Source organism: Chitinophaga sp. NPDC101104 (assembly GCF_050277495.1).
GTDB lineage: Bacteria > Bacteroidota > Bacteroidia > Chitinophagales > Chitinophagaceae > Chitinophaga.
In genome coordinates this window covers 3,718,147-3,775,817 of the sequence record NZ_JBNNSF010000001.1, presented here as the reverse complement: position 1 = coordinate 3,775,817, position 57,671 = coordinate 3,718,147, and the positions used below count along the sequence as shown (strand labels likewise).

The window sequence follows — 57,671 nt, the reverse complement described above, 5'->3', positions numbered from 1 at the left end:
AAGGCATATGCCTACTTCGCCCTGGCGAAGCGTTACGGCGGCGTTCCACTTATCAAACAGACCCAGCAATACACCGGCGATGTGGAAAGCCTGAAAGTGCCGCGCAGCACGGAAAAAGCGACCTGGGACTATGTGATGGAACTGTGCGACCAGGCCATCGCCAACCTGGAACCGGGCGACGGGAAAAGTCGCCGCGCTACGAAGTACACCGCGGCCGCACTGAAATCGCGCGCTGCCCTGCATGCAGCCTCCGTCGCCAAATTCTGGGGCCGCGCGCCCATGTCGGGTGCCGCCGTGACGGATAAACTGGTGGGGATGACGGCCGGCGATGCAGCGGCGTATTACACCGCCTGTATCCAGGCCAGCGAACTGATCATCCAGTCGGGGCAATTCGCGCTGTACGGGGCGAATCCGGCTTCGCCGGAAGAGGCAGCGGAAAATTACCGCATGCTCTTTGCCAATCCCAACGGTGGCGACAAGGAAACGATCCTCATCAAAGGGTTCACGTTGCCGGGGAACTTCACCGGTCATAACTACGACATCTGGTACCAGCCCGCGCAATCCGCCAACGGCTGGCCGCACCCCGGGCGGATGAACCCTACGCTCGACCTCATCGACCTGTACGAAAGATATGACCGTCCGGGCCAGTCATCCCCGGTCGTTACCACCACCGAAGGCGACGTCACCGATTACGGCGGCTTCAACGCCGGCCTGCACTATCTCCAGTTCGATTCCCCCAACGATATTTTCAAAGGGAAAGACGCGCGCCTCTGGGGCACGGCCATCCTGCCCGGAACGGCATGGAAAGGTACGCCCATCGTCATCCAGGCCGGTTACGTACAGCCCAACGGGCAGGCCGTGATCCGCACCAAGGCGGAGATCACCGTCAACGGGCACACGTATTACACCTATGGCGCGGCCAATACCTCGCAGTATTCCGGTTTCGATTCGTATGGCGGGAATAACACGCGGACGGGCTTTTCCTTCAAGAAGTTCATGAACCATACCGCGCCCGTGGTAGCAGGCTGGAACCAGAGCACCTCCGATTTTATCGAGTTCCGGTACGCCGAAGTGCTGCTCAACTACGCCGAAGCGGTGGTGGAAAGCGGGACGGGCAATGCCGCGGAAGCCGCAAAGGCGCTGAACGACATCCGCCGCCGCGCAGGACATACCACTGCCATCGCGCTCACTTCCGCCAACGTGCAACGGGAAAGGAGAGTGGAGCTGGCGTTCGAGAACAAACGCTTCTGGGACCTCATCCGCCGCCGCGAATACCATACCGAATTCAACAACCGCGTCGTGCATTCGCTGCTGCCTTTGCAGGACCTGCGTGCACTGCCCGCCACCAAGTACATCTTCGTGCGCGTGGTAGTACCGAACTATACGCCCAAAACCTTTTCCGAACGCTCGTATTACCGGTTCATCCCCGGTATCGCGTCTAACGGACTGGTACAAAACCCGCAGTATTGATCCGAAAAAACTACGAATATGAAAAGAACCGCTTTTATATTAGGCTTGCTGCTCGCCGGGCTCACCGCGTGCGAGAAAGACAACTACGATGCGCCCACCGCCGGCCTGTACGGCAGTATTTATGACGCAGGTACCAAGCAACTGCTGGAGCAGGACGTTATCCGCGGATCAGTGGTGGAACTGAAGGAACATGGATGGGACAACGTGCAGCCGCAATGGCTCATCTTCAAGGCAGACGGCAATTATGAAAACTCGTTGCTGTTCGAAGCGGATTATTCCGTGGCGCCCGTGCGGGGCAACTTCATTCCCGTGGAGCCGCAAGACATCCGCATCGCCGGGCGGACGAAAATGGATTTCAACGTGACGCCCTACATCCGCATCGTGAACCCTTCCGTCACCAAAAACGGCAACATCGTGACGGCCACCTTCAAGCTGCAACAGCAGGTGACCAATAACGTCCGCAAGATCGGGCTGTATGCCCACAGCGATTTCAGGGTGGGAGAGACGCTCCGGCTGACCGCCGCCGAGCAGGACATTAACGCCGTGGCGGACCCGAACACCACGTACACCCTCACGATCGACCTGCAAAGCCCGAACGTGCGCGACATCCTCAAGCCCGGCAAAACCTATTACTTCCGCATCGGCGCGCTCATCGATGCCGTGGAATCCAAACCGAACTATGCGAAGGCCGTGCCCTTCGATCTGTAAACCCATGCCTGCGGCGGCATCCGCTTCCGCAGGCATTTATGCTTCCGATCTATGATGAAGACCATTTTCTTATCCGCCTTCGCGCTCGTGGCGCTGAGTTGCGCCAAAAGCGGGCCCAACGGCGGTGGCGAAGGCCCTCCGCCACCGCAACCTCCCGTAAAGGAAATCGTGTACGACGAAACCGGATGTCTGTACACCGCTTACGATAACCTCGTCATGGCCGGCTACCAGGGCTGGTTCGCCGCGCAGGGCGATGGCTCCGACCGTGGTTGGTACCATCTCGGCATGGGCTACTGCGGCGGTTTTAAGCCCGGATGCTCCGCAGTGGATTTTTATCCGGATATGACGGAGTACACCCAAAAATACAAGACCGATTTCAAGTACGCCGACGGGTCAGACGTGTATATGTACAGTCCATACGACGAATCCACCGTAGACCTGCATTTCAAATGGATGAAGGATTACGGGATCGATGGCGTGTTCATGCAGCGCTTCGTCGTGGAAGTGAAGGAATCCAATCCCAAAGGCAAAAGGCATTTCAACAAAGTCCTCGAAAACGCCCTGAAGGCCGCCAAGAAGCATGGCCGCGCCATCTGCGTGATGTACGACCTGAGCGGGTGCGCGCCCGAAGACGTGGCGTATGTCGAGAAAGACTGGAAAGAATTGCAGACCACTTTCAACCTGTTCGACAATAAAACCCATCCTACCTACCTGCGGCACAATAAGAAACCGCTGGTAGTGCTCTGGGGCGTGGGTTTCAATGACAACCGCCGCTATACCACGGCGGATGTGGACCAGCTGGTGGGAAGGCTGAAGGGCCCGGAGAAACGCGTGTCCGTCATGCTCGGTGTGCCGTATTACTGGCGGAGCATGCGCAACGATACGGAAAACAATCCCGCCCTGCATGCGCTGATCAAGAAAACCGACATCGTGATGCCCTGGGCCGTAGGCCGCTACAGCAGCGGGAATTATACGCAGGTGGCGGGCGTGGAGCTGGCGGCCGACATCCAGTGGTGCAAAAACAACAACGTTACCTATGTGCCGCTGGCGTTCCCCGGGTTCAGCTGGGGGAACCTGAAAAACGATCCGGCGCAGTATAATTCCATTCCGCGGCTGAAAGGGGATTTCCTCTGGCAGCAGGTGGCCGGCGCGAAGATCTCAGGCGCCCGTTCGCTGTACGTGGCCATGTTCGACGAGATAGACGAAGGCACGGCGATATACAAATGCGCCCGGGAAGGGGAGTTGCCGCAACATGGCGACCGCCGGTTCATCGGCATCGACGCAGACCTGGCCAGCGATTATTACCTCTGGCTCACGGGCCAGGCGGCGCGCTGGTTCCATGGCGAAGGAAGTTTTGGCGCTATCAAACCGGTACGCAACTGACCGGCACACCGCTTTCCTGGTGTTACACAAATACATGCCCCCGCGGCCAGTTCACTGGCTGGGGGGCTTTTACGTTTCAGGATGCGGAAACGGCGCTTCGGTGGATGGAAACGACGGTCTGAGCAAGGCGCCGGTCCCGGATGCAGCGGCAGCGATACTTTTGCATATTGGTTACCCCTAACATTTTTCAGCTATGATCAAATTAACGATTGCCGTGCTCGCTACGGGCATCCTGGCGTTCGGCGCCAGCAACATCATCTCCCGCCTCGGTGTGACGGACGAAGATGCGCACAAGTCCATCGACCGCAACCTGCTTTCCGGAAAACTCGAGCTCATCGGCACTTACAAAGGCAAACAGATCCCGCCCGAAGAACGCGCGCAGGCCGTCAGGGAAATGGGCGACTACATCAAAGCCTACGTTTCCACACCGGAATACAAAGCGGCGTATGTGGAAGTATGGGAGAAAGACGCGCCGAAAGACGGCAACGCCAAACTGCGGGCCGTTATCCGTAAATCCGAAAACGACGTGAAGGAGCTGCAGAAAATATACGACACCGCCGAACCGGATTACAAGGAAAGCTACGGCGAATCGCTCAAGGCGATGAAAGACATCGTGGCGGCGTTGAAAGACCCGAAGCACAAGATGCACAAGATATACGTTCAATCCATGGTCGGCGAACTGCCCGGTCCCCCGACGGCCGCGTACAAAGCCCAGCTGGCGAAGTACGAGGAAACCTATCCCGGTACAGTGGAAGGTATGCTCAAGCTTCGGCTGAAAGCCTTTCTGGCACTCACTTCCGATATCGATTTCAACGCGAAGCTGGTGAAGAAGGGCAGTAAAATGGTTTTTGAAGATCCCGCACTGGAGAAAAGGAGCCGCGATTGGAAGCTATGCTTCCGCGCCGGGCCGGAAACGGTAAAAGCCGCCCGTTCCTACGCGGAACAATGGCTGAAGGAGCTCCCTTGACGGGGAGGTGAAGAACGGATGTGTGGAAAGGGGCGCCGCTGCGAAGGGCGCTCCTTTCTTTTTTGGCGGGATATAACGGCTGTAAGTATTAAGTTTGTCTGAAAGGAAAGCGAAATCACGTTTATGAAGTATTTACTCGTATTGATCGCCGTTGCCGGATTGTCGGCCGCGAAGGCCCAGCAGCCCATCCGGACGGGGGCCGACCAGGTGGAGGCGTACCTGCCGCTGCTGAAAGGGAAAAAAGTAGGCATGATGATCAACCCTACGTCCATCATCGGCGACCAGCCCATTGTAGACAGTTTGCTGAAGCGCGGTGTGAAGATCAAAACGATCTTCGGCCCGGAGCATGGTTTCCGGAACAACGCCAGCAACGGCGCGGTGGTGAAAGACGAGATAGACCCGCAGACAGGCATTCCCGTTATATCGCTCTACGGCAACCGCAGGAAGCCGTCACCCGCGCAGATGGCGGCCATCGATGTGATGGTGTTCGATCTGCAGGACGTGGGCTGCCGGTTCTATACGCTCATCAATACCCTCCGCGAGATCATGGAAGCCTGCGCCGATGCGAAGAAGACACTGATCATTCTCGACAGGCCCAATCCCAACGGGTTTGTAGACGGGCCGGTGCTGGATATGACGCTGGAGTCGGGGATCGGGCGGTATCCCATTCCCATGACGCACGGTATGACGATGGGCGAGTTTGCACAGATGATCAACGGGCAGGGATGGATGCGCAACAAAAAGAAATGCGCCTTGAAAATCATCCAACTGAAAAATTACCGGCACGATATGGATTACGTGCTGCCCGTGGCGCCGTCGCCCAATCTGAACACGCAGCAATCGATCATACTGTACCCATCATTATGCATGTTCGAAGGTACGATCCTCAGCCAGGGCCGCGGCACGGATATGCCGTTTACCGTGCTGGGTGCGCCGGCGCTGAAAGGGAAATACGATTTCAGTTTCAAGCCCGTGAGCATGCCAGGCAAAAGCGAGACGCCCCTCCACCAGAACGAAACCTGTTACGGCCTCGATCTGCGTACGTTCGACATATCGCCCTGGCGCAAAAAGGGGCAGCTCAACATCGGCTGGATGATCGAGCTGTATAAAGCATATCCCGATAAATCGAAGTTCTTCGACCGGAGCTATAGCCGGCAGATCAACAGTATCGACGGGCTGGTAGGCACGCGCGAATTCCGCAAACAGATAGAAGCCGGAATGTCGGAAGCGGAGATCCGCAGGAGCTGGGAGCCCGGGTTAAGCCGATACAAACAGATGCGAAAGAAATACCTGTTATACCCCTGACCCTGCCATAACCGCCAACTTTTCCTGAAGGCCCGGAAACGGGCCTTTTTACATTTTCAGAAATGAAACTTGGTGAAAAAATTTATAGAAGTTTGCGATACTTTAATAAAAGTGAAGAAAATATAATACGGATCTGTTAAAAAAAAGTTAGAAAAAGAAAGTTTTAAGAATATATTTGTAAGGAACGCAAAGAAACCAAGTGCTGATCATCAGGAAAACACTATTTACTACAGCGCATCGGCGTGCCAGGATTGAGAAACCGTAAATCGAGCATATAGCACCCGTTGTGTTTGACCATATTTTTAAGTTCCATTCAAATAGTTTTTGTGCACTTGCACCTGGGTTATCGACTATCTATTTACAGCGAATAAAATCAAATCGAAGCATGGACATTCGTCACAGTGAAAAGGATTTTTACAGGAAGCATTACACATTGTTTTTTACGGGCCCATCCGGCAGGCAAATGAATTTTCGTACCATTTCTATTTAAGCAATAAACCTGACCAAAGTATGATGCATTTATTGGACAGTGAGCCATGCATGCCGTAGCCCGTTGCTACGGTTAGCCAGTTAATATTCCCCGATCGGGGAAATCCGGATCCATTTCAACATCGAAAAACGACGTGCAGCACGCCGATCGGGACCGCCATGCCTGCAACCGATTGCGCCTTCATGCGCGCGGACCAAAGCCGTTCATCATTGCTTTTTCATAAACCAAATCGATATGCTATTCCATCAATCGAAATCCCTGCAGCACAACAGTGGCTGTAACCGGACGGTCCGGCGGATCGCGGGGCTCGTCCCGGCGGCGCTTTCCGTCTGCCTCCTGATGGGCTACGCCTCCATGGGCATCGCCCGCGCGCCTTACGAAGCGGCTGCTTTTGACCGAAAGATCACCGGCCGCGTTACGGACGGTACCGGCGGCGGATTGCCCGGCGTAACCATCGCCATCAAAGGCGCCACCACCGGCACTGTCACCAACGCCAACGGTGAGTATTCCCTCAACGTGCCCGACAACGGGGCCGTCCTCATCTTCCGGTTCGTGGGCTACAACACCCAGGAGATCGCCGTCGGCAAACAGGACCGGCTGGATGTGGTGATGACATCCGCCGCCAAGGGGCTCAACGAGCTCGTGGTAGTGGGTTACGGCACACAGAAGAAAGTAAACCTCACCGGTCCGGTTACGGCCGTGCGCGCGGAGGAGCTGGTGAACATGGCGCCCGCCAATCTTTCCAATACCCTCGCCGGCCGCGCGCCCGGGGTCAATGTGACCAATACTTCCGGCCTGTCCGGTTCTACCGCAGGCATCCGCATCCGCGGCGCCTTTGCAGAACCGCTCTATGTGATAGACGGGGTGGTGCGCGACAAAGAAGCGTTCGACGCGCTCGAGGCCGCTGAAGTAGACCAGATGAGCTTCCTCAAAGACGCGGCTACCGCTGCCGTGTATGGTTCCCGCGCCGGCAACGGCGTTGTGCTGGTTACCACCAAGAAAGGCTCGCTCGGCAAACCCGCGTTCAGCTTCCAGACGAACTATACCACCGCGCGGCCAACCCGCGAGCTGCTGTCTGACAAGACTACCGCGGCAGACGAGCTCACCTATCAAAACCGCGTGGCCGAATTCCTCGGTACCCCGAAACCCAACGGCCAGGAAGAGTTCGACTACTTCAAAGACAAACATTATAACGTTCACGATTTCATCTGGCGCGATCCATCCAGCCACCGCCACTCGCTCAGCGTAGCCGGCGGCAGCGAAAAGATCACCTACTATTCGCTGTTAAGCTACCGTGGAGAAAAAGGTTCCTACAAAAGCCTCGACAACAGCAAGGTCAATCTCCGCAGCAACGTTACCGCCAAAGTATCGGATGCGATCAAGATCAACCTCAACATCGCCGCCAACCAGCAGAACCTCGACCGCTTCTACTGGCCATTCACCGGCGACGACGACTTCGATGTATCCGATCTTTACCGGGTAACGTTCAACTGGCCCAAAACCTTCCCGTTCTATACGCTGGCCGATGGTACGCCCGTCAACTACGTAACGGATTACCCGGTGCAGACGCCCATGGGCAGCTGGCAGGCCTGGAGCGTGATCGACCAGGTGATCGGCAACCGCTACATCAAAACGCGCAACCGCCAGCTGAACTCCATCCTCGGAATCGACATCGATCTGGGGAAATACGTGAAAGGCCTGACCACGAAAGTGACCGGCAGCTACCTGGCGGAAGATTACATGCGCAAGCGCTTCCTCACTTACCAGAAGAACTACGTGTTCAATCCGAAAGACCCCGACGGCAACCGTTTCATTCCGGCCCCGCCAGACCCGAACAAGACCAACATCTTCACCTTCAGTTCCAATCAGCCCTTTATGGATTACAATATCTCCACCTGGTGGAGCTATCAGCTGAACTGGTTCCTGAACTACAACCGCACTTTCGGCAAGCATGGCATCGACGCGCTAATGGTATTCGAACAGTCGGAAACCGGTGGCAGCATCGCCTATTCCCGCGCGGAGAACCCCATCACGCCGTATGATCAGTTTATCGCATATCCGACCGACCGGCAGTTCCGCAACTCCAGCGGTAAAGACTCCGTGGGCGCCCGCCAGTCGTGGATCGGCCGCGTGAACTATAACTTCGACAGCCGCTACATCGCCGAATTCTCTTTCCGGTACGACGGTAACACGCTGTTCCCCAGCAATAGCCGCTGGGGCTTCTTCCCGTCTGTGTCTGCCGCATGGCGCCTGTCGGAAGAGACCTGGTTCAAAAACGCCACGCGTGCGTTCGACGACCTGAAGATCCGCGCTTCCTACGGTACCACGGGTAACGACCTGGATGCAGCCGGCAACAGGATATCGCCCTTCTCGTTCCGCCAGCGGATCGTGAACGGCAGCAGCTATATGTTTGGCGATCGCCTCTACCAGGGTGTCGCTCCCGGCGCTACGCCCAATCCGAACCTGACCTGGGCAAAATCCGCTTCCTATAATGCGGGCATCGACTTTACCATCCTCCGCGGCCGCTTCAACGGTACGGTAGACGTGTTCGTCCGAAAGGAAACCGATATCCTCGGTTACCGCCAGGTGCGCGTACCAGACAACTATGGCCAGTCGCTGGCGCCCGAAAACTACGCGGCGCGTTCCTGGAGAGGGGGTGAGCTGACGCTGGAATGGCGCGACAAAGCCGCTTCCGGAAAGATCAATTACTCCATCAACGCCAACGTAGGTTATGTGAAAGACCGCTGGGATATTTATGACGAAGACGCGGCGCTGGGCCCCAACGGCCTGCGCCATTTCGAATCGCGCATCGGCCGGCCGGAAACGAGGATCGTTGGCCTGAGGTCGCTCGGCCTCATCCGCACGCAGGAGCAGCTAGACGGCCTGCTGGCCAAAGGTTTTAAGCAATACGGCCGTAATCCTTACCTCGGCGCTATCCTGTTCGAAGATATCCGCGGCGAAAACTATGCGCCCGGTCCTGATGGCAAGATCGACAACAACGATATGCAGCTGCTCTCCGAAAACGCGACACCCCGCGTAAACTTCGGTTTGGGCCTCAACCTGTCTTACAAAAACTGGGCATTGCAGACGTTCTTCCAGGGTGTTACCGCTTACGACCGTGTGATCAGTAACCAGGAAGGTGCAGGGATGCGCCAGCACGGTGGCAGCGTTCGCCCGTATTATCCGATCTGGGCAGACGATGTATGGACGCCCGAGAACCCCGATGCGAAGTATCCCCGCCCTGTCGGCAGCAACTGGCAGGAGTCCGGAAGCGTGGCCACCAACTTCTGGATGCGCAGCGGCGCCTATCTCCGCATGAAGATGCTGAACCTGGGATACAGCCTGCCCAAGAGCTGGGTGCGCACCATCGGCCTCACGAGCGCGCAACTGTACTTCAACGGAACCAACCTTTTCGCTATTTCGCCCATGAACGAGTTTCATGATCCGGAACAAAAGAACTACGATTCTTATCCTCTCATGAAAACCTTCACCGTAGGAGCTGACATCAGATTCTAGTAAAAACGCATGATCATGAAAAAGACATTATTAGCCATATTACTGCTGGGCGGGATGTTCGCCTCCTGCAAAAAAGTGCTGGAGATAGACGATCTGGAGGGTTATAGCCCCGAACAGGTCTGGAACGACGAGAACCTGGCCAATGCCTTCATCACCAATATCTATCCCATGTTCGGGAACTGGAGCCCCGGCCTCGAACAGAAGAGCGAACAGATGGCAGGCATTTTCTTCTATCCCGACCGCGTGACCATCACGAACGGCGAATTCAAAAGCTGGAACTACAGCCGCATCCGGCTGATCAACGAAGCGGCTGCCAAAGTGCTGACCGGCGGCCTGAAGCAGGACGTGAAGGACAGGATCCTCGGCCAGGCGCTCTTCATGCGCGCCTACGCGTATTTCGACATGGTGATGTACCATGGCGGCGTACCGTATATCACCAAACCGCAGGACCGCGAAACCGACGACCTCAATACGCCGCGCAACTCCACCAAAGAATGCTTCGATCTCATCATCAAAGACCTGGACGACGCCATCGCCAAACTGCCGCCCAGAATCGCCACTTCTTCGGCCGATTATGGCCGTATCGACGGCGCCTTTGCCCTCGCGTTCAAAGCGAAAGTGCTGCTGTATAAAGCCTCTCCGCAGTTCAACCCCTCCAATCCCTGGAACAACGCGTATTGGGCAGAAGCGTATACCGCCAACAAAAAGGCGTACGACGATCTGAAAGCGCTGGGCTTCAAACTGGTGGAAGATTATAGCAACATCGCGCTGCAGGAGAAAAATACCGAGACCGTCTTCGCCGTGGTGAACCAATACCCGAACAAGACCACGGAATGGGACAACGGCGTCCGCCCCGGCTCCGAAAGCCGCGGCCCCGCATTTGCCGTGCCCACCTGGGAGTTCGTGAAAACGTTCCCCATGAAGGATGGCAAGAAATACAACGATAATTCCGGTGCTTACTATAAATCGGACGCCGATTTTCTGCAGAATTACTGGAAAGACCGCGATCCCCGGTTCAACAAGTCCGTAGTATGGAACGGCAAGCCCTACGCCGTTTCCGGCAAAGCCGACAAGCGCCAGTACACGGCATTGGGCGTGGCGCATGAGCTCGACGACTTTGGCATCAACCCCAAAGCGCAGATCAACTCCACGAACCTCGACCGTTACACCGGCTTCTTCGTGTTGAAGAACAGCCTGCTGCGCCTCAAACAGGCGGAAGTGCAGCAATACGACGTGGATTTTGTGCTGATGCGGTTCGCGGAAGTGATGCTCAACTACGCGGAGACCGCCAACGAAACCGGCCGCCTGGCCGATGCGCTCGACATCCTGAAGCAGATCCGCCAGCGCGCCGGCATCGAACCGGGAACGAATGGCAATTACGGCATTACCGCCACCACGCGCGATCAAATGCGGGAAGCCATCCTGGACGAGCGCAACATCGAGCTTTGCTTCGAAGGCCAGCGCTTCTGGGACCTCCGCAGGCTGCGCATGCTCAACCGGCTGAACAACCTCACCAAATGGGGCGTGGAAGCCATCGCCATCAATCCCGACGGATCGGAAATGCCCATCAGCGAAGCGCGCGCGAAAGCCACCGCCAACCAGCTGACGGAAGCCAACTTCAAATACAGCCTCCTCCAGGTGCCCCGCACCGGTGTGAAAGTGACTTCCGTGCCGGACACGTACTATTTCTTTCCCATTCATAAAGATGTGCTCGACCGTAACGCCAAGTTGCAGCAAAACAACAATTGGGGCGGAACGTTCAATCCTACGATGGAATAACCCGGTATATGCATACCCGGAAAAGGCCGCACTTTCCATGGTGCGGCCTTTTTTTATAGTGCCGCCCGTTCCCGGAGATTCCGTAATTTCATCCACTTAAAAATCAGTCTTATGAAAATCGGGATCATGATGGCCGCAATGGCCGCCAGTGCAATAATGGCCTGCAACAGCAACAACGCCCAACAGGAAACCGCCGCCACTACCGGCGATTCGGTACAACCCGCAACGCCGGCGCCTGCGGAAGCCGCAGCGCCCGCAGCCGTGACCGGCGTGGTGCAGGAAGTGATGACGGGGAAAGATGGCTACACCGCCGTGATCAAATCTGCACAGGACTCGGTGTACCATGTAACCATTTCGCATGCAAATCTGAAAGATCATGCACAGTACAGGTCCGCCAGGCCCGGCGATACGCTGACCGTTTCCGGGGACCGCTGGGAGATGGACGGCAAAGCGCAGATTACGGTACGGGAATTGAAGTGATTTCCCGAAATACCGGGAACCATGCGGAAAGACCATATCATCATCAAAGGTGCGCGCGAGCATAACCTGAAGAACATCTCGTTGCGTATCCCCAAAAACAGGATCACCGTTTTTACCGGCGTTTCCGGCTCCGGGAAATCATCGCTCGTATTCGATACCATCGCCGCGGAGTCGCAACGCCAGCTGAATGAGACCTTCCCTTCGTTCATCCGCCACCGTTTGCCGCACTACGGCCAGCCGGAAGCGGATGAACTGCAAAACCTCTCGCCGGCCGTCATCGTTGACCAGAAGCCTATCGGCGGCAACGCCCGCTCCACCGTGGGCACCGCCACCGATATCTTTACGCTGCTGCGGCTGCTGTTTTCCCGGATCGGGGAACCTTTCATCGGCTATTCCGATATTTTCTCCTTCAACCATCCCAACGGCATGTGCCCGGAATGTGACGGGCTGGGACAGGTGTCTGTCCTCGATACGGACCTGTTTTTCGACACCACCAAATCCCTCAACGGCGGCGCCATCCTGTTCCCCACGTTTGCCAAAGGCGGCTGGCGGTTCTCCCGCTACGCTTGTTCCAACCTCTTCGATCCCGACAAAAAACTCGAAGATTACACCGAAGAAGAATGGCATAACCTGCTCTACGCCGACAATCTCAAGCTCACCGATCCGCTGCCTTGCTGGCCGCAGTCGCAGAAATATTATGAAGGGATCGTTCCGCGGTTCAAAAGGACCTACCTCGCCAAAGATTCGAAAGCGATGACGGGTAAATACAAAGCCGATTTCGAGAAAATACTCACCCGCGGCAAATGCCCGTCGTGCAAAGGTTCGCGCCTCAACGAAAAAGTGCGCTCCTGCCGGATCGGGAAGTACAACATCGCGGATTGCGCAGCCATGGAAATCCCCGTGCTGGCGGATTTCATCGCCACCATTACCGATCACCGCGCCGTAACGATGGTAAAGGCCATCCGGGAACGCTTGCAGCATATGACCGACATCGGCCTGCATTACCTGACGCTCGACCGCGAAACCGGGAGCCTTTCCGGCGGGGAATCGCAGCGCATTAAAATGGTGCGGCACCTCGGCAGCAGCCTGTCAGACATGACCTATATCCTCGACGAGCCCAGCATCGGCCTCCACCCGCGCGATGTTCACCAGTTGAACCAATTGCTGTTCCAGCTCCGCGACAAAGGGAACACGGTACTGGTCGTGGAGCACGACCCTGATGTAATTGCCGTGGCCGATCATGTGGTAGACATGGGGCCGCGCGCGGGAACGGAAGGAGGGAGGATCGTTTTCGAAGGAACGCTGGAAGAACTGCAGGAAGCCGATACGCTGACGGGCCGCTACTGGAGCCGGAAACGGACGATCAACGGTTCGCCGCGGCCCGCAAGCGGCTCCATTTCCATCAAAAACGCCCGGCTGCATAACCTCCGGAACGTAAACGTGGACATCCCCACGGGCGTAATGACCGTTGTGACGGGCGTGGCCGGGTCGGGGAAAAGCAGCCTGGTGAACGGGGTATTGCCTAAACAGGTGCCCACGGCCGTTCGTATCAGCCAGTCGGCCATCACCGGCAGCAAACGCTCGCACATGGCCACTTATACGGGTATTTTCGACGAGATACGGGAGCTGTTCGCCAGGCACAACCGAGTGAAGGCTTCCCTGTTCAGCAGCAATTCCGAAGGCGGATGCCCCGTGTGCAAAGGGGTGGGGGAAATCACGCTAGACCTGGCCTTCATGGACCCTATCACCACCATCTGCGAAGAATGCGGCGGAAAACGCTATAAAGCCGAAACGTTACAATACCTCTATAACGGGAAGAATATATACGAAACTATCCGGCAAACCGTCAGCGAAGCGGTCCCGTTCTTCGCGTCATCGCCCGCTATTACCGGCATGCTGGAACGGTTGGCGGACGTAGGTTTGGGTTATCTTACACTGGGGCAACCGCTCAGCACGCTGTCTGGCGGCGAACGCCAGCGCATCAAACTCGCCATGCGGCTGGAAGATGCGGCCAACCAGGTGTTCGTGATGGACGAGCCTACTACGGGCCTGCATATGAGCGATGTGGAACGGTTGCTGGGGATTTTCCGGCGGATCGTGGACAGGGGCAATACGCTGATCGTGGTGGAACACAATCTCGATATCGTGAGCCAGGCAGACCATATCATCGACATGGGCCCGGGCGCCGGGCGGGACGGCGGTACCGTTGTGTTCCAGGGCACGCCGGCACAACTGCTGGCGCATCCCGGATCACAAACGGGGCGCTTTCTCCGCGCTTATCTCGGTTAGTTTTTCTTTACGAGGATATAGAAGTTCGGATCGATCGTGAATCTGGCCCCGTCTTTCAACGGCATCGTCTTCCATTCGCCGGTAGGCTCCAGCAGGATGGGTTTGCCCGTACCGGCGGTCACGCGCAGCGGCATGTCGAAACCTTTCACATCCGCCACCCAGCGGTATTTCAGTTGTCCGTCGGCGATGGCGTATTCGAAAACCGGCGGCTGGGTATGCCGTAAATACTGATCGAAAACCTTATCGAAGTTGATGCCGGTCGTTTTGTTGATATAATCCTCCACCTGTTCCGTGGTCACCGTCTGGTGCCAGAAGGTCTTGTTAAGCCCGCGCAATACCTGCCGGAATTTTTCGTCGTTGCCCACGATCTGCCGGATGGTATGCAGCATGTTCGCGCCTTTGTAATACATATCCCCCGAACCTTCGGTATTTACACCATAAGGCCCGATGATGGGAATATCGTTGGCGATATTCTTGCGGATACCCTGCAGGTAAGCGTTCCCGGCTTCCTTGCCATAGCGGCATTCGGTGAAAAGCGTTTCGGAATAGTTGGTGAAGGATTCATGCACCCACATGTCGGCGATATCTTTCGTGGTGATGTTGTTGCCGAACCATTCGTGACCGGTTTCGTGGATGATGATGAAATCCCATTTCAGTCCCCAGCCCGACCCGGAAAGGTCTTTGCCGCGATAACCCATTTTATACTGGTTCCCGTACGCCACGGCGCTCTGGTGCTCCATGCCCAGGTGTGGCGTTTCCACGAGCTTGTAGCTGTCTGCATAGAAAGGGTAGGGGCCGAACCAGTGCTCGAAGCACTGCATCATGGGCTTCACGACGCCGAAATGTTTTTTAGCGGCAGCCAGGTGATAATCCAGCACCCAGAAATCGAGGGGCAGCGTGCCGGCCTCGCCTTTGAAAGTATCCGAAAAATGCGCGTAGTGGCCGATGTTAAGGGCTACGTCGTAGTTATTGATCGGGTTGGCGACGAACCAGGTGAACGTGCGGGTACCTTCAGGCCCGTCTTTCACGGAGCGCAGGCGGCCGTTAGACACGTTGGTGAGTGGCGCAGGCACGGTAACGGCTATACGCATGCTGTCGGGCTCTTCGGACTGATGGTCTTTATTGGGCCAGAACACGCTGGCGCCAAGGCCCTGGCACGCGCTGGCGATCCAGGGGCGGCCAAGGGAGTCGGTTTTCCAGACGATACCCCCGTCCCAGGGCGCATTCTTCGCCTCGCGGGGCTTGCCGCCGAAAGTGAGCGCGATGGTCTTTACCTGGCCTTTGGGCTGGTTGGCCGGCATGTCGATGAAAAAAGCATTGCCTTCCCGCACGAACGTCAGTTCCTTCCCGTCCTGCACCGCTTTTTTCAGCTCCATGGGCTGCTGAAGGTCGATCTGCATGCGGTTGGCCGCGCCCGTTACCCGGTAATGGACCACGTTGGTGCCTTCGATGGATTTGGTGTCGGGGAAAACGCGGACCTGCAGGTCGTAAAACGTGACGTCCCACCAGGCGCGCTCCGGCCCGAGGGTGCCGCGCAGCGTGTCTTGCCGCGTAAAACGTTGGTTGTGCTGGCTGAAAGCGTTGGAGACGGTGAACAACGTCAGCAGGAAGGGCAGCAGCCTCATCATACAGGTAAAGTTTAAACGGCAATATAATCCAGTTGGGGGAGACGGTCCGGCATTTTTTTGACAGGCGGCAACACGGCCTTGTCATTCCCCCGAAATCTGATTACCTTGATGCCTTCGACTATGAGATATTCCGTTCTCTTCCTGCTGATCATCCTCTGCGCCTGCGGCCAACGCCGCTCCGGTGGGAAAATGGTGTTCCGCTACAACCAGGAAGGCGGCATCCCCACGCTGGACCCCGCCTTCGCCAAGAACCAGGCCATCATGTGGGCCGTGCGCCAGGTGTTCAACACGCTCGTGGAAACGGATAGTGCGCTCCACATCCGGCCGTCGCTCGCCAAAAGCTGGGAGGTATCGGCCGACCGCAAAGAATACGTTTTTCACCTCCGCACCGACGTCCATTTCCACGACCATCCGCTTTTTCCCGGCGGGGTAGGACGGAGAATGACGGCGCAGGACGTGGTGTACAGTTTCCGCAGGATCATGGACCCCGCCACGGCTTCGTCCGGCGCCTGGGTGTTCAACGGGAAAGTGGACCCGGAAACGGGTTTCGCCGCCCTGGACGACAGTACCTTCCGCCTGCGGCTGCTCCAGCCGTTCCAGCCCATCATGGGCATTCTGAGCATGCAATATTGCAGCGTGGTGCCACAGGAGATCGTGGCGCATTACGGGAAGGATTTCCGGAAAAATCCCGTGGGCACCGGGCCGTTCCGGTTCTTTTTCTGGGACGAAGGCCAGGCGCTGGTGCTGCATAAAAACCCCCGTTACCACGAAACCGACGAAAACGGGCGGCAACTGCCGTACCTCGACGCGGTGCAGATATCGTTCGTAGACAGCAAAGGCACGGAATTCCTCCTGTTCCGCCAGGGCCAGCTGGATTTCATCAACGAAATTGACGCCACGTTCAAAGACGAAGTGATCACCCGGCAGGGCGATCTGAAAAAGGAATGGGAAGGGAAGATCGTCATGATGAAAACGCCCTACCTGAGCACGGAATATTTCGGCATCGTCATGGATCCCGGAAAGCCGGGCGTGAAAAGCAGTCCTCTCCGCGATCTCCGTGTCCGGCAGGCGGTGAATTACGGGATCGACCGGGTGAAAATGCTGACTTATTTGCGAAACAGCAAAGGCATTCCGGCCACTTCGGGTTTTGTGCCCGCGGGCTTGCCATCTTTCGATACGGCGGCGGTGAAGGGATATCATTACGATCCTTCGCGGTCGCGGAAACTGCTGGCGGAGGCGGGGTACCCGAACGGGAAGGGGATGCCGGTGATCACGCTGGTGTCGATACCGCTGTATGCCGACCTGGCAGATTATGCTGCACGGCAGTTGCAGGAGCTGGGGGTGAAAGTGCAGGTGGAAGTGATGCAGCGGGGGCCGTTGATAGACCTGGTGGCCAAATCGGCCGTACCGTTTTTCCGCGCCAGCTGGATCGCGGATTATCCCGATGCGGAAAGCTTTCTGGCGATGTTCTACAGTAAGAACCCCGCGCCGCCGAACTATACGCGGTACAATAATCCTGCGTACGACAAGCTGTACGAACGTGCGCTCCAGGAAAATGACGATTCCGTGAGGTATGAATTGTACCAGGAGATGGACCGGATGATTGTGGCGGATGCGCCGGTGGTGCCGGTTTTTTATGATATGGTGATGCGGTTCCGGCAGCCTAATGTGCTGGGCCTCAGCAGCGACGGGCTCAATACCCTGGAATTGCGGCGGGTGCGGATCGGGGAGAAATAGGGGGGCACATATCAAGTAATAAAATATTCATTAAGAAGGGGTTAATTTTTGGCGGAGGTCTTGATTATTAGGTTAGGCCGGATTAATGGGTTACCTTTGCGGTTCAACTTTCAACACTAAAATTGAGGCGTTCATGACTGCGATACTGATCTTTTTCTTCTCACACTGGTTTTTATCACTCTTCTTCCATACATTTTTCCTTCACCGTTATGCATCTCACCAGATGTACGACACCAGCAAAGGTTGGGAGCGCGTGTTTTACTTCAGCACCTGGTTTTTCCAGGGATCGTCTTACCTGATCCCCCGTGCTTACGGTGTGATGCACCGCATGCACCATGAGTATAGCGATACCGAGCACGATCCGCACAGCCCGCACTTCTTTAAGGACGTTTGGCACATGATGATCCATACCCGCGAGATCTATGCTGGTTTTGTATCGGGGAACAAACTGCCTGCAGAGCAGTTTACCAAAGATCCGCTGCCGATCTGGAATGGGATGGACAAATTCGGTGACCACCGCGCTACCCGTTTAACCTGGATTGCCATTTATATCGCGTTTTACGTGATTTTCGCCGGCGCGGCCTGGTGGTGGTATTTCCTGCTGCCGATCCACTTCCTGATGGGCCCTATCCAGGGTGCTATCGTGAACTGGTGCGGTCACAAATACGGTTACAGCAATTTCGATAACGGCGATCATTCCCGTAACTCTGAGCCCTGGGGTATTTTCCTGCTGGGCGAGTTGTTCCAGAACAACCACCACAAGCATAAGGACAGTGCCAATTTCGCGAAGAAATGGTTCGAGTTCGATCCTACTTACCCGGTGATGCGCGTGATGGACTTCCTGGGCATGATCAAATTGCGCCAGACGGCTACAGCGAAGATCGCGGTGCCGAAGAAAGAGCGCAGTGCGGCTTAATGAATTGATTTTCAAAATATTAAGAAAGGCGATGGAAAATGTCCATCGCCTTTTTTTATACCCTGGAGTGCCGCTGAAAATATTTTTTTTAGGCTTGTCAGTAATTTTCCCAATTTGCCTGTCCTTATCTCGAAAAGCGGTCTCCACGCCGCGCATCAACCAGGTCGGTAAACTGATATTCGTAGCCAAACTAAAAACCAGGAACAGGGGGTTCAGGCTTATGCCGGAAAGCAACAAACACATACGGGAGTTGCAAGCGCAAATTGCACGTTGTGACAGCGAACAAGCTTTTGCATCGCTGTTTAGGCTTTTTTATGACCGGCTAATTCGATTTTGCCAGCAATATGTGCATTCGCGGGAAGCTGCGGAAGAAGTGGTGTCTGACGTGTTCGTCAGGATATGGGAGCGGCGTGCGCAGTTGTTGGAAGTGGCGAACCTCGAGGTTTACCTGTTCGTGTCTGTCCGGAATGCGGCGTACAATTACCTGGAGAAGTATTCCGTGATGCGCGTGATGCCCATGGGCAATGGCGAATGGGAATTGTCCAACGGCAACGATCCCGGCCGCGACCTGGAATGGAAGGAGATGGTGGCGCGGCTGGACCGGGAAGTCAATCAATTGCCCGATCAATGCCGTAAAGTGTTCCGGCTCATCAAGGAAGAAGGGTTCCGGTATAAGGAGGTGGCGCAGATACTCAACATTTCGCCCCGTACGGTGGAAACGCAGCTCGTGCGGGCCATTCGCCGCCTGCAGGTCGCCGTGGGCCAGTGGCTGCCGGAGAAGTTCCGGAAAGGAGGGACGTGACGGGGATTTTGATAGGCAGGAACGTGAATCGGGTAGATCACAAAAGATGATTTCAAAAGTTTGCCAGGTAGCAATTGAAGATTATGGTGAATGGGATTTGTGGTTGGTTAGATGGAAAATGCGGATAAAAGTAGAGTGTGAATGTCAGCTAATGGTTTCAGAGAAAAAGTGAAGGTTAAGAGTGAATGACCTGTTGAATGTTTAGGCTAAAAGTGATGATTAGGGTTGAAACAGACTTGTTGATGGTTTGATGGGAATTGCTGTTGAAGGTAGAATGCCTAAATGTATGTCAGGTAATGGTTTCAGAGAAAAAGTGAAGATTAAGAGTGAATGACCTGTTGAATGTTTTAGGCAAAAAGTGATGATTGGGGTTGAAACCGACTTGTTGATGGTTTGATGGGAATTGCTGTTGAAGGTAGAATATCAAAAATTCATGATGGGTAATGGTTTCAGACAAAAATTGAAGATTAAGAGTGAATGAGACCACTTGAATGTTTTTAGGCAAAAGTGATGATTCGGGTTGAAACGGACTTGTTGTTGGTTTGATGGGAAATGCTGTTGAAAGTTGAATGTCAGGTTGTATGCCAGGTAATGGTTTTGGGTAAAAATGATGTTTGCAAGCGAAAGTGACTGTTGTTGGTTTGATGGGGAATGTTATTGCCGGAAAAACAATCAAACGCTTGTCAGACGAGGTTTTAGAACTGGTTTGATTACCTGGATCGCGATAGGTTGATGTGAGGAATGGTTTGGCAGTGGGAAATTTTCTGTGCGAACATTTGTTTGACGAACTGGACTTAAGTTGGAATGATAGTATTTGATCGCTTGCGTTAGAATATTCGGTTTATGTCAAGGTGTTTTGAAAGTATTCAAATACAAAGTTGAAAAATTTCATCATTGGTGGTAGGATAGGGGAAGGGAGGGGAGTGAAGATTTTACTTTACGTCCATCGGATGAATCGATAAGGAAGTAATATTTATGAATTTGACCATCAGGCAGCGGGCAACGTTGCAGCGGTTCACGGAAGTCCGGACCCGTTTTGGCATTTGGTTGTCCTCCGCCTGAAAGGTTCCATGTATGAATGATGACGAACGAAGAAAGAATCACACGGTTATTGGCGGCCCGGCTGGCGGGCGAAGCTTCGGATGCAGACCTGCGCGAACTGGAACACCTCCTCGCCCAGGATCCCTCGCAGCAATCGGGCGCGCAACTCATCCAGCGCTATTGCTCGGATACACCCATTCATGCCTCGGCAGACACCGAGCAAGCCCTTACACGCCTGCTCGATAGAATCCGTTCCAGCGAGTCGCATGCATCTTCGAGTTCCAACGCCCCTCAAAATACATTCGACGGTACCCGCCCAGCCGATCCCTCATCCAACACCCCACAAAACACATTCGACGGTAATCTCTTAGCCGATCCCTCATCCAACACCCCTCAAAACACATTCGACGGCAACCGCGCAACCGATCCCTCATCCAACACATTCGAAGGCACCCGCCCAGCCGAACCCTCATCCAACACTCCACAAAACACATTCGACGGTAATCTTTTAGCCGAACCCTCATCCAACAAACTGGACGGCAACCGCTTAGCCGATCCCTCATCCAACACCCCCCAAATCCACCCCGGCAACCTCCATCCAAACGATCTATCATCCAACCTCAACAACTTTGACTTTGAAAATGCGACCGGCAATAGCCCATCCGCGGACCAAAACATCCCGGAAAATGCATCCCGCCGCATGCTCACATCCAATACCGGATCCCCGGAAATCTCCGTCGCATCCCGGAAAAACAACGCCTGGAAATGGTGGTCTGCCGCCGCTTCCGCCGCACTGCTCATCGGTTGCGCCTGGGTACTTTGGGGCCCTTCGAAAACAACCCTTCCCAACACCGCCGCTTTCCAACCGGAAACAGACACCCTGCAATGGCTCCACCGGCAAAACGGGAAAGCCATCCGCGCCGTGCTCGAACTCGCAGACGGCAGCAAAATCTGGCTCAACGCAGATTCCAAATTATCATACCCCGAACAGTTCGGGCCCCGCAGCCGCGAAGTGTTCCTCACCGGCGAAGCCTTCTTCCAGGTAGCCAGCTCACCGCAAAAACCGTTCATCGTCCACCTCAGCAAAGGAACCATCCGCGTTCTCGGGACCTCTTTCAACGTCCGCGCCTACGAGAATGAGCCCGTGCAAACATCCGTCAGCACCGGGAAAGTCGCCTTCATCCCGAAATACGACGACGCCCGCGCACCAGACACCTTCTACATCACACCCGATGAAAAAGTGACCTGGGACCACGACGGCCAACGGCCGGAAAAATCCGCCACCAGCGGCGATGAAGACCGCGCCTGGACAGACGGCGGCCTCGTTTTCCGCGACGCTTCCCTCGAAGACATTTGCCGCGAACTCGAAAGGACCTTCGGGAAAAAAGTACAGTTCAATTCCGACGCGCCCCGCTATTACCGCATGACCGGCGCTTTCCGGAACAACAGTCTGCCCGAGATCCTCTTCTACCTTTCCAGATCCAAAAATTTCCGATATACCATCACAGACAGCACCCTGCTGATCAGTGAATAAAGTATCCGTTCCTATTATCAACACATGTTAACGTTATGAAAGTAAGACCGCTCTGCAAGCCGGGTCGCTTCCGTTCGTTGCTCCGCGCCATCGTCTTCAGCACAGCTTTCCTGTGTATGCTCGACCTGCATGCGCAGGACGCATGGGCCGCCAGCACCGTCCGGCAATCGAAGGACCCGTCCCGCGACAATCCCCGCAAACAACCGGAAAACCGCCTCAGCATCCAGGTGCGCGACGAAAAGCTCTCGTCTGTCCTGGACCGCATCGAGCAGCAAACGCCTTATGTTTTCGTGTATTCCAACGACGAAATCGCCATCTCGCGGAAAATCACCCTGCATGTCAAAGACCGCCAGCTGAGCGAGATACTGGATATGCTCCTTTCTCCGCTGGACATCCGGTACGAACTGATCAACAACAAGATCATCCTCAAACAGGGAAACGTAACAGCCGCCGTATTCGCGCAGCAGGAAAACGTCACCATTAAAGGCCGGGTGGTGGGCGAAAACGGCGAAGGTCTTCCCGGAGTTAGTATCCGCCTCAAAGGCAAACCTGCTGTAGGCACCGCGTCTGGCGAAACCGGCGATTTCTCGCTGCAAATCCCCGCCGAAGATGCGAACGGTATCCTCGTCTGTTCCTTTGTGGGCTACCTTTCCACGGAGGTGCCCATTGGCGGCCGCACTCAACTGACCGTGCTGCTCAAATCCGATTCGAAGGCACTCAACGAAGTGGTGATCACGGCATACGGCTCGCAAAAGAAAACACAGGTGACGGCCGCCATCAGCACCATTTCCACGAAGGACATCGAAAGCCGGCCCGTCACCAATATGTTCCAGGCGCTGCAGGGCGTGGCGCCCAACCTCACGCTGCAGCAAGCCACCGCGGAGCCGGGCGCTTCCATGGTGCTCAATATCCGCGGCGTAGGCTCGCTGACGGGCAATGCACCGCTCATCATTATCGATGGGGTACAGGCCAGCGACGGTTTGCAGAACCTCAACCCGTACGATGTGGAAAGTATTTCGGTGCTGAAGGACGCGGCTTCTTCGGCCATCTACGGATCGCAGGCGGCGAACGGCGTGATCTATATTACGACGAAGCGCGGCACCAAAGACCAGCGGCCTTCCGTCCAGTACAACGGCATGTACGGCTGGCAAACGCCCACGGCGCTTCCGCGGCAGGTGGAAGGCTGGGAATACATGACCCTCAAAAACGAGGCGCTCGTGAATTCCGGCAAAACGCCACAGTACGCGCCGGAACAGATCAGTTACTGGAAAACGCGCGGCTCCGAGCCCGCCTTTCTCCGCGAAATGATCCGCAAAACCACGCCGCAGCAAAACCATAGCCTCAGCCTCACCGGCGGCGGCAAATCCACCAGCTACCTGCTTTCCGTCGGCTATGTGAACCAGGGCAACATGCTCGGCAACAAATACGTACCGGCCGATCTCGACCTCGGTTACCGGAGATACAACGCCCGCGCCAACGTGAGCGTGGAAGTCAGCAAATACGTGCAGGTCAATGTGAACATGGCTTACACGAAATCCTGGTTCAACCGCCAGCAGGCCGATATCGGCATCCTCATGCGCGACGCCATGCGCACGCCCAGGATTTACCCGATAAAGGATTCGCTGGATAATTTCGTGGTGCCCGCGCTTAATTCGAACAACGTCATCGCACAGCTCGTGTATGGCGGGTACAACCGCACGGAAAGGGATAACCTCCTCGGTGGTGTGGATGTGACCATCACGCCCGTCGACCATTTGAAATTCAATTTCAACGCATCCGGCAATTACACGATCAACAACCATTATTACCGGCAGAACAAATATTCGTACGCACCCTATTATACCACGGCCAATCCGCCGGTGTATAATCAGCAGTCGAACGCTTCGTACAGGGACCTTACCACGAACGTATACGCTACCGCGGAATATGAGAACACCTTTGCCAAAGACCATTACGTGAAAGCGCAGGTGGGCGGCAGGAGCGATGCGGTGAACGAATACTACGGGCTCCGCGCCACCCGCTACGGCACCACTAACCTCGATCAGGACTGGAGCATCGGCGGCGGGTACATCCCCAAACCCGACGGCACCCTCGATTACGCCACGATCGGCACGTACAACGACCTGGTAAACCCGAACCTCTTCGCGCTCAATTCGCTGTTCGGACGGTTCAACTATGTGTTCAAAGACCGCTACCTGGCGGAGTTCACCTGGCGGTACGACGGTTCCTCCAAACTCGCGCCCGGCCACCGCTGGCAATTGTTCCCCGCGTTTTCGCTGGGATGGCGGGTGACCGACGAGCCTTTCCTCCACGATTTCCGCGACAAATACGGGAACCTCAAGCTGCGGTATTCCTGGGGCAAGGTGGGCAACTCCAATATCGGCGGGTTCAATTACCTGGCGCGCGTATCCATCAACCCGAACAAATACCCCTTTAACAATACCGCCAATGCCGGCGCCGACTTTTCGCCCTACAACGAGCTGCTCGAATGGGAAACCTCCGCCATGGCGAACTACGGCGTAGACGCGGAATTCCTCGACAACCGGCTCGCCGTTTCGTTCGACTATTTCGACAAACGGACCACCGGCATTTATCTCTTCCAGGAAGTGCCGGGAACGGCCGGCATCGGCTCCAGCCTCCAGAACGCAGGCGAAGTGCGCAACCAGGGATGGGAAGTGACCGTGTCCTGGCGCGCCAAAACGGGGGCGTTCCATCACAACCTCAGCGCAAACGTGTCTGATAACCTGAACAAAGTGGTGAAGTTCGGACAGGAATCCATCCGCGGTTCCGACTTTGCCTACATCATCCGCGAAGGTTTTCCCATCGCTTCGTATTTCGGGTATAAATCCAACGGGCTGTATCAAAACCTGGACGACCTGAAAAACGCGCCCAAAGTACCATTCGCATTCAACCAACAGGTGATGCCGGGCGATATCCGGTATATAGACCGCAATGAAGACGGCGTGATCGATGCAGACGACCGTTTCGTGTTCGGCAATCCTTTTCCCAGGTACACTTTCGGGTTCAATTATAACCTGACCTGGAAGCACTTCGATTTCACCATGTTCTGGCAGGGCGTGGGCAAGCGCTCGCAATTCCTGCGGGGCGATATCGTGGAGGCATTCCATAATAATGAAGACCATGCCATGGTGCAGCACCTCGACCGATGGACGCCCAACAATCCCGGCGCTTCCTATCCGCGGCTCACCATCGGCACCGCCAACGCCAACAATTTCGCGTATTCCGATTACTGGATGTTCGACACCAGGTACCTGCGGCTCAAGAACCTGCAATTCGGCTATTCGCTCCCCAAATCGTTCACGGAGCGGCTGCGGATTCAGGGCGCAAGGCTCTACCTGACGGGCCAAAACCTGCTCACGCTCATGCCTGAACGGTTCCGCGAGATCGGGGTAGACCCCGAATTCACGCAGTTCGACGACAAGATGGGCTTTGCCAATTACAACGCCATCGCAGGGCGCAACTATCCGAACGCGGCGACGTACGCTTTCGGGCTCGACATCAAATTCTGATAAACAATCCGTTATGAAACAATTGATCCTCACCATAGCATGTCTTTCCGTACTCGCCGCCGGCTGCCGCAAACTGGAGCAGCCCAATACCCGCGAGTTCACGGAAGAAGCCTATTGGCGCGACGCGCAGGATGCGCTCGACGCGCTCACCAGCTGCTACGAAAACATGTACGGCGACGGTTTCTACTTCGGCAACGAAGCCCTCAGTGATAATGCCTACGTGGCCGGCGGAGGGTTCAGCGGCGTATCGCTCATTGCCGGGGGAAGTTACGATGCCGCCCACGCCCGCGTGCGCGCGGAATGGAGCTATCACTACGCCGCCATCCGCAAATGCAATGTGGTGGTATTGAACATCGGCAAGGTAAAGCAGATGGATGAAACCCTCCGCCGCCGGATCGTGGCGGAAGCGAGGTTCATCCGCGCCTGGGCCTATTTTAATATGACCGACTGGTTCGGCAGCGTACCTTTTTACCTCGATCTCATTTCCGTAGAAACCGCCCGCACCATCGGCCGCACCAACCGCGACGAAATCGTCCGTTTCGTGCTGGAAGAATTGAACGCCATCCGGAACGATCTGCCCGTCAACACCAGCTATGCCGAAAAAGACCGTGGCCGCATCACCCGTGGCGCCGCCATCGCCCTCGCCGCCCGGGTGCGCCTCTGGAAAGGGGAATGGGCAACCGCCGCGCAGGAATACGCTTTGCTCATGAACGGTACGCAAAACGGAACGTACGGTTTGTTAGGGAGTTATGAAAACCTGTTCAAGCCGGCCAATGAATTCAATAATGAAGTGATCCTCGATCTGCAATATGGCGGCGGGCGCACCTACAGCACCCAGCGCAGCTTTCTGCCGCAAACCGTGGCGCTCCTACGGAGCGTGCTCGTACCGACGCAAGACCTGGTCGACGATTATATCATGACCAACGGGAAAGGCATCCGGGAAGCCGGTTCGGGATATAACGAAAACGATCCCAACGTCAACCGCGACCCGCGGTTCAACGCTACGATCATCCATCACGGCGGCACCATCGTCGATTTCGACGGGCGGACGCAAACGATCCTCACGCAGCCCGGATCCGTGCCGGCTACCAATAGTGTCGACGACCAGGGCGCTTCTCCCACGGGATATTATTTCCGCAAACATTACGATCCCACCGCCGCCAACTATGCTTCGGGCCTCAACCTCCCGCTGATCCGGTACGCCGAAGTACTGCTCGGGTTCGCCGAAGCAAAAAATGAACAGGGCCAGCTCGACGCCGACACCTGGAACAAAACCATCCGCGCGCTTCGCGTTCGCGCAGGATTCACCGATGCCGGCGCCACGGAATTTCCCGCAGGGGCCAACCAGGCCTCGCTCCGGGACATCATCCGCCGGGAAAGACGGGCGGAACTGGCCTTCGAAGGCGTCCGGGCTTTCGACATCCGCCGCTGGAAAATCGCAGAAACCGTGCTGGCCAGGCCCGTCCGCGGGATCAAAGTGACGTCGGGTGCGTTCAATAAAGACCCGAACGGCTACATCATCGTGGAGAACCGCCGGTTCGACAATCCGAAACATTACCTCTGGCCCGTGCCCACCGCCGAGCGCGACCAGAACAAGAACCTCGGACAAAATCCCCAATGGTAATTCAATTCAAACATCCACTCAACCGATTCGTCATGATCAGATATATTTCCATAATGACCTTCCTCGCCGCCCTGTTAGCCGGCTGCAAAAAGGACGATTACAAGCTGAATACCAATATCCAGCCGGTCGATAAGCTGACCGCGCCCTTGAATAATAAGTTCACCAAGCTCCAACCCGCCACGAGCGCGTCGGTGCTTTTTGAATGGGACCAGGCCCGGGCCGAAGACGGTTCGCTGGTATTATATGAAGTAGCGTTCGATAAGGAGAACGGGGATTTCAGCAAGCCCATCGCCAAAATCCCGTCCGACGGCGGCGGGGTACAGAATAAACTGAACCTCTCGCATAAAGACCTGAACAGCCTGGCCGGCAAAGCGGGGATTCCCGCGTTGAGGACCGGCCGGATCAAATGGACGGTGCTCGCGTCGAAAGGTTTCAACATCCAGCCGGCGAAGGAAGCGCGGGTGATCGAAGTGGAGCGGCCGAACGGGTTCGCAGAAATCCCGGTAGACGTTTTCCTGACCGGAGACGCTACGGAAGCCGGGGCCGACCTGTCCAAAGCCCTGAAACTAAAATCCGTGACCGCCGGGGTTTTTGAAATGTATACTTCGCTCAAAGACGGCAAGTACAAATTCACCGACCGCAACAGCGGAACGCCCAACGTGTTCTCGATCGACAACGGCCTGATCCGCGAAGGCGGAGAAACCACCCAGGCCGGCGGTACCAAAGTGTATCGCCTGCGGCTCGATTTCAACAATGCGGCCGTCACCGTCACCGAAATTACCGGCATCGGCCTGTGGTTTGCGCCCGACGATAAAATCATGTATGAATTGAGCTACGCCGGAAATAGTACCTGGTCGTTCACCGACAAAGTCATCACCTTCAAACAGGAATCCTGGGGCCGCGACGAGCGCTATAAATTCCGTCTCAACGTGAAAAACGGTGGTGTGGACGGACAGGAATGGTGGGGCAGCTCGAACGCCGACAATAACCGGCCCACTTCCTCGACGCCCGCCGCGTTTTGGGAACTGAAACCCATTACCAACAGCGATCGCTGGAATTATTGCTACAAGTTCAGGACCGAAGTAGACACCAAAGCCTGCGACGTAAACGTGTATTTCCGGGCCGACAAGCCTTACACGCATGAAGTAATTATCAAATAACAAACACACAACATGCTGAAAATCATTAAAAATACTGCTGCGTTGGTGTTGATGGCGATGTCGTTTGCCGGCTGTTTGAAAGAGCCGGTAGACGATGGGCCCGGCCCGGGCGCGGGCAAGAAAACCTACGTTTTCAATTGGCCGTCGATCGCAGATTCAACTTATAACTCGCTGATCGCCAATTTCTATAACGCGTCGGGCAAATACTTCAACGAAAACCACAGCGGCGGCAATACCTTTCATTACTGGCGGAACGCCCATGCGCTGGATGTGTTGCTGGATGCGTACATCCGGAAAAACGATCCGCAGATCAAGGCGCGGATGGACGATTTGCTGGACGGGATGAAAACCCGCAACGGCAACACGTACATCAACCATTTCTACGACGATATGGAATGGATGGCGTTGGCGTGTATCCGGGTGTTTGAAGTGACGGGCGATGCGAAGTACAAAACCGTGGCCGAAACGTTGTGGAATGATATTAAAGGAGGATGGGACGATACCTGGGGCGGCGGGATTTACTGGAACAAGGAGCGCAAGAACAAAAATACCCCTGCCAATGCGCCCGCCGGTATCATTGCGGCGCGGATGTACCTGCTGAATCATCGTCCCGAAGACCTGGACTGGGCACGGAAAATCTATCTCTGGCAGAAGAACAATCTCGTAGACCCGGTAACCGGCCTCGTTTGGGACGGCCTCGATGGCACAGGCACCAACAAAAACTGGAAGTTCACGTATAATCAGGGCGTTTTCATCGGCGCAGCGGTGGAATTGTACAAGATCACGGGCGAACAGGTGTATCTGAACGACGCGCTGAAAACCGCCAACAACTCCCTGACCGGCGATTTGACGCAGGGAAACCTCATGAAAGACGAAGGTGCCGGCGATGGCGGGCTTTTCAAAGGGATCCTGGTGCGCTACATGATGCTGCTGATCACTGACGGCAACATTTCCGCGTCGGACGCTGGCAAGTTCGTCCGTTTTTTACAGGTGAATGCCGAGACGCTCTGGCTCCAGGCAACCCTGCGTCCGCAGGTGCTGTTCGGCAGCAAATGGAGCGCGACTGGCTCCACGGTGGACCTCAGCACGCAGTTATCCGGCTGCATGTTGATCGAAGCAGCGGCGGAGCTGAAGTCGCGGGACTTGATGGAATAGGCTGATATCATATTAAAATTCAAAACCAGGAAACGGGCAGGTCCTTATGGGATGTGCCCGTTTTTATTCTGAAAATCTTCGCAAAACGACCGATAGGGGGCTTGAAATTCAAAATTCGGCGGGCGAGGGACTTACGCCGGATTTGTGACAAATCCCCGGCACAATTTCGAGCCCAAAAATTTCTCCAGTTTTTAATAAGTTGACCAGATCTATCAGATTGATTATGAACTTCCTAGTTAATAAAATTCTTAACGGATCTATTATTCAATTTGTCATAGATCTTAACCAGATTCGTGATTTTAAATGGCGTCGGCTCCGAATATTGGCTCCAGGAAGGCTTTGAACCCGGATCACCGGATTCTTGCAGAAAACGGCAAAATCTAATGATTTGATAAACATTTACTTCTATCAGGTCGTTTGCCTATTTTGCTTTATAATTTACATTATGTTAAATAAAACATATTGTTTCCAGGGAGAAATCTCCCCTTCAAGTATATCGTTAATCCTGGTCTGTCAAACTCAACCTCGTTTCTATGGAATGGAAATTATTCGATTTGAGTATTGAAGATGTTCGTGCGCCGCATCACTCCTTTGATTCGATTTTAAAATGGAAATATTCTAATTTTTGATGACCGTGATTCAGTCTTGGTTTTTTCGATGGCCTTGAACCGATCTTTTGGAACATTTTATGAAAATGGATCGTTTCATTGCGGAAAATTGCCTTCAAACGAGAATCAAAACTTGAAGGTGACCACTTTCCTATCGATTTTTCGTTCTGATGCTGTCAAGGATATCCTAGTTGCAACGGGCTCGAATTCGCTGCCAGGTACTTATTCAGGGACGAAATTTCTACGCTTTGAATTGTTACGATTTGTAGATTTTGCAACTCCCAGGTCTGCTCGTTTCTGTCATGAATGATTCCTTAATCGATTGAATATGAAATGTTTCGGAGGATTCGTGTGCAAAGACGCATTCAGTCGTGAATGTGCGGCATGAGTTCCTGTTTTATCTTCCTAACAGATTGAATTTTAATCATTTCAAGCTATTCGAAACTCCTTTTTTCCCGCCTATCCGCGCGATCCATTATAACGGCTTGAAGCTGAAATATGGTAATTGGAAAACCGGTTTACATCCACTCATTCGGCTCATTCTTTCGTAATGCATTGAAAATCAAACATCCTTGCGCCAGCTATAAAAGGCTGAAAATCCCCCCGGCACAGGGGAAAAACAACCTTTCAGGGCTCGCCTTCATTTTGGAAATTTGATCCGTTCGCTTTTCTCTGTATGCTTAAGACCATTTTACCAGACACTCCCATTGCCCCCGGGCTGTTTTCCGTCCAGATCGATATCGGCGGAACCCAACCCGGCACCCCGTCACTGCACATCTCGTTGACCGTCAATGAGTCCACAAAGCAGCTGACCGGCACCGGACAACTGAAATCCGGTGCATTTCACCATTCGTTTGGCCTCAATTATCTGAAAGGTTACTACTTCTCCTCGCCGGCCTCACCCATTGTGGAATTCCCCAACGTTTTGATCATCATGGGTATGCCGTACCTGGCGCCGCCTTACAGCAACGTGGTCCCGCAGCCCAACATGGAAATCTTTCTCGAACTGGATAATGCCTGGAAATCAGGCTTCTGCACGTACAAGTACGAAACCGACGGCGCCTGGCTTACCGTTGCCAAGGCGCCGGCTGGTTTCATGGAGCCCAGGATGCTGGCAGCTGTCGTTTAACTTAATCGTCTTGCCATCCGAAGGATCCCTATTCCTTTTACCTTCAGTTTTCACTAAGTAACACATGAAACAAGCACCGGCGCTGGTTCTCCCGCGCCGGTTTCCTTCACTCCATCCGAATCAGAAACAAAAATCCCCGGTCTGCTGGTAAGACCGGGGATTTTTATATCGAATTGTGCCTGGTCGGGAATCAGGGCGCGTAGAGTTCGTTCTTGATGGCGAAAAGCACCAATCCCGTCCGCGATTTGATCGCCAGGCGGTCGAACAGTTCCTGGCGGTAGTTGTCGATCGTATGCGGGCTCAGCTTCATTTCCGAAGCGATCTCCTTGTAAGTCAATTCCGAACAGCAAAGCCGGAGAAAAGTGATCTCGTTGTCGCTCAGTTGCACCTGCAGCGCGCCGGGCGTGGGATTGTCCTGTATGCTGCGGAGCATTTTCGCGGAAATGAGCTCGTTGAGGAAATACCCCTGCTCGTGGATCGTGCGGATGGCGTGCACCACGTCGGCGATGCGGGATTCCTTCACGAGGTAGCCGCCGGCGCCGTTCTTGAGCATTTTGATGATGGGCTTGTCGTCTTCGAAAGTGCTGAGTGCCAGTACCTTCACTTCCGGGTGATGCTGTTTGAGCCATTGGGTAGACTCGAAACCGTCCATGACGGGCATGTTGATGTCCATCAAAACCACGTCTGGCGGCGGCGCCGATCCCAGGCGCTCTTTCATTTCATTACCGTGGGCGGCTTCGAAGGCGACACGGATATCGGGGTATTCCGACAGCAGGCTGGTGAGCCCCTGGCGAAACAGCGTGTGGTCGTCTACGATAGCGATGTGGATGGTTTTATGTTGCATGGTTGTGATTTGCGCGGGGAACGGTGATGGTGACGGACGATCCCTTTCCGGGAACGGATTTGATGACGGCCGAGCCCCCTATCATGGCGGCTCTTTTGCGGATATTCTGGAGGCCCATGCCCGAGGGGTTCGAGAGTGCGGCATCCACATCGAAGCCGGCGCCATCGTCGATAAGCGTGAGCGTCAGGACGTTATCCATCCAGGATTGTTCCACCGTCACCGAAGTGGCCTGGGCATGGCGGATGATATTGTGCAGCGTTTCCTGGAAAATGCGGAACACGAATAATTCAGTTTCAGGGTGTTTCGGCATGCCGTTGAGCGTGCCTTTCCGGTGGACCTGGTACCGGCCCGATTTCTCCAGCCAGTCCAGCTCGAACGAAATGGCATGCGGGAGCCCTTTGCCTACGAGCTCTTCGCCGTGCATGAGGCGCGACAGTGCGCGGATTTCGCGGATCGACCGGCGCGCGAGGGCTTCCGCTGCGGAAATCTTCTCTGCCGCTTTTTCCTTGTCAGACAGGTCTACCGCGCTTAAAGTGATGGTCATCAGCCCGAGGAGCTGGTTGATATTGTCGTGCAGATCGTTGCCGATGGTTTTGAGCGTCTGCTCCTGCACCTCCATCTGGGTCTGTAAAAGCTCCGTTTTGAATGCGTTCCGCATGCGCTCGGTTTCTTCCAGATGCTTCTTTTTGCGGGCGTTATACACGCTCACATATACAATGAGGAACAGCGGGGCGATGAGGAAGACGGCGCTCACCCAGATGATCAGGGTTAATATTTCGTTTGTCGGTACCTGCATATAAAAGCGTAAGTCCAGCTGCCGTACAACAGCACGTTCAGGACCTTAAAAATAACATACCTGAGGGAAAACCGGATACCCTCGACCGAAGAAGCCTCCAGGAGATACTGGAAAAAAATGTACGTGGCGATGCCGCCGAAGTAAAACATCAGCGTACCGCTCACCCACCAGAACGGCGGATGGGTGGCCAGGCGAACGTAACGGTCGTCCCGCAACACGAGGTAAAAATAGTACAGGCAGGCTACCACAACGGCGATGGAAAGCAGGATGGCCGTTTGCCGGGAGTACGTCCCGAAGTCGCCGTCGAGCGATTCCACGAGCCATGCGGCGAGGAAGATGGCGCCCCATGCCAGGGGCACCCAGATTTTCATGCCATACGGCTTGATAAGATGGTACAGGAAGGTAGTCATGGCGAAACATTCGGCGAGCATGTAGACGTTGTAGATGGGTGCATTGGGCATCTTCAGTTCGGTCCGCATGAAAATTCCGCCGGTTTCGACGAGGCAAACAAGGAGAAGGTAGAACGGAAACCGCCTCCACACCGGGTCCTTGTCGTGCCGGAGGCATACAAGGGCGGTGAGGAAGCAGATCCATTCGGCTACCGTGTTGACGGTGAAATAATGCATTAGTTATAAATGTGTTTTTTGGTGCTGTCGACGTTCGGAGCGAGGAAGTAAGCGCCCTTGGTATAGCAGTTTTTGGGCGGCGGGCAAAGTTCCCCGTTGTTTTCCGGATCGTCTGGCGGAGGGCTGGTCAGGATCGCTCCTACATGCGGAGCGCCGTTGCCGCCGTCTTTGACCTTCACATGGTCCAGATGTTTCCTGCCGTCTTGCCGGGTGGTCACGAGCACGAGCGTGTTGTGGCCCCAGTACGGTTTGACCGGGTTGTGGCCGATGCTGCCTTCTTCTGTACTGGAAGGATAATCTTCAGCGTAGCGGGCGTAATAGAAACGGACGCCGCTCATGGAATCGCGCTTCAGGATGCACAACAGCGCGTGAATGCGGTCTGTCGAGAACCAGATGCTGCGCGATTGCAAGGAGTCCGGGGGCATGTGTTGGCCGTACCGGGCGATCATGTTGAAAGCGGTATCGACCGTCAGCAGATCTTTGTCCGGCACTTTCGACGAACTGCATGCGTAATGATGATCGTCTGGCGCAGATTGGGCGCCGCCGTTCCCCGAATGCCTTGATTCGGCCCAAAAATAACCTGCCGCTAATCCGGCGGCCAGCGTTACGGCTGGGATCAGGATGGATTTGAATGTACTCATATAGGTTGTTATTGCATGCAAAGTGGAAGGAATCGGGATTAGCCTACGGTTTTCATGGCGAGCCAAATTACCGTTTTTCATCACATATTCCGAAAAACCACCCATGTAAATTTCGGTCGCGCCCGATTTTTCGCACAGGCGTTTTTCGGCTCCCTCAAAAGCTGTTTTTGGGGTGACGATGGATAAACGCGAAAACATTAGCGCATTTTTCAGTATGAATTAATCCCCTGAGCGTTAAAACTTTACCCCGAGTTACTTAAACCCCTACCCTAACTATTTTTCTTCAAAACAACAGTTATTTAATATTTAATTGTAAGTAGATATTGATTTCCAGTCGGTTAGATTGATGTAAAATGTTCGTTAGTGGCCATTATTTAATTCTAAATCAAATTCATCGATCGGTCAAAAATGTAAGGAATCCTATCCGTAACCGGCTTTTCCTCCACAATGAAGTTTTTCAGTAAATTGTGGACATGAATCTCGAGAAACTCCAGGAATATTGCCTGTCCCTCCCGGGTACCGCCGAAGGGTTCCCTTTCGGGGAAACCACACTGGTATTTACCGTCATGGGTAAACTGTTCGCTTTGGTAGACATCGAATCGTTCGAAAGCATCAACCTGAAATGCGACCCGGAATTGGTGGAAGAACTGCGGGAAAGGTATGAAGGCGTACTGCCCGGCTATCATATGAATAAAAAGCACTGGAACACCGTTTTGCTCGACGGCTCCATCCCGGACCGGCTGCTCCTGGAATGGACCCGCAATTCTTACGACCTCGTCGTAAAGGGACTGCCCAAAAAGGTCCGTGAACAGCTCGGCTAAAAACGACGCCGCCGCAGCCCGGTTGTACCCGGCCGCGGCGGCGGTCATGTTATAATATCTCAGGGTTTAATCCAGTGAAGTGTCGATGAGGAGGATGGTCTTGCCCTTGCTCTTCGCCGCACGGCTATCCGCGATCGCCTGGGGCGCCTGGTCGAGCGGGATCCGGCGGTCCACCGGTACGGTAAGCCTTCCGTTATCGATCAGTTCCCGGAGGGCATCGAGCGAAGCGGGCGTGCCTTTGGTCTCGAAATTCCCGCCCCGCAGCCCGAGCTCATGGATGCGGTCTTTATCCGCCACAAACTGCGTGGTGTTTACATGTCCGCCTTTCTTCACCAGCGGCAGCATCTTTTCAAAATTCACTTTATCGCTCACCAGGTCGATCAGCGCATCGGCCCCGCCGGGAAACTGTTCCTCCACGGGCGCCGTTTTGTAATTGATAGTTTCCGCAGCGCCCAGCTGTTGGGTCCGCGCCGCCGATTCCTCACTGGATGCGGTAGCTATGACGTAAATCCCCCTTGCTTTGGCGACTTGCGTCAAAAACGAGCCTACGCCGCCGGTGGCGCCAATGAGCAGCAGTTTTTGCCCTTCCGTCAACCCGGAGCGGTCCAGTAGCTGCAGCGCCGTCATCCCTGCCGTCGGCAGCGCCGCGGCATCGGAAAGCGCAATGGAATGTGGCGCGGCGGCGATAGCCACGGAATCGGGAACGGTCACCATTTCGGCATAAGACCCTTCGCCGACCGGCGGATGGATCATCTGGCCATATACCCGGTCGCCCACTTTGAAACGGTCTACGCCCGCGCCCACCGATTCCACTACACCGGCCCCGTCTGTACCGAGGATCATGGGGAATACGTGCGGCATCTGGTTTTCAAGGATGCCGTCTACCAACTTCCAGTCGAACGGGTTGAGCCCTGCCGCGGCGAGCCGGATGCGGATGGTGCCGGCTTTCACGGGCGGTTCGGGCAGGTCCATCACCTGGGGAATGCTTTTGAACTGGTTGACTGCTACTGCTTTCATAAGACAATGATTGAATGTCAATTTACGTAAAATGCGGGCCCGGGCATAAAAAAAGCGTGTACCGGAGACGGGCACACGCTTTTTAATGTCCTTATCCGCCTCAGCGGGGTTTGCTGGGTTTGCGGCCACCGCCATGCGAGGCCTTGCCACCCTTGCTGGCGATCTGGCGTTGTTTTTCCTTGTCCATAGCCGCAAAACCCCTTCTGCTGGGAGTCCTTTTGGGCGTTTCGCCATGTGCGGCAGCATCTCCGTCGGCCATTTCGGCTTCACGCTGGTGACGGCGGTCGGTCGTGTTCAGTTCGTTTTCGTCGTATCCTTCCAGCCGGTTGTTGTTGTCGTCGTTGAATTCCTGTTCTCCGTAACGCTCCTGCCTGTTCGCGTCTTTCATCAGCATGTTTTCGTGATGTTGCTCCTGCATGTCAGTAGGTTTTGTTCGTGTGACCATAATTGTAAGGATTTGATATGGTTATTGGAATTAATTACATGTTTTCCAATCACATACGCGAATTACCATGCCAACGCATCGGGGTGGATACATATTAATGATGTTAAAATGATAATGCCTGATTAACAATACGCTATTGCAAACCCATGAAAATCACTTACTTGTTTGCGTAGGGAAACGACTGTGGAAATATGGCGGCAGTTTGGGATGTGCGGCTGCGGCGGGCAACAAAAAAGGCAAGGGTTGCCCCTTGCCTTTTTTATGTGGAATGGATCCTGATCAGTTCAGGCCTTCCAGTTTCTTTTTCACGGTTTCTACTTTATCGTTCATGTTTTTGATCGCGTAGATTTTCTGGAGCGCGTAGAGGGCGCTTTCGAAAGTGCGTTTGTCGCTGGCTTCCATTTTGCTGCCCATGGCGGTGAAACCGGCGTCGGCTTTTTCGAAGTACGGGAGCGACTGGTCCATGAGGCCTTGAACTTTACCTTGCAGTTCTTTCGCTTTGGGGCCGGTTTGCTCCTTGCTGCTCAGGGAGTTCAGCTCTTTGTTGCTGGCTACTGCGCGGTTGAAGTAAAGGGCGCCGAGCTGGAAGTTGGCGGTGGCGTCGTCAGCCTTGATGGCCAGTGCTTTTTTGTAAGCTTCTTCCGCTTTGTTCATGAGGGCGTCGTAGTTGGCGGGTTTCGCCACGTCGTTGCCTTTCTCGTCGCGGGGGTTGGCTACGTTATCGAGACGGATGGCGTAATCCAGCACGAGGCTGAAATCGCTGGGGTTCTCGTTCACTTTTTTCTCGAGCATGCTCAACAGGTCGTCCGTTTTACCGGTTTTGGAATAGTAGAGCATTTCCATATCGTTAAAGCGTTTGTCTGCCGGGAAGAGGCCTTTCGCTTTTTCGATGGTGCCGAGCCAGTTGGCGTTATCGCCGCGTTCTTCGTATTGCTGAGCCAGTACAACGTAGAGGGCGGGTTCGGTTTTGAACTGGAGATCGGCTGCTTTTTTCAGCAGTTCGAAAGCGTCGTCCTTTTTACCGGCCTGCTGGGCGGCGTAACCGGCGTAGAATACCATGGCGGTGTCTGTCGGGATGGAGCCGCCGAGGTTTTTACCGTTGTAGTAGTCGCGTACTTCTACCGCTTTTTTGAAGTAGATGAAGGAGGAGTCCCATTTCTGATCGTTCAGGTTGCCATAACCGGCATTGCCGATGGTGGCGTACACGTTGAACATGCGGTTATTCATTTCCAGGAGGGCTTCCGGGAGTTTGGGGTTGATTTCGAGGGCTTTTTTGAAGGCTTCGAAAGCAACTTCCGCGTCGGCCGCGCTTTTGTTCTTGGTAGCAAGGGCTTCGTAGATTTTGCCTTTTACGTACCAGGTACGGGCATCGTCCTTGGTCTTTTCATGAGCGAGCGCCGCTTCGATATCGGCTTTCGCCTGGTCGATTTTGTCGCTTTTCAGGTATTCATCTGCACTGTTCACCTTTGCTTTCTGCGCCATGGCTGCAAATCCGGCGCCGCAAAAGAGAAGCGTTACAAATAGTTTTTTCATGTGGCTCAGGTTTTTAAATAATTATCGTTAATTGTTAATGGTTTACTCTTCAGTGGGCTCGGAAGCGGCTTCACCAGCGGCCTCTTCACCGCCTTCAGCAGTTTCACCGGCCGATCCGGCACCTTCAGCAGTACCTTCCGCTCCTTCTTCACCACCTTCCACGCCTTCGGCGTTTTCAACGATCTCGTCTTCCTCCTGCTCGTCGAGCCGTGCTACGGCGGCGATTTCATCGGATTCGTCCATACGGATGAGCCTTACGCCCTGGGTAGCGCGCCCAGCTTCGCGGACGTCTGCCACCGCCATGCGGATGGTGATACCGGATTTGCAGGTGATCATCAGGTCGTTCGTTTCGGTAACGTCCACGATGGAGATGAGAGAGCCGGTCTTTTCGGTAATGCTGATAGTTTTTACCCCTTTACCCCCGCGATTGGTGATGCGGTATTCCTCGATGTCGGTCCGTTTGCCGAACCCTTTCTCGGATACCACGAGGACGGTTTTCGTCTTATCTTCCTTATCAACACAAATCATACCAACCACTTCGTCTTTCTCATTATCGACCTCGATACCCCTTACCCCGATGGCGCCGCGGCCGGTGTCGCGCACGGTATTTTCAGGGAAGCGGATCGCGCGGCCGCTCTTCACGGCCATCATGATCTCGCTGTTGCCGTTGGTCAGTTTGGCTTCCAGCAGCTGGTCGCCGTCGTTCACCGTGATCGCGTTCACGCCATTGGTGCGCGGGCGGCTGAACTCTTCCAGCAAGGTTTTCTTGATAATACCGTTGCGGGTACAGAGCACAATATAGTGGCTGTTGATGAAGTCTTTGTCGCCCAGGTCCTTAATGTCGATGATCGCGCGGATCTTGTCGTCAGACGGCAGGGTGATGAGGTTCTGGATGGCGCGGCCCTTGCTGGATTTCTCACCCTCGGGGATTTCGTACACCTTGAGCCAGTAGCAGCGGCCTTTTTCGGTGAAGAACAGCATGGTGTGGTGGGTAGACGCTACGAACAGGTGCTCGATATAGTCTTCGTCGCGCGTTTTGCCGCCGATGGCGCCGCGGCCGCCGCGTTTCTGCTGGCGGTAGTCGTACGCGGAGGTACGCTTGATGTAGCCCAGGTGGGAAATGGTGATCACCACGTCTTCCTCGGCAATGATATCTTCGATGCGCATTTCGGCTGCGAGGTACTGGATCTCGGTCTTTCTTTCGTCGCCGAATTTCTTTTTCACTTCTTCCAGTTCCGTCTTGATGATTTGCATCCGGAGGCCTTCGTCCCCGAGGATTTCCTTCAGTCTGCCGATGAGTTGCATAATCTCTTCGTATTCTTCACGGATTTTGTCGCGTTCCATGCCTGTCAACCTCTGGAGGCGCAATTCCAGGATGGCTTTCGCCTGGATCTCGCTCAGCCCGAAGCTGGACATGAGGCCTTCGCGGGCAACGTCCGGGGTGGCCGAGTTGCGGATGAGGGCGATCACTTCGTCGAGATGGTCGAGGGCGATGAGATAACCCGCGAGGATGTGGGCTTTCTTTTCCGCTTCACGCAGTTCGAACTGCGTGCGGCGGGTCACCACTTCGTGGCGGAACTCGATGAATTCCGTCAGGAGCTCGCGCAGGTTCATGATCCGGGGCCGGCCTTTTACGAGCACTACGTTGTTGATACCGTAAGAGGTCTGGAGCTCGGAGTATTTGTACAGCTGGTTGATGATGACGTTGGGGATCGCTTCGCGCTTGAGGTCGATCACCAGGCGCATGCCTTCGCGGTCGCTCTCGTCGCGCACGTCGGAGATGCCTTCGATCACCTTATCGTTGACCAGCTGTGCGATTTTCTGGTGGAGCACGGCTTTGTTCACCTGGTAAGGCAGTTCGTAGATCACGAGTTTTTCCTTACCGGATTTGGCCGTTTCGGACATGATCTTGCCGCGTACTACTACCCTGCCGCGGCCGGTCTCGAAGCCCTGTTTAACGCCTTCGAAACCGTATATGATGCCGCCCGTCGGGAAGTCGGGGGCTTTGATATGCTTGATCAGTTCTTCCGTAGTGATGTCGCGGTTTTCGATCATGGCCGTGAGCCCGTCCACGAGTTCGGACAGGTTGTGGGGCATGATGTTGGTGGCCATCCCTACCGCGATACCGCTGGCGCCGTTGGCGAGCAGGTTCGGGATGCGGGTGGGCAGTACCAGGGGCTCTTCGAGGGTGTCATCGAAGTTAAGCGTGAAATCCACGGTGTCTTTTTCGAGGTCTTCCAGCATCGCTTCAGCGATCTTCTGCAGGCGCACCTCGGTATAACGCATGGCCGCGGGCATGTCGCCATCGATCGATCCGAAGTTACCCTGCCCGTCGATCAGCATGTAGCGGAGCGACCAGGGCTGGGCCATACGCACCATGGTATCGTACACGGAAGCGTCACCATGCGGGTGATATTTACCCATTACGTCCCCAACAACACGGGCAGATTTCTTGTAAGGCTTGTTGTGCGTGTTCCCCAGCTCGTGCATGCCGAACAGCACGCGGCGGTGAACGGGCTTGAAACCATCCCTGACGTCCGGCAACGCGCGGCCTACGATCACGGACATCGAATAATCGATGTACGCCGTCTTCATCTGCTCCTCAATGTTGATCGGAACAATTCTACCTTCCTTTTGATTGTCTTGATTGTCCGTGTTCTCTATCATTATGTTATTGGTTTACAGGTTTTTCCGTATCCTTAAATAAAGAGCAAATATAACGATTTCAGGCCGGATTCCGGTGCTTTGGGGGCTAATTGTGAATAAAAATGAGGGAATATTCCTACTTTCGCGTCATCTCCGGTAAATGTTCTATATATCTTAAAATTGATATATACCAGCCGATCACAAATTGGCAAGCAATTTGTTTATAACCCTATGAAAATCAGCCCTTATAAACGAGCGGAATCAATTGTTCGAATGTTCTGGAAAACAGCGGTTATCTGAACATTCGCCGGAAATTATTGTTTTCGTTTGGTAGTTTTAACCACCTGAGTCTCTTATGAAGCATGTTCTATTGTTTGGCGCCGGCAAGTCAGCGACCGTACTGATCGATTACCTGCTGGCCAATGCGCCCCGGCAAAAATGGCATATCACCGTAGTGGATAACGACCTCATGCTGATCAAATCCAAGATCGGGAAGTCGTATTACGCCACGGCAGCGGCGATCGATGTGAAAGACGCTTCGGTCCGCCAACCCCTCGTCCGGGAAACCGACCTCGTCATTTCCCTGCTCCCGCCCGCCCTGCACATCACGGTGGCGCGCGACTGCCTGCAATTCGGCAAGAACCTCCTTACCGCGTCTTACATCGATCCGGAAATCCGCAAACTGGAAAAGGAAATCGAGCAGGCCGGCCTGCTCTTCATGTACGAAATGGGCCTCGACCCCGGGATCGATCATATGTCTGCCATGAAACTCATCCAGTCGATCGAGAAGAAAGGCGGCCAGATCTCCTGCTTCCGCTCTTATTGCGGCGGGCTCATTTCCCCTGAAAGCAACGACAACCCCTGGCAGTACAAAATTTCGTGGAACGCGCGGAACATCGTGCTGGCGGGCACTTCCGGCGCCATTTACCGCGAAAAGGGCAAGGTGAAGGAAGTGGCCTACGAGCACCTGTTCGACCAGTCCAAAACCATCCAGGTGCCCGGCCTCGGCAAACTCGCCTGGTATCCCAACCGAGATTCCCTCAACTACACCGATATTTACAACCTCTCCAACGTGCCCACCTTCATGCGCGCCACCCTCCGCTATCCCGATTTCTGCGAAGGCTGGAACGCCGTGGTACGGCTGGGGCTTACCGACGATAAGAAGAAACGCCCGACCGACAAGCTGGCCTATTCCGCATGGGCCATGCAGAACATTACGGCAGACGAGCAGCTCAGCCCGGAAGAGAACGTAGCCCAGTTCCTCGGCGTCAGCAGCAAAAGCAAACTGATCCGCCAACTGAAATTTTTGGGCATTTTGAACGGAGATTTGATTAACTTAGGGGAACAGACCAACGCGGGCGTTTTGCAGCATGTACTCGAAGCCCGCCTGAGAATGGAGCCATCCGACAAAGACATGATCGTAATGTTGCACGAGATCGAGTTCGAGCGGCGCAACATGAGCACTAAATTATCAAGTTACATGATCGTGCAGGGAGAAGATAACCTGCGCACCGCCATGGCAAAAACGGTAGGGCTGCCCCTCGGCATCCTGGCCAAACTGGTCCTCTCCGGCCAGGTAAGCCTCACAGGCCTGCAGATCCCCGTTATGCCGGACATCTACAATCCCGTCCTCCGCGAACTGGAGGAATTCGATATCAGGTTCGAGGAAACTTTCGATTGAGGAAATCACATTGCACACAGGCCGAAGATGCAGCCGCTTTCATCCCGGGATTCAAGTCATTTTTCCTATGACTACTCCTAGAAGAGGAAGTTGAACAAGTGAAAGTATGGGCCGTCCCGGTAGTACCGGGGCGGCTATTTTTTTAGGGTCGCAGCAAATCCAGCAGCTCCGCCACTCCTTCCGTCGCCGGTTTTTCGATCAGCGTCCAGCTATGGGAATCGCTCACCGGCGGAATTTTTTTGTCGATGATATACCGCGGCACATCCGCCCGCAGATAATTCACCAGCCCTGCCGCCGGGTATACGTTCAGCGACGTGCCGATCAGCACGAACACATCCGCCTGCACGATCTCCAGCACCGCCGGCTGTATCATGCTTACATCTTCCCCGAACCACACCACGTGCGGCCGGAACTGTCCGCCGTCGGGCGCCAGTTGCCCCATTTGGATATCTTCCCGGATCTCGTACAGCGTGGTTTCATCATGCACGCTGCGCATTTTGAGAATTTCGCCGTGGAGGTGCAGCACGCGGGTGGAGCCGCCGCGCTCGTGCAGGTCGTCGATGTTCTGGGTGATCACCCGCACGTCGTACCACTGCTCCAGTTGCGCCAGTCCGCTATGCGCGGCGTTGGGCATGGCGGCCAGCACGTCTTTGCGGCGCAGGTTGTAGAATTCCTGGACGAGGGAGGGATTGTTCTGCCAGCCGGTGGGCGAGGCCACTTCGTAGACGTCGTGCCCTTCCCACAGGCCGTCGGAATCGCGGAAGGTGCGGAGACCGCTCTCGGCGCTGATGCCTGCGCCGGAAAGCACGACCAGTTTGGGTTTCATATCTTTCGGGTTTAATAAGAAATGACAGGCTTACATGCCTGCCATTTCCATGATTTTTTCGAATTCTTCGGGTTTCACCGTTCCGACCGATAGGCGGCCGAGCCGTATGAGGTCCATGTTCGCGAGGCTCTTTTCGGCCTTTATCTGCGCGAGGGTGACGGGCTTTTTGAGCTTCTTCACCGGAGCGAGGTCTACCGCGAGCCAGGCGGGATCGGGCGTGGTGGGGTCCTGGTAGGATTCTTTCACCACTTTGGCGATGCCTACGATCTCGAGCCCTTCGTTGCTGTGGTACCACAACACCTGGTCGCCTTTCTTCATGGAGCGGAGGTTATTGCGGGCGGCGTAGTTGCGCACGCCGTCCCAGAACGTCTGCTTGTCTTTCACGAATTGGTCCCAGGAATATTTGAACGGTTCCGATTTCACTAACCAATATTGCATTCCGAATCGCTTTATGTGCGCGGGTTACCAGCCACTGGCCAGTACGTCCGCGATGTGCATGATTTTAATGTTTTGTCCGTGTTTACGGATGTAGCCGTCGAGGTGCATGAGGCAGCTGAGGTCGGTGGAGATGAGGTAATCCGCACCGGTGTCTGCCGAATTGTGCACTTTCTGCTCTCCCATTCCGAGGGAAATGGGTTTGAATTTCACGGCAAAGGTGCCGCCGAACCCGCAGCAGGTTTCCGATTCGTTCATCTCGCGCAGTTCGAGGCCTTTCACGTTGGCCAGGAGTTTGCGCGGGCCTTCCTTGATGCCGCATTCGCGCAGGGCGCCGCAGGCATCGTGATAAGTGCCGACGCCTTCGAGGGTAGCGCCGATGTCGGTTACGCCGAGCACGTCTACGAGGAACTCCGTGAATTCGTAGAGGTTTTTGCGGAGGAGTTTTACGTCGTTATGTGCGGCGGAATTATCGAACAGTTTGCCGTAGTAATTCCGTACGAAGCCGGTGCAGGACCCGCTGGGCGCCACGATATAGTCGTACACGTGGAAGTCTTTGAGGAACTTGGTGGCCACGCTCCGGCATTCATCCTGGTACCCTGCGTTGAAGGCGGGCTGGCCGCAGCAGGTTTGATCGGTATTGTAATGCACGGTGCAGCCGAGTTTTTCCAGGACTTTCACCATGTTGAAGGCGGTTTCAGGAAAGAGCTGGTCTACGAAGCACGGTATGAAAAGATGTACGTTCATGCTGGTGTTATCAGTTTGGGTAATGAGCAGACAAAGTTAAGGGCTGCAAACAATTCAAGCTGCTGTTAACTTCGCTATTATCGGGCACTTTTTGCCAGTTGACGTTGAAATCCGATCATCTTGAGGGCGGTGAGCGCGCCTTCTTCCCCTTTATGGCCGTGAGCGCCGCCAAGACGGTCTGTGGCCTGTTCTACCGTGTTAACGGTAAGCACGCCGAAGATCACGGGGATGGGCAGCTCGAGGTTCAGTTGGAGGATCCCGTCTGTCACGGCCTTGCATACATAATCGAAGTGCGGGGTTTCTCCGCGGATGACGCATCCGAAAGCGATGATGGCAGACGGTTGGGCGCCGGTGCCGCGGGTTTGTTCCCAGATTTGTTTGCAGGCGAACGGCAGCTCAAAGGAGCCCGGCACGACGTAGGTGCTGAAATTTACTTTCTGCTCGGTGAGCGTACGTTCGGCACCCGCCACCAGTTCGTTGGTGACGAAATCGTTCCATTCTGTAGATACAATAACAACACTGGCACCCTCCAGTTGAAGAATGCCAGTGTTGTTGAGTAAAGTCTGATTGTGTACGGACATTTCCCGGATTATTTCACCACGCCCAATCTTGCCAGGTATTTCTCCATTTCACGGCCTTCGTTGGTGCGGGGGTATTTTTGTTTGATTTGTTGGTAAACGGCGATCGCTTCATCGGGCTTGTTGGCTTTTTCGAGGGCCAGGCCTGCGCGCATGAGGTACATGGGCGAAGTGATCTCGTTATCGGATGCGCCTGCTTTTTTGTAGTAGCTAACGGCGTCTGCAGCGTTGTTCAGTTCCATGTAAGCGTCTCCGATGAGGCCGTTCGCGATGGAAGAGATCACGATGTCGGAGCTGGAGAATTGCTTCAGCTGGTCGATCCCTTTCTGGAATTCACCGAGGCGAACGTGGCAAACGCCTGCATAGTAACGGGCGAGGTTGCCGGCTTTGGTGCTGCCGTATTTATCGATCACCTGGAGGAAACCGTAGTTGTTGCCGTCGCCATTGAGCGCTTTGCTCAGCGAATCGGCTGCGAAGAAGTTCTGCGCCTGGAAAATGGCTACCTGCGCTTTCTCTTCTGCCGGGGCCTTTACGAAACGCTTGTAAGCGAAATATCCGCCGAAGCCCAGCACGAATGCCAGCAGGGCGATGTTGATGACGTTCTTGTTCTTGCTGTAGAAATCAGAAGCACGGTCTGCAGATGCCTGCAGGTCGAAGTCCTGGTTTTTCACCGCCTTTTCGGGCTGTTTAGTGTTTTTATTTTCTGCCATGGTTGTTTGCATAATGAACTATAATAGGTAGACAGGGATGGATTTAGTCGACGATGAACGGATAGTCTTCCTGGATGTAAACATCTTTCAGCAGCTCGTCGTCAGACGGCCAGGGGCTTTCTTCCGCGAATTGAACGGATTCTTCCACTTCCTGTTTAACTCTTTCCGCGATGGCTTCGATGTCGGCTTCGGTAGCCCATTTGTTTTTCAGCAGCGTTTCTTCTACGATGGTGAGGGGGTCGCGCTGTTTGTATTCTTCCACTTCTTCCTTGGTGCGGTATTTGGCCGGGTCGGACATGGAGTGGCCGCGGTAGCGGTAGGTTTTGATTTCCAGCAGGGTCGGTCCGCCGCCTTCACGGCCGCGGGCTACCGCGCGGGCGATGCCTTCGTGAACGGCTTCGCAGCTCATGCCGTCGATGGAATCGGCGGGCATTTCGTAAGCGTCTGCCAGTTTGTAGATATCGAGTACGTTGGATGTACGTTCAACGGAAGTACCCATGGCGTAGTGGTTGTTCTCGCAGATGAAAATTACGGGAAGCTTCCACAGCATGGCCATGTTGAAGGTTTCGTGCAGCATACCCTGGCGGGCGGCGCCGTCACCGAAGAATGCGAGCACTACGTTATCGGTGCCCAGGTATTGTTCGGCGAATGCCAGGCCTGCGCCGGTGCCGATTTGTGCGCCCACGATACCGTGACCGCCGAAAAATCCGTGTTCCTTCGAGAAAAAGTGCATCGATCCGCCCTTGCCTTTCGAGCAGCCGGTCGCTTTACCGTACAGCTCGGCCATACAAGCCTTCGCCGAAATACCCTTCGCGATCGCCAAAGCGTGGTCGCGATATGCCGTAATGAATTTATCGCCGGGTTTCGTGGCCGTCATAGCGCCTGCCGCAATCGCCTCCTGACCAATGTACAGGTGACAGAAACCGCGTATCTTCTGCATTCCGTATAATTGCCCTGACTTCTCCTCGAAGCGACGCAGTAACAGCATCAATTCGTACCAGTACAGATATGTCTCTTTGGTGAATTTCGTTTTCACGTCTGTTAAAGTTTGCACTATTTCTAAATTTGTTCGCAAATATAACAGGAAAATCTGCAAATTCAAGCAATTTTGCAGAAGGATGTCTTAACGCCTTGCGGCAGACGGCATTCCGGCAGTTCAAACCATTCCCACAGCTTGTTGACGATATCCTCCATAGCGCTCACGCAATTCAAGAATTATTCGCACCGCACCTTCCGGTTCCATTCCCGCATCGTCGGCATCACCGGCAGGAACGGTTCGGGCAAGACCAACCTGCTCGACGCCATATATTATCTCTGTTTCACCAAAAGCTATTTCAGCTCCATCGAAAGCCAGAACGTCCAGTACACCATGAACGGATTCCGGCTGGAAGCGGCCCTCGTGCGCCACGACCAGCCCGAAAAGATCGTCTGCACCGTCAAAGACGGGAAAAAGGACATCGCGCTCAACGATGAACCGTACGACCGCTTCTCCCGCCATATCGGCCACTTCCCCGCCGTCATGATCGCGCCGGACGATGCGGAGATCATCCTCGGTGGCAGCGAAGACCGCCGCAAGTGGCTCGACGGGTTGCTGTCGCAGCTCGTGCCCGGTTACCTGGATCATCTCCTCGCCTACCATAAAATCCTCCAGCAACGGAATTCCCTGCTCAAAACCATGGCCTCCATGGTCCAGAGCCCCGATCCGCTGCTCGATATTTTCGACGAACAGCTCGTACAGCACGCCACGCCCGTGTTCGAAGCGAGGAAGGCATTCCTGCCCGGGTTCATCGACCAGGTCCAGGAACGGTACGATTACCTCGCCGGCAGCCACGAGACCGTGGCTTTCCGCTACCAGAGCCAGTTGCTGGAACAGCCGCTGGCCACGCTCCTGGCACAGTCCAGGTTGCGTGACAAACAGGTGCAGCGGACTACCCAGGGCATCCATCGCGACGATCTCCTGTTCCTGCTCGACGAGCATCCCATGAAAACGAGCGCCTCGCAGGGCCAGCGCAAGAGCTTTTTATTCGCGCTCAAGCTGGCACAATACGAGGCGATCCGTGCGCACAAGTGCTTCCCTCCCATCCTGCTGCTCGACGATGTATTCGAAAAGCTGGACCAGGAGCGGGTTTCCCGGCTCATTCAACTGGTGCTCCGGCCCGATTACGGGCAGGTTTTCATCACCGATACCCACGGCGAGCGCCTCAGGGACGCCTTCGCCGCCTGTCCCGATGCCATCCAGCTGATCTCCATGCAGGAAAACTGACCCTACCGGCGGATAAGCCCGCTGATGAGGGATATCAGGAACAATACCAGGAATATAAAGAAAAGGATCTTGGCGATGCCCACGGCGCCCGCCGCGATGCCGCCGAACCCGAATATGGCCGCCACAATGGCGATGATGAGGAAAATAACTGCCCAGCGTAACATAATAAAGGGTTTTAAAGTGAAACAATGATATTATACTGAATGTTTGGCAAACATCATTCCACGAATGCCGTATGTCATTTAACGGTCCATTCCTGACCCGATTCCTGTAGTTTTGCGCAAATTTTACCACAAAATGCGGCGATTCTCGGGGCCATTGACCTTCATTTTCATTACGTTACTCATCGACTTTATCGGCTTCGGGATCATCATGCCCGTGGTACCCAAACTGATCGAACAACTGATCGGCGGCAACGAAAGCGATGCTGCCTGGTACGGGGGATGGCTCACTTTCGCCTACGCCTTCATGCAATTCTTCTTCGCTCCCATCCTGGGCGGCCTTTCCGATAAATACGGCCGCCGGCCGGTACTGCTGCTGTCTATGGCGGGTATGGGCATCGATTACCTGTTCCTCGCCTATGCGCCCACGATCTTCTGGCTGTTCGTAGGCCGGATTTTCATCGGGATCACCGGCGCCAGCATGACGGCCGCTTCCGCCTACATCGCCGATGTCAGCACCCCCGAAAAGCGTGCCCAGAACTTTGGTTTGCTGGGCATGGCCGTCGGTATCGGGTTCATGCTCGGCCCGGTGATCGGCGGGCTGGTGAGCCATACCTGGGGGCTGCGGGCACCGTTTTTCATAACGGCCGGGCTATCGCTCCTCAATGCGCTGTACGGCTATTTCATTCTCCCCGAATCGCTGAAACCGGAGAACCGGCGGCCGTTCGACTGGTCGCGCGCCAACCCCTGGGGCGGGCTGCGGCAGATGAAGCGGTACCGGTATATTTATCCGCTGCTGGGCTCCGTGGCGCTGATTTACACGGCTATCCACGCCATCCAGAGCAACTGGACCTATTATACCATGTTCGTGTTCAAATGGACGGAAACGATGGTGGGGTATTCGCTTTCTTTCGCGGGATTGATGCTCATCATCGTGCAGGGCGGGCTGATCCGCATCGTGCTGCCGAAGCTGGGTTACCACCGGGCGGTGTATATCGGGCTCCTGATTTACGGGGTTTCTTTCCTGCTGTTCGCGCTGGCCACGGAAGGTTGGATGATGTTCCCCATCCTGGGCCTGTATGGCCTGGGCGGGATTTTCGGGCCCAGCCTGCAAGGCGTTATTTCCAACCAGGTGCCTGCCAACGAGCAGGGCGAGCTGCAGGGCACGTTTACCAGTCTCATCAGTTTGACGAACATCGTGGGGCCGTTGCTGATGACGGGCCTTTTCCACTTCAGCACGCAGGAAGGCGCGCTCATCCATCTCCCTTCCGCACCTTTCTTAATGGCGGCCGTTCTCACGCTGTCGGGCGCGTTGCTGGCCATCCGGGCGTTCCGGAAGCATACGAAGGCGGATGTGAAGTAAGGTTATTTCCGGAGGAGGGCGAAGGCATGGTCCCAGCTGCCATTCCGGAAGCCGTATGCGCACCAGACCACGCACATGGATTCGAGGTGCCGGCTCATGGGGATTTCTCCCACATCCACAACGTCTTTCCATCCCAGCTGGCCAAGAATGTCGGTAACGGCGAGCTTGGCCAGGTCGTCGTTTCCTGCGATGAACATGGCCGGAGTGCCTTCTTCGTACAAAGGCGCCACCATCCGGGTGTTGCCGATGGTATTGAGGGCTTTGACGACATGTGCGTCTTGCAACCAGGACTGTACCTGCTCCCCGCCCGATTTGGCGTGGCCGGTGGCCAGGTGCAGGCGGCCGGCGGCGTCGGGGCCCTTCCCGTCCAGCGGGTTGGTCACGTCGATCACGATCTTTTTCTTGAAATTCCAGATACCGGCCATTTCGATGGCGGCTTTGGTGCCGGTCCACCCCGTGCAAAGCACGATGACGTCCCCGAAGGCGGCGGTTTCAGAGTATGTGCCTGATGTGGCGGCGGGATGGGCTTTGAGCCAATCCTGCAAACCTTCCTTTTGCGTGTGCCGGGTCCCGATCATCACGGCGTGGCCGCGCTCCGAAAAAGCGGCGGCCAGCGTCAGGCCTACGTCGCCGGACCCGAGGATGGCGATCTTCATACCGAACAGATTTGCTTCTATCCTAATTTAAGCAAATCCTGCGGGATTATTGCAGATAGCTCAAAAAACGCGACAAGCCCTGGCGTTTGCTGGGCGTGAGGCGGTAGCTGATGTTTTTGGTGTAATAAACGGTCAGATCGTAAGCGCCATAAGTATTTTCACCCACCACGGCGGGGATATTGTTGAGGCCGATGGCGTTGGCGTCGTTGAACTGCTGGATGAACTTGATGTCCAGCGGTTTGTTGCTGATCCATGCTGCGAACACGAAAGGCAGGCTGGTGAAGCGGATCCAGTGTTCGGCCAGGTCGTAGACGAACGAGGAGATCAGCCGCTGGTGCAGGGCGCGGTCGCCGATGACGAGGGCTGCGTCCGTTCCGGTGATGAGATGCTGGAATTCGCCCGTGGTTTCCACGAATTCCACGTCCAGGCGCCAGTATTCACGCACGAGCACTTTGAGGAGCGCCACGGAAGTGCGGCTCTGGTAATCGAGGTATATTCTTTTGATATCCTGCAGGGGCACTTCGCTGAAGAGGCAGACAGACGCTACCGGGCCTTCCGCGCCGATGCAGAAATCGGAAATAATGTGCGATTCCTTCATTTTCGGAATGATCGCTACCGGAACGAGCCCTACGTCCACCGTTCCATCCACCAGTTCTCCGGCTATTTTTGCCGGGTAATCCACCGTCAGTTCCATGTTCCGCAGTACCGGGTGTTCCCTGAATCCGTACAATAAAGGCTTCGTATTCAGATAACTCACTGCTGCTACTTTTACTTTCCGTTCCAATTTCTGTAATTTTGAGCCTGCTAAATTAAAGTAATTCCCGTAATTACCTGCTTTGGGATAACCGGGGGCTTTATTGACAGGATAATATTAACATGATGCAATTACAAGCTTTAACTGCTATTTCCCCGGTAGACGGGCGTTACAGAGGCCAGCTCGAAGAACTGGCCCCTTATTTTTCCGAATTTGCGTTGATCCGGTACCGTGTACAGGTGGAGGTGGAATACTTCATCGCCCTGTCCGAACAGAAGCTGTTCACCCTTCCCAAAGCCAAGCTTCCCGCCCTGCGCGCCATTTACCGCGATTTCACCGTGGAGCAGGCCCAGCTGGTGAAAGACACGGAAAAAGTGACGAACCACGACGTAAAGGCGGTAGAATACTTCCTGAAGAACGAACTGAAGCGCCTCGGGCTGGAAGACAAACTGGAATGGGTGCATTTCGGCCTCACTTCGCAGGACGTGAACAACACGGCCACGCCCCTGCTCTGGAAAGAAGCCATTGAGCATATATACCTCCCGTCCATCTCCAACCTCATCATCCACCTGAAAAAGCTGGCCAAAGACTGGAAAGCCGTACCCATGCTCGCCCGCACCCACGGCCAGCCCGCTTCCCCCACCATTCTCGGTAAAGAGATACAGGTGTTCGTGGAACGCCTGGAAGGACAGGTGAAGCTTCTCGGGGAAATCCCCTTCGCCGCCAAATTCGGCGGTGCCACCGGTAACTTCAACGCCCACCACGTAGCGTTCCCGGCGGTAAACTGGGAGAAATTCGGGAATAAATTCGTCAACAACATCCTCGGCCTGCAGCGGATGCAGTATACCACGCAGATCGAGCATTACGACAATATCGCGGCCCAGTTCGATACGCTCAAACGCGTGAACAACATCCTGGTAGACTTCTCCCGCGATGTATGGACGTACATTTCGATGGATTACTTCAAGCAGAAGATCAAGAAGAACGAAGTTGGTTCCTCCGCCATGCCGCATAAAGTGAACCCTATCGATTTCGAGAACGCCGAAGGCAACCTGGGCATCGCCAACGCGCTGTTCGAGCACCTGGCGGCCAAGCTGCCCATTTCGCGCCTGCAGCGCGACCTGACGGATTCCACCGTTCTCCGCAACATCGGCGTTCCCTTCGCGCATAGCCTCCTGGCGCTGAAGAGCCTCGACAAAGGGCTGAACAAGCTCATCCTCAACGCAGCCAAGCTGCACGAAGACCTGGAGCACAACTGGGCGGTGGTGGCCGAAGCCATCCAAACCGTGCTGCGCCGCGAAAACTATCCCCAGCCTTACGAAGCGCTGAAAGAGCTTACCCGCGGCGGGGAACAGATCACGCAGAAAACGATGCACAAATTTATCGACGGACTGAAGATCACGGCCGCCCTGAAAAAGGAGCTGAAAGCGATCACGCCGCATAACTATACCGGGATCCACTAATGCACGACAAGGCCGTCATATTGTTCGACGGCGTCTGCCGTTTTTGTAATGGCAGCGTGAATTTCGTGATCCGTCACGACCGGGCCGACCGGTTCCGGTTTGCGCCTTTGCAGTCGGATGCAGGTCAGTCGCTTTTGCAGGCGCACGGGATCGACGCCCGGGAAACGGATTCTTTCGTTTTGATACGGGATGGAAAATCCTGGGTGAAGAGCTCGGCGGCTTTGCGGGTGGCCCGCGGGCTGGGGTTTCCCTGGAACCTGCTGTGGGCGTTCATCATCGTACCGCGGTTTCTCAGAGACGCGGTGTACGACTGGATCGCGCGGAACCGTTACCGCTGGTTCGGGAAGATGGATGTTTGTATGGTCCCGGATGTGAGGGTGCGTGGGAAGTTTTTGTAATTTTTCTATTTAACGATAAAAGCCTTGTCCAGCAATGGTCAAGGCTTTTATCATTATTTCCAATGCTGTCCAATCCAGTCGTTTTTTGTATCCTTCGTTTGTGTGGCGCCGAATTCTTTAAATCTTTTGACTGGTTAAGGGCTAAAACAAACGCACTTGCCAGGTATTATTTATTTTTTTCTTCTGCTAAGTATTCGAATTATTAATCCTAACAGAAGCCCAAATAAAGTTGCAACTACCAACATCAGCATTACTTCCCCAAAAACATTTTTGATGTAACCGTAAATAGTTACAATTGAAATCAGTATGATTAAAACAATGTTTCGGGGATTCCTTAGCCATTTAATAATTGCATTTGATATTTTACTCATTTGAACGATATATTCCAACCAATAAATCACATTTAATAGCGGCCAGATATTGCAGGAGTTCGGCAGGAAATTCAAAGGTTTTACATATTATGTTGTATCCAATATGATCATCCATGCCAAAATCCAGGTATGTATAATCAATATTAGCACTTGTGGCATATTTTGCCAGCTGCTCCCCATGTGTTCTGAAAAAAGTCAACGCATTGGCTATTTGCGTTTTATGGTCATCGAAATTGGCTTCACTTACGATGTAATGCAAAGTCGACAAGTGCATCGTCTTTTTCTGCAGGCGCGAAGCTCCGGTCTGTTCGCCTTTTCGAGTGATTTCATAAGGTGGAATGCCTGTTTGTTCTACAAACAAATCGACATCAAAGTTTTCTCCACGGATCAATAGATTGCATGGCATGATAGTAGGGATTGGGTACTGGCGGCCGGAGATACGGTAAATAAGAAAGCCCGGCGCGATGGCCGGGCTTTCGATATCTGCAATCTATTGCTGTTGCTTATTTGGAAGGAGCCGGAGCAACGGGGGCTGCAGCGGCGGGTTTCACGTCGAGCAGTTCCACGTCGAACACCAGGATGCTGTTCGGCTTGATGAAGGGGCCGGAGCCGTTCAGGCCGTAAGCCAGGGCAGACGGGATGACGATGGTTGCTTTGGAACCCACTTTCAGCTGGGCCAGCGCATCGTCCCATCCCGGGATCACGCGGCCTTCGCCTACGTTGAATTTCAGGGGCTCCAGCGGCATGCCGGGGCGCAGGGTGCTGTCGGTATTGGAATCGAACTTGGTACCGTCAAGCAGTTTACCGGTGTAGTTCACGCTCACTTCGTCGCCGGCTTTGGCTTGTGCGCCAGTACCAACAACCGTCTCGGCGATGTAAACGCCTTTGGGAGACTTGCGGGTGTTCAGGTTATTCTTCTTGATGTATTCAGCGATTTCCTTTTCGTCTTTCTGGTTTTGTTTGGCAGAAGAGTACTTGGTTTCCACCACGAACGCAACTTTCATTACGTCGCCTTTCTTAGCCATGGGAGGCATTTGCGGCATGGAGTCCACAGGCAGCAGGAACACGGCGCTGTCGCCTTCGGTCAGCATCGCGAAGCCGTCCATGAGGTCATACTTGTTCTGGGTTTTCTGCAGTACCAGCGGCATACCGGTGGGTGCCTGCTCGCGGGACGACATCATGAGGGAGTCGTTCAGGTAAGAAGAGAAATGAACCACGATGGTATCGCCTTCTTTCAGTTTGTCACCTTTACCTTCTTTAGGAACGATGAACTCGATGCCACCCGGGGTTTTTCTCGGGCCGCTTTTACCGCAGCTGGCCAGAGCAAGACCTCCCAGCGCAACAAGTAACAGATTGTTTGTTTTCATCTTTACGATTGAGTTTATGAAACGTGTGTTGTGGCCGAAACCCTTACCGGGTGCCGATCCGGACTATATTTATTGCAAAATATCTTCGTTTTCGTGCATGGCACGGATGAAACGTTGAACGGTGCGATCGAGCGAATCGGCACTTCTGCCGCCGGCGGCGTTGAAATGGCCGCCGCCTTCGAAGTACTTCCTGGCGAAGGTGTTTACGTCAAAGTTGCCTTTGGAACGGAAAGACAGCTTCACTTCGGAATTCCGGTCGATGATCAGCGCCGCTAATTTAATGCCTTGGATGGATAAAAGGAAATTTACCAGTCCTTCCGTGTCTCCCGTCTGCAGATCGAACCGTTTCAGGTCGCTGTAGGGGATCGCCATGATGGCGGTGTTGGTTTCGTAGAAGACTTCCATACGGTTCAGGAGGCTGTGGCCGATGAACCGGAGGCGGTTTTCGAGGAAATTATCGTAAATGGCCTGGTGGATGTACTCATGTTCGAGCCCCCGTTCCAGCAAATCGGCCACCATGCGGTGAACCCGGGCGCTGGTAGACGCGAAGCGGAAAGATCCGGTATCGGTCATGGTGCCGGCGTAGATGCACTGGGCGATGTCGTTATCGATGTAATGCTCGTCTCCCAACCGGTAGATGATCTCGTACACGAGCTGGGCGGTGGAGGCGGCCGTGGTGTCGCTCACGCCGAAATCGAATACGGGCTGGGGCTCCAGGTGATGGTCTATGAGGACTTTCACGCTTTGCAGCTTTTCCAGTACGGGTTCCATATTGCGGGTGCGGCTCATGGCGTTGAAATCCAGGCAGAAAAGGATCTCGGTGCCGTCGATGGCTTTGAGGGCCTTATCGTTTTGCGACTCGAAATCCAGTACCTGGTCGCATCCGGGCATCCATTTCAGGAAATCGGGAAAGTTGGTGGGAGAAATAACCGTCACGTCGTGACCCTTACGCCGCAGGTAGTGATACATGGCCAGGGAAGAGCCCATAGCGTCGGCATCCGGTTTTTGATGCATGGTGATGACCACCTTCTTGGGGCTTTCCAGCAGTGGCTTGATATCCTCGATCGGCTTCATTCCGTAAACAGTGTGATTATTAAAGGTTACTACCGCCGTAAAGCGGGTCGTTTTCGTTTAAGCAAATGAAGTGCGAAGTTCACCAATTGCGCCAGAATTTCAAAATTTTTTACGGGTAAACAAAATGTGATTACTTTTGCGGCGCAAAAAGGCATTTTCTCAAGTATAACGACCAATTACCAATATGAGCAACAAAACTTTCACCATGATCAAGCCCGACGCTGTGGCAAACGGGCACATCGGCGGCATTCTGGACAAGATCTGCGCTGCAGGCTTCCGCATTACCGCAATGAAACTGACCCGTCTTTCCGCTGAGAAAGCCGGCGAATTCTACGCTGTGCACAAAGAGCGCCCCTTCTACGGCGAGCTGGTTGAGTTCATGAGCAGCGGCCACATCGTGGCAGCGATCCTCGAAAAAGAGAACGCAGTGGAAGATTTCCGCAAATTGATCGGCGCTACCAACCCGGCCCAGGCCGAGGAAGGCACCATCCGCAAAATCTACGCTGAGTCTATCGGCCGCAATGCCGTTCACGGCTCCGATTCCGACGAAAACGCGGCTATCGAAGGCAATTTCTTCTTCTCCGGCCTGGAGAAGTTCTAATCCGGTCCCCGGAATAACGAACGAAAGGCGGTACCACGGTACCGCCTTTTTTGTTGAAATCGCGTATTAATACGGTAGGCCGGGCCGGCCGGCGGATGTATTTTCGCAGGGCTTTTACTCCCCTTTCCTGTTGACCGGCCCGTATTGGACAGGATCACTATATTCCCTTATTTAGCAGCAGTCCGTATATGAAAAAAGGCCCCGCCGCAGGCGGGGCCTTGATTTTTCCGGGAGCTTTCCCGCCCCGGGTATTTTATGTCAATACATCGGCGTCATGAACGATCCCGTAATCTTTACAGTGCGCCGCATGTTGGAGGACAAACCGGCTTTATTCACCGTAAATTCGCCTTTCACATATCCGTCCAGTTCTCCCATGCTGGTTACGTTGACCCCGCCCGGACTGGCAAAAGTGCCGTCGTCGGTCAGGTACAGGTACCCGTAAGAGGCGTCGTTGTAAATGGCCGAGAAATGAGGGTTATTTTTCAGCGGGTCTGTAGAGAATACGTGGTTGCCACGCCCGCGCGGCCAATGGATGACCACGCTGGTTTTAAAATCCTTCGACCGGCCCTGCACCGTCCACATGCCAAACTCATCTTTCACCGCGGGATAGGCAAACAGCTCGATATCGTCGCCATCATTGACTTTAAGCAGCATGGCGCCTTCCACGATCCTGATTTTTCCGCGGAGGGTGATGGTTTTCGGATCCGCGGGATCCGGTTGAAGGGTTACGGCGATGGTAATCAGGTCTTTCGGCGGTTTTGGCACGTTGGCCGGCGCTTCATACTCCATGGGATTGTCGTCTCCACGATTGAACAACAGTCTGCCGGGCCCGTTTTCGATCTTCCATTGCCTTATCTGGCTGCTGGGCAGTAGCGTAGGCAGGTAGAGCTCCACTTCGTCTTTTCCTTCGCCTTTCATCATGTTCTTGTTCACGGTGACGGAAAGGCCTGTCGTACCCTGCGCAGCGAGCGCCGGCTGTTTGATCTTCAGTTCGATGCCGCCCACGACGCTCCAGTCGCTGAAGTGCGTCGTCTGCACGGTTACCGTACGCGCCTGTGCGTCGACGGTCCCGGGCAATATCGCCCAGGTACCGCTGGTTTTTTGATAGGAACCGGCCAGATATTCCGGGGCGAAAAAGGTGGTGTCAGAATCCCGGTACCGGAAAGTTATGGAAATGGGCCTGGCGAAGGTAACGCCTTCCGGTAGCAGCCTGTAGGCAGGGCCTGCCGCCGAGGGGTTCCGGTTGCTGATCCGCTGGATACTGACGTTTTGGTCGGCCGCGAATGCGCCGGCGGGAACGGTCAGGGTCAGTTGCCCGTCGACCGAAGCCAGCGTTCCGCCGGCAGCCCCGATGCTTTTTTGTGCCGGTGCCGAACCGTCGGGCTCGCCTTTGGCGGTCACTACCGCCGGCCCGTTGTCGTCGGGTGGCGGCGCGTTCCCGTCGCCTGCGCGAAATTTGTCTTTATGGCAGCCGGCCAGCATGGCGGCGCAAAGGATGGGTATCAATACGGTGCGCATAAGTGTATGTTGATGGGGTAATAACCTGATGATGCGAACGAAAATAAATCGCGCAGCGTCGCCCTGGTACAACGACCCGGCGGGC

The 57,671-nt window shown here is 54.7% G+C and carries 47 protein-coding genes (1 of these 47 running past the window's edge); 25 read left to right on the top strand and 22 right to left on the bottom strand.

Annotated features, from left to right (window positions below; translation table 11 throughout):
- From ACQKLP_RS15270 to ACQKLP_RS15230, 9 genes are all read left to right on the top strand, one after another.
- On the top strand, positions 1-1,470 hold the 3' portion of the coding sequence (locus ACQKLP_RS15270; RefSeq protein ID WP_427323609.1) for a RagB/SusD family nutrient uptake outer membrane protein. Its footprint begins 423 nt before the window's first position; the window shows 1,470 of its 1,893 coding nt (coding positions 424-1,893); its start codon lies off the left edge, out of view; it ends in the stop codon at positions 1,468-1,470.
- Between the two features lie 18 nt (positions 1,471-1,488).
- Positions 1,489-2,178: a DUF3823 domain-containing protein gene (locus ACQKLP_RS15265; RefSeq protein ID WP_427323608.1), complete on the top strand. Its 690-nt coding sequence runs from the start codon at positions 1,489-1,491 to the stop codon at positions 2,176-2,178.
- Between the two features lie 51 nt (positions 2,179-2,229).
- Positions 2,230-3,561 carry a glycoside hydrolase family 71/99-like protein gene (locus tag ACQKLP_RS15260; RefSeq protein WP_427323607.1) on the top strand — a complete coding sequence of 444 codons (1,332 nt, stop codon included), beginning with the start codon at positions 2,230-2,232 and terminating at the stop codon, positions 3,559-3,561.
- 193 nt (positions 3,562-3,754) lie between these two features.
- The gene (locus ACQKLP_RS15255; RefSeq protein ID WP_427323606.1) at positions 3,755-4,528 is read left to right on the top strand and encodes a hypothetical protein; all 774 of its coding nucleotides are present in this window, start codon (positions 3,755-3,757) and stop codon (positions 4,526-4,528) included.
- 123 nt (positions 4,529-4,651) lie between these two features.
- On the top strand, positions 4,652-5,833 hold the full coding sequence (locus ACQKLP_RS15250; protein WP_427323605.1) for an exo-beta-N-acetylmuramidase NamZ family protein: 1,182 nt from the start codon (positions 4,652-4,654) through the stop codon (positions 5,831-5,833).
- A gap of 724 nt (positions 5,834-6,557) precedes the next feature.
- Positions 6,558-9,839: a SusC/RagA family TonB-linked outer membrane protein gene (locus tag ACQKLP_RS15245; RefSeq protein ID WP_427323604.1), complete on the top strand. Its 3,282-nt coding sequence runs from the start codon at positions 6,558-6,560 to the stop codon at positions 9,837-9,839.
- Between the two features lie 15 nt (positions 9,840-9,854).
- Complete coding sequence (locus tag ACQKLP_RS15240; RefSeq protein WP_427323603.1) at positions 9,855-11,618, top strand: RagB/SusD family nutrient uptake outer membrane protein; 1,764 nt, start codon at positions 9,855-9,857, stop codon at positions 11,616-11,618.
- A 111-nt stretch (positions 11,619-11,729) separates the two neighbouring features.
- Positions 11,730-12,098, top strand: a complete 369-nt coding sequence (locus tag ACQKLP_RS15235; RefSeq protein WP_427323602.1) for a hypothetical protein — start codon at positions 11,730-11,732, stop codon at positions 12,096-12,098.
- Positions 12,099-12,119: 21 nt separating this feature from the next.
- Complete coding sequence (locus ACQKLP_RS15230; RefSeq protein ID WP_427323601.1) at positions 12,120-14,387, top strand: ATP-binding cassette domain-containing protein; 2,268 nt, start codon at positions 12,120-12,122, stop codon at positions 14,385-14,387.
- Here ACQKLP_RS15230 and ACQKLP_RS15225 read toward each other — a convergent pair.
- Complete coding sequence (locus ACQKLP_RS15225; RefSeq protein WP_427323599.1) at positions 14,384-16,015, bottom strand: M1 family metallopeptidase; 1,632 nt, start codon at positions 16,013-16,015, stop codon at positions 14,384-14,386. The two genes, ACQKLP_RS15230 and ACQKLP_RS15225, sit on opposite strands and share 4 nt — an antisense overlap.
- Positions 16,016-16,135: 120 nt before the next feature.
- Between ACQKLP_RS15225 and ACQKLP_RS15220 the strand changes: the two genes are divergently transcribed.
- From ACQKLP_RS15220 to ACQKLP_RS15180, 9 genes are all read left to right on the top strand, one after another.
- The gene (locus ACQKLP_RS15220; RefSeq protein ID WP_427323598.1) at positions 16,136-17,752 is read left to right on the top strand and encodes an ABC transporter substrate-binding protein; all 1,617 of its coding nucleotides are present in this window, start codon (positions 16,136-16,138) and stop codon (positions 17,750-17,752) included.
- 133 nt (positions 17,753-17,885) lie between these two features.
- Positions 17,886-18,668: an acyl-CoA desaturase gene (locus ACQKLP_RS15215; RefSeq protein WP_427323597.1), complete on the top strand. Its 783-nt coding sequence runs from the start codon at positions 17,886-17,888 to the stop codon at positions 18,666-18,668.
- A 31-nt stretch (positions 18,669-18,699) separates the two neighbouring features.
- Positions 18,700-19,470, top strand: coding sequence for an RNA polymerase sigma-70 factor (locus ACQKLP_RS15210; protein ID WP_427323596.1), 771 nt, complete (start codon positions 18,700-18,702; stop codon positions 19,468-19,470).
- A 1,078-nt stretch (positions 19,471-20,548) separates the two neighbouring features.
- Positions 20,549-22,045 carry a FecR family protein gene (locus tag ACQKLP_RS15205; RefSeq protein WP_427323594.1) on the top strand — a complete coding sequence of 499 codons (1,497 nt, stop codon included), beginning with the start codon at positions 20,549-20,551 and terminating at the stop codon, positions 22,043-22,045.
- A 35-nt stretch (positions 22,046-22,080) separates the two neighbouring features.
- Positions 22,081-25,575 (top strand): TonB-dependent receptor, encoded by a 3,495-nt coding sequence (locus ACQKLP_RS15200; protein WP_427323593.1) that lies wholly within the window; start codon positions 22,081-22,083, stop codon positions 25,573-25,575.
- 13 nt (positions 25,576-25,588) lie between these two features.
- On the top strand, positions 25,589-27,199 hold the full coding sequence (locus tag ACQKLP_RS15195; protein WP_427323592.1) for a RagB/SusD family nutrient uptake outer membrane protein: 1,611 nt from the start codon (positions 25,589-25,591) through the stop codon (positions 27,197-27,199).
- 32 nt (positions 27,200-27,231) lie between these two features.
- The gene (locus tag ACQKLP_RS15190) at positions 27,232-28,359 is read left to right on the top strand and encodes a SusE domain-containing protein (protein ID WP_427323591.1); all 1,128 of its coding nucleotides are present in this window, start codon (positions 27,232-27,234) and stop codon (positions 28,357-28,359) included.
- A gap of 12 nt (positions 28,360-28,371) precedes the next feature.
- Entirely contained in the window at positions 28,372-29,514 is a 1,143-nt protein-coding gene (locus ACQKLP_RS15185; protein WP_427323589.1) for a glycoside hydrolase family 76 protein, read from the top strand.
- A gap of 1,284 nt (positions 29,515-30,798) precedes the next feature.
- Positions 30,799-31,251, top strand: coding sequence for a DUF1842 domain-containing protein (locus ACQKLP_RS15180; RefSeq protein WP_427323588.1), 453 nt, complete (start codon positions 30,799-30,801; stop codon positions 31,249-31,251).
- A 190-nt stretch (positions 31,252-31,441) separates the two neighbouring features.
- Here ACQKLP_RS15180 and ACQKLP_RS15175 read toward each other — a convergent pair whose 3' ends face one another.
- The 4 genes from ACQKLP_RS15175 to ACQKLP_RS15160 are packed head-to-tail and all read right to left on the bottom strand — an operon-like array spanning position 31,442 to position 34,158.
- Complete coding sequence (locus ACQKLP_RS15175; RefSeq protein ID WP_427323587.1) at positions 31,442-32,095, bottom strand: response regulator transcription factor; 654 nt, start codon at positions 32,093-32,095, stop codon at positions 31,442-31,444.
- Positions 32,085-32,891 (bottom strand): sensor histidine kinase, encoded by an 807-nt coding sequence (locus ACQKLP_RS15170; protein WP_427323586.1) that lies wholly within the window; start codon positions 32,889-32,891, stop codon positions 32,085-32,087. The genes ACQKLP_RS15175 and ACQKLP_RS15170 overlap by 11 nt, the downstream gene beginning before the upstream one ends.
- A complete protein-coding gene (locus ACQKLP_RS15165) occupies positions 32,864-33,517 on the bottom strand; it encodes a hypothetical protein (RefSeq protein WP_427323585.1) in 654 nt (217 codons plus the stop codon). The genes ACQKLP_RS15170 and ACQKLP_RS15165 overlap by 28 nt, the downstream gene beginning before the upstream one ends.
- Complete coding sequence (locus ACQKLP_RS15160) at positions 33,517-34,158, bottom strand: hypothetical protein (RefSeq protein WP_427323583.1); 642 nt, start codon at positions 34,156-34,158, stop codon at positions 33,517-33,519. The genes ACQKLP_RS15165 and ACQKLP_RS15160 overlap by 1 nt, the downstream gene beginning before the upstream one ends.
- 473 nt (positions 34,159-34,631) lie before the next feature.
- On the opposite strand from ACQKLP_RS15160, the gene ACQKLP_RS15155 reads away from it, so the two are divergent.
- Positions 34,632-34,979 carry an MmcQ/YjbR family DNA-binding protein gene (locus ACQKLP_RS15155; protein ID WP_126243823.1) on the top strand — a complete coding sequence of 116 codons (348 nt, stop codon included), beginning with the start codon at positions 34,632-34,634 and terminating at the stop codon, positions 34,977-34,979.
- A 66-nt stretch (positions 34,980-35,045) separates the two neighbouring features.
- Here the strand turns inward: ACQKLP_RS15155 and ACQKLP_RS15150 are convergent, their stop codons facing one another.
- The 4 genes from ACQKLP_RS15150 to gyrA all read right to left on the bottom strand — a co-directional run bounded on the left by ACQKLP_RS15150 (position 35,046) and on the right by gyrA (position 40,641).
- Positions 35,046-35,996 carry an NADP-dependent oxidoreductase gene (locus ACQKLP_RS15150; RefSeq protein ID WP_427323582.1) on the bottom strand — a complete coding sequence of 317 codons (951 nt, stop codon included), beginning with the start codon at positions 35,994-35,996 and terminating at the stop codon, positions 35,046-35,048.
- A gap of 100 nt (positions 35,997-36,096) precedes the next feature.
- Positions 36,097-36,414 (bottom strand): KGG domain-containing protein, encoded by a 318-nt coding sequence (locus ACQKLP_RS15145; protein WP_427323580.1) that lies wholly within the window; start codon positions 36,412-36,414, stop codon positions 36,097-36,099.
- Between the two features lie 306 nt (positions 36,415-36,720).
- A complete protein-coding gene (locus tag ACQKLP_RS15140; protein ID WP_427323579.1) occupies positions 36,721-37,974 on the bottom strand; it encodes a hypothetical protein in 1,254 nt (417 codons plus the stop codon).
- 42 nt (positions 37,975-38,016) lie between these two features.
- Positions 38,017-40,641, bottom strand: coding sequence for a DNA gyrase subunit A (gene gyrA / locus ACQKLP_RS15135; protein ID WP_427323578.1), 2,625 nt, complete (start codon positions 40,639-40,641; stop codon positions 38,017-38,019).
- A gap of 334 nt (positions 40,642-40,975) precedes the next feature.
- Here gyrA and ACQKLP_RS15130 point away from each other — a divergent pair, with 334 nt between their 5' ends.
- Positions 40,976-42,301, top strand: coding sequence for a saccharopine dehydrogenase C-terminal domain-containing protein (locus ACQKLP_RS15130; RefSeq protein WP_427323577.1), 1,326 nt, complete (start codon positions 40,976-40,978; stop codon positions 42,299-42,301).
- 142 nt (positions 42,302-42,443) lie between these two features.
- Here ACQKLP_RS15130 and ACQKLP_RS15125 read toward each other — a convergent pair whose 3' ends face one another.
- The 6 genes from ACQKLP_RS15125 to pdhA form a co-directional block, all read right to left on the bottom strand.
- Complete coding sequence (locus ACQKLP_RS15125; protein ID WP_427323576.1) at positions 42,444-43,127, bottom strand: SIR2 family NAD-dependent protein deacylase; 684 nt, start codon at positions 43,125-43,127, stop codon at positions 42,444-42,446.
- A 30-nt stretch (positions 43,128-43,157) separates the two neighbouring features.
- A complete protein-coding gene (locus tag ACQKLP_RS15120; RefSeq protein WP_126243817.1) occupies positions 43,158-43,565 on the bottom strand; it encodes an EVE domain-containing protein in 408 nt (135 codons plus the stop codon).
- A gap of 24 nt (positions 43,566-43,589) precedes the next feature.
- Positions 43,590-44,309: a (Fe-S)-binding protein gene (locus tag ACQKLP_RS15115; RefSeq protein WP_427323575.1), complete on the bottom strand. Its 720-nt coding sequence runs from the start codon at positions 44,307-44,309 to the stop codon at positions 43,590-43,592.
- Between the two features lie 77 nt (positions 44,310-44,386).
- Positions 44,387-44,890, bottom strand: a complete 504-nt coding sequence (gene ribH / locus ACQKLP_RS15110) for a 6,7-dimethyl-8-ribityllumazine synthase (protein WP_427323573.1) — start codon at positions 44,888-44,890, stop codon at positions 44,387-44,389.
- Positions 44,891-44,898: 8 nt separating this feature from the next.
- Positions 44,899-45,609, bottom strand: coding sequence for a tetratricopeptide repeat protein (locus ACQKLP_RS15105; RefSeq protein ID WP_427323572.1), 711 nt, complete (start codon positions 45,607-45,609; stop codon positions 44,899-44,901).
- A gap of 31 nt (positions 45,610-45,640) precedes the next feature.
- The gene (gene pdhA / locus ACQKLP_RS15100) at positions 45,641-46,651 is read right to left on the bottom strand and encodes a pyruvate dehydrogenase (acetyl-transferring) E1 component subunit alpha (protein WP_341839820.1); all 1,011 of its coding nucleotides are present in this window, start codon (positions 46,649-46,651) and stop codon (positions 45,641-45,643) included.
- Between the two features lie 120 nt (positions 46,652-46,771).
- On the opposite strand from pdhA, the gene recF reads away from it, so the two are divergent.
- A complete protein-coding gene (recF, locus tag ACQKLP_RS15095; protein ID WP_427323571.1) occupies positions 46,772-47,860 on the top strand; it encodes a DNA replication/repair protein RecF in 1,089 nt (362 codons plus the stop codon).
- Between the two features lie 2 nt (positions 47,861-47,862).
- Here recF and ACQKLP_RS15090 read toward each other — a convergent pair whose 3' ends face one another.
- Entirely contained in the window at positions 47,863-48,024 is a 162-nt protein-coding gene (locus tag ACQKLP_RS15090; RefSeq protein WP_126243812.1) for a DUF1328 domain-containing protein, read from the bottom strand.
- Positions 48,025-48,157: 133 nt separating this feature from the next.
- On the opposite strand from ACQKLP_RS15090, the gene ACQKLP_RS15085 reads away from it, so the two are divergent.
- Positions 48,158-49,384 (top strand): TCR/Tet family MFS transporter, encoded by a 1,227-nt coding sequence (locus tag ACQKLP_RS15085; protein WP_427323569.1) that lies wholly within the window; start codon positions 48,158-48,160, stop codon positions 49,382-49,384.
- Between the two features lie 2 nt (positions 49,385-49,386).
- On the opposite strand, the gene ACQKLP_RS15080 is transcribed toward ACQKLP_RS15085, so the two are convergent.
- Positions 49,387-50,040 (bottom strand): NADPH-dependent F420 reductase, encoded by a 654-nt coding sequence (locus ACQKLP_RS15080; RefSeq protein WP_427323568.1) that lies wholly within the window; start codon positions 50,038-50,040, stop codon positions 49,387-49,389.
- A gap of 46 nt (positions 50,041-50,086) precedes the next feature.
- Positions 50,087-50,824 carry a menaquinone biosynthetic enzyme MqnA/MqnD family protein gene (locus ACQKLP_RS15075; RefSeq protein WP_427323567.1) on the bottom strand — a complete coding sequence of 246 codons (738 nt, stop codon included), beginning with the start codon at positions 50,822-50,824 and terminating at the stop codon, positions 50,087-50,089.
- A 92-nt stretch (positions 50,825-50,916) separates the two neighbouring features.
- Between ACQKLP_RS15075 and purB the strand changes: the two genes are divergently transcribed.
- Both purB and ACQKLP_RS15065 read left to right on the top strand, forming a co-directional pair.
- The gene (gene purB, locus ACQKLP_RS15070) at positions 50,917-52,257 is read left to right on the top strand and encodes an adenylosuccinate lyase (RefSeq protein WP_427323566.1); all 1,341 of its coding nucleotides are present in this window, start codon (positions 50,917-50,919) and stop codon (positions 52,255-52,257) included.
- The gene (locus ACQKLP_RS15065; RefSeq protein WP_427323565.1) at positions 52,257-52,655 is read left to right on the top strand and encodes a thiol-disulfide oxidoreductase DCC family protein; all 399 of its coding nucleotides are present in this window, start codon (positions 52,257-52,259) and stop codon (positions 52,653-52,655) included. The genes purB and ACQKLP_RS15065 overlap by 1 nt, the downstream gene beginning before the upstream one ends.
- 363 nt (positions 52,656-53,018) lie before the next feature.
- Here the strand turns inward: ACQKLP_RS15065 and ACQKLP_RS15060 are convergent, their stop codons facing one another.
- The 3 genes from ACQKLP_RS15060 to ACQKLP_RS15050 form a co-directional block, all read right to left on the bottom strand.
- On the bottom strand, positions 53,019-53,432 hold the full coding sequence (locus ACQKLP_RS15060; protein ID WP_427323564.1) for a hypothetical protein: 414 nt from the start codon (positions 53,430-53,432) through the stop codon (positions 53,019-53,021).
- A gap of 97 nt (positions 53,433-53,529) precedes the next feature.
- A complete protein-coding gene (locus ACQKLP_RS15055) occupies positions 53,530-54,393 on the bottom strand; it encodes an FKBP-type peptidyl-prolyl cis-trans isomerase (protein WP_427323563.1) in 864 nt (287 codons plus the stop codon).
- Positions 54,394-54,462: 69 nt separating this feature from the next.
- Positions 54,463-55,467, bottom strand: coding sequence for a DHH family phosphoesterase (locus ACQKLP_RS15050; protein WP_341839811.1), 1,005 nt, complete (start codon positions 55,465-55,467; stop codon positions 54,463-54,465).
- A gap of 184 nt (positions 55,468-55,651) precedes the next feature.
- On the opposite strand from ACQKLP_RS15050, the gene ACQKLP_RS15045 reads away from it, so the two are divergent.
- Entirely contained in the window at positions 55,652-56,068 is a 417-nt protein-coding gene (locus ACQKLP_RS15045) for a nucleoside-diphosphate kinase (RefSeq protein ID WP_126243805.1), read from the top strand.
- Positions 56,069-56,326: 258 nt separating this feature from the next.
- On the opposite strand, the gene ACQKLP_RS15040 is transcribed toward ACQKLP_RS15045, so the two are convergent.
- On the bottom strand, positions 56,327-57,586 hold the full coding sequence (locus tag ACQKLP_RS15040) for a hypothetical protein (RefSeq protein ID WP_427323562.1): 1,260 nt from the start codon (positions 57,584-57,586) through the stop codon (positions 56,327-56,329).
- Positions 57,587-57,671: the final 85 nt, after the last annotated feature.

Coding starts and splice junctions, on each gene's coding strand:
- ACQKLP_RS15265 (WP_427323608.1), top strand. CDS start 1,489: ATGAAAAGAACCGCTTTTATATTAGGCTTGCTGCTCGCCGGGCTCACC.
- ACQKLP_RS15260 (WP_427323607.1), top strand. CDS start 2,230: ATGATGAAGACCATTTTCTTATCCGCCTTCGCGCTCGTGGCGCTGAGT.
- ACQKLP_RS15255 (WP_427323606.1), top strand. CDS start 3,755: ATGATCAAATTAACGATTGCCGTGCTCGCTACGGGCATCCTGGCGTTC.
- ACQKLP_RS15250 (WP_427323605.1), top strand. CDS start 4,652: ATGAAGTATTTACTCGTATTGATCGCCGTTGCCGGATTGTCGGCCGCG.
- ACQKLP_RS15245 (WP_427323604.1), top strand. CDS start 6,558: ATGCTATTCCATCAATCGAAATCCCTGCAGCACAACAGTGGCTGTAAC.
- ACQKLP_RS15240 (WP_427323603.1), top strand. CDS start 9,855: ATGAAAAAGACATTATTAGCCATATTACTGCTGGGCGGGATGTTCGCC.
- ACQKLP_RS15235 (WP_427323602.1), top strand. CDS start 11,730: ATGAAAATCGGGATCATGATGGCCGCAATGGCCGCCAGTGCAATAATG.
- ACQKLP_RS15230 (WP_427323601.1), top strand. CDS start 12,120: ATGCGGAAAGACCATATCATCATCAAAGGTGCGCGCGAGCATAACCTG.
- ACQKLP_RS15225 (WP_427323599.1), bottom strand. CDS start 16,015: ATGATGAGGCTGCTGCCCTTCCTGCTGACGTTGTTCACCGTCTCCAAC.
- ACQKLP_RS15220 (WP_427323598.1), top strand. CDS start 16,136: ATGAGATATTCCGTTCTCTTCCTGCTGATCATCCTCTGCGCCTGCGGC.
- ACQKLP_RS15215 (WP_427323597.1), top strand. CDS start 17,886: ATGACTGCGATACTGATCTTTTTCTTCTCACACTGGTTTTTATCACTC.
- ACQKLP_RS15210 (WP_427323596.1), top strand. CDS start 18,700: ATGGAAAATGTCCATCGCCTTTTTTTATACCCTGGAGTGCCGCTGAAA.
- ACQKLP_RS15205 (WP_427323594.1), top strand. CDS start 20,549: ATGATGACGAACGAAGAAAGAATCACACGGTTATTGGCGGCCCGGCTG.
- ACQKLP_RS15200 (WP_427323593.1), top strand. CDS start 22,081: ATGAAAGTAAGACCGCTCTGCAAGCCGGGTCGCTTCCGTTCGTTGCTC.
- ACQKLP_RS15195 (WP_427323592.1), top strand. CDS start 25,589: ATGAAACAATTGATCCTCACCATAGCATGTCTTTCCGTACTCGCCGCC.
- ACQKLP_RS15190 (WP_427323591.1), top strand. CDS start 27,232: ATGATCAGATATATTTCCATAATGACCTTCCTCGCCGCCCTGTTAGCC.
- ACQKLP_RS15185 (WP_427323589.1), top strand. CDS start 28,372: ATGCTGAAAATCATTAAAAATACTGCTGCGTTGGTGTTGATGGCGATG.
- ACQKLP_RS15180 (WP_427323588.1), top strand. CDS start 30,799: ATGCTTAAGACCATTTTACCAGACACTCCCATTGCCCCCGGGCTGTTT.
- ACQKLP_RS15175 (WP_427323587.1), bottom strand. CDS start 32,095: ATGCAACATAAAACCATCCACATCGCTATCGTAGACGACCACACGCTG.
- ACQKLP_RS15170 (WP_427323586.1), bottom strand. CDS start 32,891: ATGCAGGTACCGACAAACGAAATATTAACCCTGATCATCTGGGTGAGC.
- ACQKLP_RS15165 (WP_427323585.1), bottom strand. CDS start 33,517: ATGCATTATTTCACCGTCAACACGGTAGCCGAATGGATCTGCTTCCTC.
- ACQKLP_RS15160 (WP_427323583.1), bottom strand. CDS start 34,158: ATGAGTACATTCAAATCCATCCTGATCCCAGCCGTAACGCTGGCCGCC.
- ACQKLP_RS15155 (WP_126243823.1), top strand. CDS start 34,632: ATGAATCTCGAGAAACTCCAGGAATATTGCCTGTCCCTCCCGGGTACC.
- ACQKLP_RS15150 (WP_427323582.1), bottom strand. CDS start 35,996: ATGAAAGCAGTAGCAGTCAACCAGTTCAAAAGCATTCCCCAGGTGATG.
- ACQKLP_RS15145 (WP_427323580.1), bottom strand. CDS start 36,414: ATGCAGGAGCAACATCACGAAAACATGCTGATGAAAGACGCGAACAGG.
- ACQKLP_RS15140 (WP_427323579.1), bottom strand. CDS start 37,974: ATGAAAAAACTATTTGTAACGCTTCTCTTTTGCGGCGCCGGATTTGCA.
- gyrA (WP_427323578.1), bottom strand. CDS start 40,641: ATGATAGAGAACACGGACAATCAAGACAATCAAAAGGAAGGTAGAATT.
- ACQKLP_RS15130 (WP_427323577.1), top strand. CDS start 40,976: ATGAAGCATGTTCTATTGTTTGGCGCCGGCAAGTCAGCGACCGTACTG.
- ACQKLP_RS15125 (WP_427323576.1), bottom strand. CDS start 43,127: ATGAAACCCAAACTGGTCGTGCTTTCCGGCGCAGGCATCAGCGCCGAG.
- ACQKLP_RS15120 (WP_126243817.1), bottom strand. CDS start 43,565: ATGCAATATTGGTTAGTGAAATCGGAACCGTTCAAATATTCCTGGGAC.
- ACQKLP_RS15115 (WP_427323575.1), bottom strand. CDS start 44,309: ATGAACGTACATCTTTTCATACCGTGCTTCGTAGACCAGCTCTTTCCT.
- ribH (WP_427323573.1), bottom strand. CDS start 44,890: ATGTCCGTACACAATCAGACTTTACTCAACAACACTGGCATTCTTCAA.
- ACQKLP_RS15105 (WP_427323572.1), bottom strand. CDS start 45,609: ATGCAAACAACCATGGCAGAAAATAAAAACACTAAACAGCCCGAAAAG.
- ACQKLP_RS15090 (WP_126243812.1), bottom strand. CDS start 48,024: ATGTTACGCTGGGCAGTTATTTTCCTCATCATCGCCATTGTGGCGGCC.
- ACQKLP_RS15085 (WP_427323569.1), top strand. CDS start 48,158: ATGCGGCGATTCTCGGGGCCATTGACCTTCATTTTCATTACGTTACTC.
- ACQKLP_RS15080 (WP_427323568.1), bottom strand. CDS start 50,040: ATGAAGATCGCCATCCTCGGGTCCGGCGACGTAGGCCTGACGCTGGCC.
- purB (WP_427323566.1), top strand. CDS start 50,917: ATGATGCAATTACAAGCTTTAACTGCTATTTCCCCGGTAGACGGGCGT.
- ACQKLP_RS15065 (WP_427323565.1), top strand. CDS start 52,257: ATGCACGACAAGGCCGTCATATTGTTCGACGGCGTCTGCCGTTTTTGT.
- ACQKLP_RS15060 (WP_427323564.1), bottom strand. CDS start 53,432: ATGCCATGCAATCTATTGATCCGTGGAGAAAACTTTGATGTCGATTTG.
- ACQKLP_RS15055 (WP_427323563.1), bottom strand. CDS start 54,393: ATGAAAACAAACAATCTGTTACTTGTTGCGCTGGGAGGTCTTGCTCTG.
- ACQKLP_RS15050 (WP_341839811.1), bottom strand. CDS start 55,467: ATGAAGCCGATCGAGGATATCAAGCCACTGCTGGAAAGCCCCAAGAAG.
- ACQKLP_RS15045 (WP_126243805.1), top strand. CDS start 55,652: ATGAGCAACAAAACTTTCACCATGATCAAGCCCGACGCTGTGGCAAAC.
- ACQKLP_RS15040 (WP_427323562.1), bottom strand. CDS start 57,586: ATGCGCACCGTATTGATACCCATCCTTTGCGCCGCCATGCTGGCCGGC.